Source organism: Arthrobacter sp. AG1021, from assembly GCF_003633665.1.
Lineage (GTDB): Bacteria > Actinomycetota > Actinomycetes > Actinomycetales > Micrococcaceae > Glutamicibacter > Glutamicibacter soli.
The window spans coordinates 514,117-569,841 of record NZ_RBLB01000008.1; the positions used below are offsets into that span (position 1 = coordinate 514,117).

Here is a 55,725-nt window from a genome sequence, read left to right on the forward strand (position 1 = left end):
CGCGTCTCGTTCACGGCGAAGAGCGGCGTGACTGGCACCGCTCAGCTGCGCGCGTGGTTCTACGCCAACGAAGACGGCACCGGCGGCAACGTGGCGTCAACCGCCCACACGGTGGACTTCGCTTCGGGGGAGAAAGCCTACGCCTTCGACGTGCAGGTGCCGAACCTGTCCAGCATCGGCGGCGGTAAGTCGTGGGTGATGGGCCTGTTCGGGGCGGATTCCCGCTGGTTGGGTGTCCGCAACGTTCGCGTCTACAAAAAGGTGAACGCCACGCTCATTGGCCCTAACTCGATCACCACGCCGATGCTGCAATCCAACATCGTCAAGACCGAGCACCTGCAAGCCAATGCGGTCGAAGCTGACAAGCTTGCGTTCGGGTTCGCCGATGGTAAGGTCATCACCGGGGCGCTCATGCAGTCGCTGGCCATGCCGAACCGCGGGTTCAAGATCGACGGACTCGCGAACCGCATGTATGCGTGGAACCCACTCGGGCAGCGCGTGTTCGAGCTAAATGGAGATAACGGAGACATCAACCTCGGCCGGAACAATATGATCCGGCTATTCGGCAACAGCGGTGATGTCAACATCGGCAACGGTAAGCTCACCGTCAACGGAGCGACAGGACACCTGCGGATCAACGTGGGCAATGAGGGTGGGCACGCCATCCGCATGCTCGGCGACGATGGGCGTTCCATGCAGCTCGGAGCCGATGCTGACGGCGGTTACGTCGGATTCTCGGTCCCGTCGTTCTTCGCAGCAGGTGTGCTCCGTTTGGAGGAAACCAACGACGCGATCACTCTTCGTTCGCCGCGGCCCACATCTACGGATGAAGCAGGGTACATCCGATTGTTCCCGGGATACGAGCCGGGAAGTGGCGCTGCGCCGGTCCTGAACACGAACACTAAGCTCACGTTCACTCGTGCTGACGGTGGTTTGCGTTTCCTGAATGGTGCCAGGATCGACGGCGACGCGGTCATGAGGATCACTTCCGGCGCGTCGATCTATGTTGCGGCGCAAGGCAAGGATGCGTCTAATTCGACCGAATCGGATTTGCAAATATTCACCGACGAGGTCGGACGGTACGTGCGGTCCTACACCGTGTACAACCGCGAATACTCTGCAGGTTCGAACATGTACATCACAGCTAGTGGATACATCGGGCGTACGACTTCGAAGAGCGCTAACAAGCTCGACCAGCGACCTCTGGACATCTCAGACAACGTGCTGGACGTGCCGATGAAGACATGGTTGGACCGGTCTGAATCGCTGGAGCGCGAGGAACTGAAACAGCTGGGCGTCAGGACGGAAGCGCAGCAGTCAACCCTGGACCGAAAGCAACGCCGCATCCCAGGCATGATCGCCGAGGAAGTCGCAGCGGTGGCGCCAGAGTTCGTGACCTATGAGCCGGACGGAACGCTGGCCGGCTTCGACCGTGAGGGCTTAGCGCTGGCACGAACTGAAGTTCTCTCGCGGCAGCTGCAAGCTGAGCGGGAACGTAACGACCAGCTGGAAGCCCGGCTGGCTCGTTTGGAAAAGCTCATAACTGAATAAGGAGGGCCAGTGGCTCGCACAATCAACTTTGATTTCGCCCAAGCGGGCGGCCAAGTAATCACCGAGGGTGTGCTGACCATTGCGCCCACACAGAACTGGGTATCGTCGGGCGGCGCCGTTGTGGTGCCGTCCGGCAATCCGGTCCAGTTGGTCAATGGTAAGGCGTCCATCGCGGGCGTTGAACCGACTCCGGCCGCGGCTGACGGCTGGCGGTATCAGGTGCAGTTGGAAACCACTGACCGGCGCGTCCATACGTGGATCGTCGAAGTGCCAACCGGCACGACCCCAATCAACTTCTCCGCACTGCCCGTGCAGATCGCCGTGACCCTCCCACTGGGTGCGACGGGTGCGCAGCTGCAGACGTGGATCGACAGCGTCCATTCCTATGCGGCCAGCGCGAACACGAACTCCGTGAACGCGCTCGGGCAAGCCGCGGCGCTGAATACCCGCGTCAATGCCCTGGAAGCTGGCGGCGGAGGCGGAGGTGGCGGAGGTGTCGGCAACTTCGACATCATCCGCAAGGTCGGCGCGAACTGGCCGGCCCGCCCGTCGAGTTCCGGCACCGTGAAATATGCGTGGGTCGGCCCTGCCCCGGCGCCAGCTATCGTGTCGTCGGGAACCGGTGGGATGCGCAACAATGTCGATTTCTGGTGGAGGACGGCGTGAGCGATAACGTCAGCATGTTCCACGCCCTCGACAACCGGCTGGTCCGGCCTTTCGCCATGCAACCCCCGGTAGAAGTGGAACGCCCCGAAGGACCGGACTACGTCAGGTATGAGGACCTGTACGTGACCGGCGACGACCTGCAAGCCGTCATCAACCGGGTGACCGGCAACAAGAAGCTAACCTTCCCCGAAGACGTGTTCATGTTGCCGAACAACTTCTCCAACGGGTACCTGGACGGGGTCCGGCTTGGCCACCCGGAGGTCGGTGGCGGCTGCCGCGGATTCGCCGGGTCCGGACGCAACACGATCTTCAAGATGGCGTCATCGAACAAGACCCCGTGGGCGTCCGGCGCTTCGCCGTACATGCTGATTGACGCGATCAGCCCATCCAGCGTCGGTGAGATCGAAATGGAGTTCAAGAACTTCCGGGTCGAAGGAACCAACCTCGGCCACGAATATCACGGGCTGCGCCTGGAACGGGTCCGCGGACTCATCGAGAACGTGTACTTCACCGGAATCACCGGGTACAACAAGGTGCCGCCGGGGGAGACTGGCAGCATCAGTCTGTTCCAAGTTCATGGTGGGCTGAAGATCAACAACGTGGAGGTCGACGGCCGCCGCAACGGCGAGCTGGTCGCGTCGTCACCGATCATGCCTAACAACTGCTCGAACATCGAGATAAATAACCCGTACTTGCATCACACGTACACGGGCGGCGGCGGTATCGCTTGGTACCACTCCACCGATTCTGTGGTGAACAACCTGCGTGCCGAGTACATCGGCTCTGGGCCGGGTGTCCGTTCCGGGTATGGCGCGAACCACGAACAGTCGACGCGCATCACCTATAACAAACCGTCGATCATCTGCAACCGCAACGCGGTCGGCGGCACCTTGCACATGTCTCTGAACTCGGACGGGGCGCGCGGCGGCGTGGACTGCCAGCTGACCATCAACGACCCGACGTGGGATGCCACCACGGTTGGTGGCGGCCGGTTCGTGGTGGAGACGTGGACCTTGGCGAACCAGATGCAACGCACACCTCCGACGGTGACAGGCAAGAACGGCCAACCGTTGGAGTACTACTACATCAACCCTTACGCGAACGGAGGCGTCCAGAATGGCGCTTAAGCACTATGACATGGAGGGCGGCACCGAAGGTGCGACCGTCACCGCCCCGTTGAGTGGCGCACAGCTGATCTCGAATCCGAACTCTGAGGGCACGATCAAGTTCATGGCCGCGGCGAAGAACTCCGGGTCGTTTGGTATTCGCGCGGCGGCAGCTTCCACGAACGACATCACCACTCGGTGGGGGTTACTGGCTCCGAACTATCAGGTGTCGTTCGCGTTCAACATCCGGTTCACGGTGCTCCCGGCCGCCCAGAAGCTACTGGCCACGTTGCGGAACGCATCAGGAACGGCATGGCGGCTGTCGCTGCGCCAGGACGGCACGCTGCACACTGACGGGTCTGTGGTCACCGGCGACACCGCGGTCGGCGTGACCCTTTCAACCAACACCTGGTACCGCATCGAAGTGCTAGCGGACGTGATCGCGAGCACCGGAAAGGTCCGTGTCTACAAGGGCAACAGCTTGACCTTGCTGGCCAGCCTGAACCAGGAAGGCATGAACCTCGGTTCGACGCAGATCGCTGCCGCGGACATTTACGGGAACCGTTCGCAGACGACGGACATCGACGACGTCCGGGTGAACGACGGGTCCACCGCGTGGCTGGGCCCTGCCCGTCCGACGTTGGAACCGTCTTCGACGGTGCGGCCGTGGGACATGGTGGACAACTCGGGTGATTATTCGGTGGTTGGCACCACGAATTTCACTACCGCTGTCGCTGATGATTCGGATACGACTTATGTTGAGTCGATCAACTCGCCGGTAAATACGCCGATAATGTTCGCGTTGAACCCGCTCACGTTGGGGCCGGTGACGGTGAACCTGCGGCATTCGGCGACGTCCGCGTCCCCGGTGATCACTCGCACGATCCGACTGTTGCAGGGGTCGACGCTGATCGCACAACGAGCCACAACTCTTCCGACGTCCATTACTTCCTACAGCTTCACGACGACCAATTCGGAAACGAACCTGCTGGAGTGGCCGCGTGACAATCTGTACCTCGAAATCAGGGATAGCGCCCTATGACGGCCCGGCTTCACCGCATCGAAGTTTCCACCGTGTCACCGGCGGGCCGACTCCACCGTATCGAGGTGACCGCACCGTCGGCGCTGAAAGCACGGTTGCACCGTGTGGAAGTGACGGCACCACCTACCCCGTCGCCGAACGCTGGCCCTGATGTGAAGGACCTCCCGGCATGGGGTCGGATCGAACTTCACGGTACGGAAACCTCGAATGTTGGCGCATCGGTTGCGCAGCGTTGGGTGCAGGTGTCTGGTTCGGCGGCGGAGATCATCAACGGCAACAGCCCGGACGCTTACTACTGGGCGCCGGGCAGCACGGATGGTGAGTCTCTGGAGTTCGGCTATCAGGTGCAGAGTTCGGGCGGGGTTTGGTCGCCTGTGGACACGGTGAAGCACCGGTTCCTTCCGTCGGCTGAGTTCGCGGCTATCGGTGGCCGTCTGGTTCCGATGGGCATTATTCAAATCAGCTCGGGCTTCAGCCTGGGCACACTCACCAAATAAGCGGGCCACCGCTCACTCGTAGAAAGTTGGAGCCACCATGGCTATCAAGACAGCAGCAGGACGCAACGCCGCATCGGTGGCGTACGGAAACTTGGCGACCCACGGAGCGATTTACACGACCGCACCGTCTGGCACGGCCGGAACGGAACCCACTGGGGTCTATGCCCGAAAGCCGCTCACGTGGAGCGCCCCGAACGACAACGGCACGGTCAGCACCATCACGGCGACGGCCACGTTCGATGTCCCATCGGGTGCGACCATCGCTGGCGTTGGTTTGCACACCGCTCTCACTGCGGGCAACTACGTAGACGGCGGCACGGTGACCAGCCAGAATTTCGCATCGCAGGGCACCTTGACGGTGACGTACACCTACCAACAGAGCTAAGGCGGTGATCGGCGATGCCCGTTATCCAGCAAGCCTCAGGGCAGTTCAACGGCAACGCCAGCTTCACCGTAGCCCTGCCGGTCGCATCGTCGGCATCAAGCACCGTGGTCGTCCTCATTGCGGGCAACACGGTTGTGAACACCCCCTCGGGCTGGACCATCCGCACTAGCCAGGTCAACTGGATGGGGCACTACCTATGGGACCGGCCTGGGGGCGGCACGAGCTACAACTTCACCGCCAACGGCCAGGGCACCTGGTGGATCGCCGAGGTAAACGGCGCGTATAGCATCGCCCAGTCGGCGAACAACACCGCATACGCCACCACCTACACCTCACCGTCGATCACCCCGGTCGCGGGGCCGAAGACGCTGATCGCATCGTTCGGATCGGTCACCGATAACACTGCCGTCCGAGATGTCGTCTACAACTCGCCATTCACCGAAGTACTCGACACCTACGTCTCAGCGGCAGACTACCCATCCCATGCAGTAGCTGTCGCGGAGGTCGAGGGCGGCACTGCGCAGAGCGCCACGGTAACGTGGAGTTCCAGCGTCGGCGGGCGCACGGCGATAATCGCCGCCTACGTCAGCTCCAGTGGCGGCGGGGGGTCGGACTACAGCCGGTCAATCGCATTGTCTGGCAGCGGCACCCTCGGCGCCACGGCCAAGCCGTCAACGAACCGAAACGCAGGGCTTTCCGGTGCCGGTACGCTCGCCGCAACAGGCAAACCAGGGTTCACCAAGCCCGCACCGCTAACAGGATCCGGAACGCTCTCCATCAGCACGGCGCCGGGGCCCTCCCGAAGTATGACGCTCACCGGTTCCGGTGCGCTGGCAGCAGACTCGTCGCCGGGGTTCAGCAGGGCCGCGGCGTTCGCCGGGTCCGGTACTCTGTCCGCGATAGCTACACAGGCCGGAAGCATGACGGTCACGCTCACCGGGTCCGGTTCGATGCTTGGCAGCGTGTCACCAGGCGCGACGGCTGGCCTCGGTCTGGTTGGTGCCGGCACGCTGAGCGTCACGGTTGCCCCGGGCATCGCCACCGCCGTCACTATGGCAGGCAGTGGCACGCTCGAAGCGTCGACATCGACTACCTCGGACACCGAGCTGATCCTGTCCGGCGCGGGCACCCTGACACCAGACGTGCACCCGGCATGGGCGCTGGAGTACCTGGCATCGGGCGCCGGTTCACTGGCCCTCAAAGCGGTCCCCGCGGCGCAAGCCTCAGTGGCCCTCTCCGGCGCTGGCACGCTCACCATGTCCACCAGTCGCCTTGGGGCCGTGAGCGTGGCCCTGTCGGGCGCTGGCACGCTCAGCGCGGCAGTTTATCCCGACCTCGCAACCGCAATGAGCTCGCAAGGCGCAGGGCAACTCACTGCCACGCTGGCACCAGCACTAGAAACCAGCGCCAAGCTCAGCGGCTCCGGAACACTCACCGTCGGAATCGACAACAGTCGCGCCATCCAAACGGATCTGTCCGGTACCGGACAGCTCACCGCAAACGGCACCGCGCACACCAAAATCCACACCATCGGCAGCGGAGCCGGAACACTCACTGCGCAGCACACTTCAAGCATGGCCGTGGCCATCACCTTCACAGGTACTGGGAAGCTCACCATCACCCTGCCCGACACCCGCAGGGACATCACCGTCACCGCCCATCTCGGCGCACGCCAATGGCACGCACAACTACCCACCCCCACCCAGACTGCCAACCTCGCCCCGAAAAGGTGGAAAGCAGACCTATGAGCACATACCTCAAAGAAACAGCCGAATTCCAACCCATCGTCGTCACCCGAGACGGCACCCCCGCCACAGACTTCGAAGTCAGCCTCGTCCCATTCGGTCAACGTCCAGGCGAGTGGGTGCCAACCATCGAACTCGACGGCAAACGCGGAATCATGATCGAGAACCTCGACATCGGCGAATACTCGATCTACACCAAAATCCGCGACGACCCCGAAACCCCAGTCCTACTCGCAGGCCGGGTGAGTATTCGTTGACCATCCCTCAACTACTCACCGCAGCCCATAACCGAAAGGCAAGCAGAGCCCATGCCTGAATGGCTGCCGTACCTCATCATCACCGTCATCGTCATCCTCGTCGGGCTAGCCGTATGGCTCGGCAAAGTCGTCTGGCCCTTCGTGCGCAAACTGAACCACTTCGTAGACGACGTCGCAGGCGAACCCGCACGCTCAGGCGTACCGGCTCGCCCAGGGCTCATGGAACGTGTCGCACTCATCGAACACGAAGTGAAAACCAACCACGGCTCATCCCTCAAAGATGCTGTGAAACGCGTCGAACAAACACAGGCGAAACAAGGCGAACAGCTCGACGAACAATCCGACCAGCTCGCAGCACTCCACGACAAATACGCCGCAGACACCGGGCCAACCAAACCCGAATAGCCTGCACCAACCCTAAGCCCCGCACCACCCACCCGGTGCGGGGCTTTTCAGTACCCAAAAACAGATAGGAGTCACCACCGTGACCATCAAAATGCCCGGTGTGGTTTGGAAGCCCATCAACCGGAACTACACCAAACGCGCCCGCGCCCGCACCGACTGCGTCATCCTCCACATCGCAGTCACCGAAGCATCCAGCCTCTACGGATGGTTCACCAACCCCAACGCCAGCGCATCCAGCCACTTCTACGTCCGCCGCGACGGCACCATCGAGCAATACCTCGGCGCCGAATACATCAGCTGGGCCAACGGCGCCGGCAACTCCCGCGCCATCACCGTCGAAACCCAAGGCATGGGTCACGGCTCCTGGACCTCCCAACAGGTCGCAGCCCTCGCCCGCATCTGCGCGTTCGCCAAGAGCCGCTTCGGCGTGACCATGGCACTCATGCCAAACTCCAAGCCGTCCTCCAAGGGCGTGGGATACCACCGCCTCGGCTGCGACCCCTGGCGCGTAGCTGGCGGCGAATCCTGGTCCAAGGCATACGGCAAGATCTGCCCCGGCGGCGACCGTATCGAACAGGTCCCAGGCATCGTGTCCGTCGCACGTGGCGGCGTCGACATCGTCCCAGTCGGAGACAAGAAGCCAATCAAGAAGCCGAAGCCGGTCGCCACCAACAAGAACAAGCACCTGTCCAAGCAGAAGGTCAAGGACGTCCAGAAGGCTCTGCAGCGCATGGGCCACTACAAGGGCGACATCGACGGCGTAGCCGGTGGAGTCACAGACGAAGCCATCGAGTACTACCAACGCACCCAAGAGTTCGGCGGCCTCGTTGCCGACGGCGTGTGGGGTCCGAAGACCCAAGCCCACTACAACTGGGTCAAGCAGCTGCAGACTGCCATGAACAAGTGGAAGGGGACCACCTTGGTCGTCGACGGCGACTACGGCAAGCGCACCAAGGCCCGCGTCCTCGAAGTCATGGAACGCAACCACGGCAAGGCCTACAAGGGCTACCCCGACGCCGTGCCCGGCCCCGTCTTCTGCAAGATGCTCGGCATCCCCACCCACCCATAACCCCCGCCAAAAGGAGAACCCACAGTGAACAACTGGACCCAGCTCATCCCCGCCCGAATCCGCACCACCCTGTACGTCGCATTCGGTACCCTGTCCCTCGCCCAGACCGGTATCCTCGCCTACACCTCCGCAGTCGGACAGACCGCCCCAGCTTGGGCCATCGGCGGCGGCGCCGTGCTTGGCGTCATCGGCGGCGCGTTCGGCTTCGTCGCGGCCGGCAACACCAACGTCACCGGGGACGGCCCATCTGAGGGCACCCTCGGCGACTAGCCAAGTCAGCATCATTTTCACCACCACATGAAAATGATCATCAGTTTCCCGGGTCGCTCCCGGGAGTCGCGCGGTGGCGACTGGACCACCGCAATGCTGGGCACCCGGGACGCGTACGTTAGCCGGGTGCCTGGCACCAAAACTTTTCTCAGGCAAGGGGACACGTGTACTGCACATTCGCCGCGGCCCTCAACAAAACCGGGCTCACAGACCAACCCATCACCTCCCGCGCAATGGCCAAAGAACTTGCAGAACACGGTCACCTGATCGGCAAGAGCACCATCAACTACCACCGCGCCGGCACCTGCAAATGCACCAACCCAGCAGCCGTCGATGACCGACCTGCACCGGCCGCGCCACGCGCCGAATCCGGCAAAGTCGACGTCGGCCCCGACGGCGGCGAATTCACCGAAATCAAAACCAGCGAACCGCTCACCGACTGGACCCACATCTTCGAACGGTTCAACCTCGACCCCGAACAGTTCACCATCGTCGACGACACCGTCCGCATGTCCATGTGGCAGCAGTCCAAGGGCCTCGAAGACGGCACCCGCGACATCGTCAACCTCTACTCCTACCGGGCCAAGTTCACCCGCAAAAAGCAGGGGATGATCGATTACGCGACCCTACGCGACCAGATCCGCAACTGGGCACCAACCCCAGCATCCACCACGCCGTCCCGGCCGCCTGTCACCTACGTCATCGGCATGGCAGACTGGCAGCTCGGCAAAGGCGAAGGTGACGGCACCCCGGGGACGCTCCGCCGCCTGAACGCATCCCTCGAAGCGATCACCCGCGACCTCGACCAGCTCGCCGCCCAAGGCATCCGACCCGAAGGCGTCCTTTTCGCCAACCTCGGCGACCACACGGAGAACGTCGCAGGATCCTACGCATCCCAAACCCACACCGTCGACCTCAACATGCGCGACCAACTGAACCTCGCCCTCGAACAGAACCTCGCATGGCTCAAAGCCCTTGCGCCCCGGTTCAAAACCGCAACCTACGCGGCCTGCATGTGCAATCACGGGCAGCTCTCCCGCGGCAACGGACGAGACAACGTCACCGACGATGCGGACAACGCCACAGGGCTAATCGGCGACACCCTCGCCACCCTATGCAAACTCCACCCAGAGCTCGAACACATTGAGTTCAACATCCCGCGCGACGAAATGATCACTACCACCACAGTGTCGGGCGTGAACATGGCCATGGCGCACGGGCACAAGATCAGCGGCGCGGAAGAAACATGGCTGGCCAAGCAATCCCAGAACCTTGTGCACACACGCCGATTCATCCCGGACCTATGGTTCACCGCGCACCGGCACAGCGCAGCAGTCAACGACTACGGCCCATACACCCGCATCCAGGCAACCACCGTCGACCCCGGGTCGAAATGGTTCACCGACTCCACCGGCGCATACTCCCGGCCAGGCACCACCACATTCTTAGTCGGCGCTGACCTCCCGGGAATGTGGGACCACTATCGAATTCACTAGGGATTTTCGGTAGAATTGAAAGGTCATAAGAATGGCCCCGGCAGTGCGTCAACACTGTAATCCGGGGCCTAACCACTAACAAGGAGTGGCTGTGAACAATCGTACCTGTTCATTTTCAGGATGTCTTCGGTCTGCAAAATCGCGTGGGCTATGCAACGGGCACTACACGCAGAAATATCGCGGGGTCGAGCTGAAGCCAATTCGAGAGCCTGACTCTCAGACCAGATTCTGGGCCAGGGTCACGAAGACAGAATCATGCTGGGAATGGAACGGCCCGAAAACGAGCGGGGGATACGCTCAATTCAGCTTTCAAGGCCGTCACGAATACGTGCACCGACTGGCTTATGAATGGATGATCGGGGACATCGGCGATGGAATGTTTCTTGATCACATCTGCCACAACAGGGCTTGCGTCAACCCCAGCCACCTTCGACCTGTTACGAACAAGCAAAACGCGGAGCATCGGCAAAACGCTCAGCGGAACAATCAAGGGTCCGGGGTTCGTGGCGTCTATTGGCATGAATCGTCCAAGAAATGGCGCGGTATGCTCCGGCACAATGGCAAGCTCATTGGGATTGGCGTTTTCCAAACCATAGCCGAAGCCGAAGCTGCGATCCAAGCGAAGCGCAGGGAATTGTTTACCCACAGCGATCACGACTCCATCACCCACTAAGAGAACCGCCCCATCCTCATTCGAGGGTGGGGCGGCTTCTCTACGTTGAGGGGGCAGCCTGACGAAACTTGGGGGATTCCATCAGGCCCTACTGCCGGCCGTTCGAACTTGGGGGACACGAACGGCTTGCCCAGACAGTAGCTTGTTCAGGGGTTACCCAAACAATCTCACCATATCTCCTTCCGGCATGATTCGAAAGTCGAATGACACGTTCAATATGCGGCATAAGGCAGAATGTACCCATGGAGCAACGCGACCCCCGCTTTGATCGGATGAAGCGCTACGAGCCGAACCGTCGGCCATACGTCCAGGTGACGGACGACGAGCGCGGCCGTTACCACGCGCGTGTGATCGGGTGGGTCCAGGGTGAGGTGTTCATCGAATACCCGAAGCGGATCATTGACTACGTCACGACCGGTCAGCTCTACTTCAAATGGGTCCCCACCGAGAACGCGGTCCGGATCCGCCAGCGGGATAGCATCTGGCTCAGTGTGGAGGACGACAGCGACTGGCATGACACTGAAGATGCTAAAATCACCTTCCGCCCAGACCCGTGGACCGTCTACACACAAGAAGAACCCGGCCCCGGAGGCGACTAGACTTCGCCTTATGGAAGTCATTGTCACCTATGAGCAAGACGGGCAGACCGGCACGGTATCCGTGCACGGCACCGACTACGAAACAGCCCGCGACGAAGCCTTCGGCATGGTCCCCGAAGGCGCGCAGCGTCTCAACATCCGTGTCGACCGGGAAGCCTAGGCTTTATTTGCACCGTTTCCGGACCGCATCTGAACACGTAAGAAACACGTAAGCACCCCCATCCAGCCCCGAGATGACGCGGAGTACACCCACATTTACACCGTGAATGTCATCGGTTCGATCCCGGTAGGGCCCACCAATTGGAACCCAGGTTCTCGATTTACTATCGAGAACCTGGGTTTTTACGTTTCCGCGCTCCGTGACTTTAGGGAATTATTCTCCGAGGATTCGTTCCAGCGTTTCGGCCGCGTCCAGACTTCCCTCGTTGGCCAGCCGCACGTCCACGCCCAGCTGATGGACCGTGTTTCGCCGCTGGTAGCTCAAGGCCTGCCAATGGTTTTCCGGTCGATTGCCCTGGAGGATGGGCTGGGAGTGAGGGACGCCTTGCCTGGAAACAACCAGCACATGGTGGCCCTCGACTTGGGCATCGACTAGGACATATTAGGCCGTCGACTGTATCCAGCCGGCAGCCTGGACGGTAGGGTACTGCCATGAGCATGGATTCGAAAGTGCCGGATCACCGCGGGCGGCGCACCTTCACCCTGAGCAGTTTTCCCAAGAGCCTGGCCGTGGTACCAGGACAACCGTTCGCCACTGGATTCATCATGGCCGCGGGAGCATTGCTCGCGGTCGGCTTGGCCATGGTCGTAGTCTCGATGTCGTCGGTGCTCATGTCCATCACACTTGCGCTCTTCCTCGCCTTGGGTATGACGCCGGCCGTCAACGCGCTCAAGGGACGCGGCATGCCCCATGGCTGGAGCGTGTTGACCGTTATCGTGGCATTTGTCCTCCTCATGATCGGTATTGCGGCGCTCGTTGTTCCCGCGATCGTCCGCCAATTCACTGAGTTCCTCGCAAGCATCCCGCAGGAAATCGACGCGATCCAAGCCAGCCAGTGGTACACGGAGCTTTCCGAGTCCATGGGGTTCAACGCGACTGAGCAGCTACTGGCGGCCTTCGAAACGTACTTCACCGCAGAAAACCTGCTGGCACTGTCCGGGGGCGTGCTGCATGTCGGCATGGGCATCGTCAATGGGATCTCGTCAGCTTTCCTGGTGATCGTCTTGACCCTGTATTTCGTCTCCACGTTGGATCCGATGAAGCTGGCCGTCGCGCGTCTGGTGCCGGCCTATCGGCGCGAGAAGTTTTCGACGACGCTGAATTCGATCGTTTTCGCCGTCGGCAAGGCGGTTGCTGGGGCCGTCACGCTGTCGGCCATCAACGCCGCAGTGGTTCTGGTGATTTTCCTGCTGCTCGGCTCACAAGTAGCAGTCTTATTCGCCTTGATGGCGTTCTTGATTACCCTGATTCCGATGATCGGTTCGGTTCTGTTTCTTATCATTGGCACTTTGGGCGCATTGCTCATCAGCCCATCGGCGGCGCTGGTATTCCTGATTGCCTATTTCATCTATGTCCAATTGGAGGCATATCAAGTTACGCCTCGAATCATGGGCAAGGCGGTAAATGTCCCCGGCGTCTTGGTCATTATCGCCGCCATGACCGGCGCCGCGCTGATGGGCCTGTTCGGAGCCTTGCTTGCCATCCCCATCACCGCCTCGATCCTGATCGTCGTGCGTGAAATAGTGATCCCCAAGCGGGACGCGCAAACCGAGCCACCGTCCTAGAGATGTATGTCACGGAGTCCTGACTTGCGTGGATGCAGGGTTCCCCGTAAAGTTATTCCCTGTTGGCGCGGGGAAATATCCTCGGCTGGCAATGCCAAGGGCCTTTAGCTCAGCTGGTAGAGCGTCACGTTTACACCGTGAATGTCATCGGTTCGATCCCGGTAGGGCCCACCAAATATGAAACCCGCTCAAGCGATCTTCACGATCACTTGCGCGGGTTTCCTCTTTCCAGAAGCCTTAGGTCGGTGGCGGCCCCAGAGTGAATTAGATGTCGTCTGAGGTTCTACTTTCCTCGCAGGAATCCAGGCCAAGACTGCCATGCCGGTCGGCCCGTCTGGTCAAAAGCGTGGAAGCATGGCGGCTAGACCTGAATGAGCATTTTCAAGCACCTAGACTCCCACGCGTCGGTGCAAATTGCTGTGCGTGAGAAAGTCGGTTTTATTGACTTTCCTGAGGCAAGAAGCGAATTTCTGCTCCGTGACGAAGTATTACTTGGCCATATTGAAACAATTGGAGCGCTTTACTCCGATTGTCGGCAGGCGGCTGTAGTCTAGCAACAGTGATAGTCGCAGGATCCGGACAAACCGGGGGGCGTAGTCCGGAGCGGCATACGGTTTGCGTGGATATGGGGATAGCCACGAATACCTTCACTCGCAAGAGAACCCCACCAAGAAATTGGTGGGGTTTTCCGCGTCCCGATGGAAAGAGCTGCTGAAGTCTACGTAGAACATTGGCCAATAATGATGTTGTTGACTCGGATTCCAACCTCATGATTCGGCGGGCAGAAGATTGCCATCCATCGGCCCGTGAAAGTGAAGCTTGTTTAGATAACCTGGTTGCCCGCGACAGCGGCCTTGAGGATATCCGCCTGTTCCATGCGTCGCAAGCAAGTGCTGGTTTTTCGGGTTTCTATTCAGCAGCTACCCACCTGCTCCGGAAGCTAAATTGCTAGCGTGAGATAGTACGAAGTTCCAGCGACAGTGAGGAAAACGCACATGAGTTTCGGGGACAAGATCAAGAACAAGGCACAGGAAGCAAGCGGCAAGGTCAAGGAGAAGGTCGGCGACGCTACCAACAATGAAGACCTGCAGGCCGAAGGCCTCGCCGACCAGGCAGCTGCCAAGACCAAGCAAGCTGGAGAACACGTCAAGGACGCAGCCAAGAACATCAAGGACGACTTCACGAAGTAAGCCTGCGACTGGCGACTAAACCTCGAACGCCCCGGACACTGATGAAGTGTTCGGGGCGTTTTCGGCCCCAGCGGCATGGCCAAAGTCCAACGCACGGCGCCGACCCGCCCCCTCGGGGAGCTGGTCGGCGCCGTGCGTTGTCTGGTGACCGTGGACTTCGCGGAGCGGATCCTACAGGGCTACCAAGAGCACTGCTGTCCAGTGGCAGAGGAAAGCAAGAATGGTGCAGGCATGGAACAGCTCGTGGAAGCCAAAGATTTTCGGCAGAGGGTTGGGGCGTTTGGTGGCGTAGAAGACAGCGCCAACGGTGTAGGCGAGCCCGCCTGCAACGATCAGGATCATGACCGCAGGATTTGCCGCCCAGAACGCCGGGAGATACATGACGGCGCCCCATCCCAGCAGGATGTAGAGGCTGACGCCGACCCAGCGTGGAGCCCACGGCCAGAACGACTTGACGGCAATTCCAGACAGGGCCCCGGTCCAGATGATCGAAAGCACGATGATCGCCTGCTTGGGCGGAAGCGTCAACGAGGCGACGGGAGTATAGGTACCGGCAATCAACAAGAAGATGTTCGCGTGGTCCGCTCGGCGGAACAAGCCCATGATCTTATCCGTCCAATTGCCGCGATGATATAGCGCGGAGGTGCCGAATAGGGTGATCGAGCTCAGGGCGAAGACGGCGGTAGTCCATTCAGCCAGGTGTCCGTCCGCCAGCACGATGAGCAGCAGACCCATGATGATGATGCCCGGCGTCGACCACGCGTGGATTAATCCCCGCCAGCGAGTCCTCTCGGTGCCCTGGACTGCCAGTTGTCGAAGTGGGCGTTTCGGCTGCTTGGCAGCTGACAGCGTAGGCGAAGTCATGCGAATCCTTTGGTCCTTCGGGCGTAGCGCCCAACTGCTTGCAGTCTACGGCACCTCTCTGGCAACGTGCTGTGCCCAACAGAATTCCGCTGCGGCGGGACGCGGTGAATGAAGTATGAAGACTAAGAACTTGAAGATTTCATCAACGTTCCCCGGATGTCGGCGTCATTGGCTAAACTCTCTCGTGGCGGGGGAATTCTTCGTCCATCTGCAAGGGCGAATGAGTTACGGCTGCGCTCGCTCGGGGCACCATCACTCAAATTTTCAAAATGGGGAAATATGCTGCGCCGCCTTTTGGCCACAGTATCAGTGAGCGCATTGGTGCTCGTCGGATGTTCTGCTCCCGGGGCGGACACGCGCACCTCGGCGCAGGCCGTCGGGGAATCCGCAATATCCGCGGTGCAACCGCTTGAAGCGGAACTGGTTTCAACGAAATCGAAGGCGGTCAAGCCCGGCGCCAAGCTCAACGGCCCCAAGGCGCTGACAGTCCTGAATACGCTGCCGGTGAAGGGCAAGGCGCCGGCGACGGGGTACAACCGCAATGCCGAATTCGGCAACGGCTGGAAGGACTTCGACAAGGACAAATGCGATGAGCGCCAGGAGGCCCTGTCGCGGGACATGTCCAAGGTGAAGTTCAAGGACAAGAAGAAGTGCACGGTGGCTTCGGGAACCTTGAACGACCTCTACACCGGCAAGAAGATCAACTGGAAGGTCAAGTCGGGCTCCGTCGACATCGATCACGTGGTGGCATTGAAGAATGCGTGGATTTCGGGCGGCCAGAAGCTTTCGCAGGCCCAGCGCCAGGCCTTGGCCAACGATCCGCTGAACCTGATCGCGGCCGATGCCTCGGCCAACCGCCAGAAGGGGGACAAGAATGCCGCCGAATGGCTGCCGAAAAACAAGTCCTTCCGCTGCCAGTACGTGGCTACCCAGATCAGCGTGAAGAAGAAATACGCGCTCTCGGTGACCTCGTCCGAAAAGAAGGCCATGAGCAAGGTCTTGAACTCCTGCAAGAACCAGAAGGCCGCCAAGGTCACCCCGATCAAGCCTGCCGGTTCCTCGAAGCCGAGCACAACCTCCAAGCCCAAGGCACCGGGCACGGTGAAGGGCTTGGTTTCGCCCGGAGCGTTCTGCAAGAGCGCTGACAAGGGCAAGAAGGGCAAGTCGAAGGCTGGCAAAACCTACACCTGCAAGTCCTCGAAGAGCGAAAGCCGTTTGCGCTGGCGCATATAACTGAGCTCGTTCCGGTTTCGTAGCCGGGCACGCAATGACCCGCAGGTCGGCGAATACTGCCGTCCCTGCGGGTCATTCGTTCAGTCAGTGCGCCGTGCGCTTGGTGACTAGTCCCCAGATGAACAGGACCACCAAGGCGCCGGCGATCGCCAGCAGCCACGTTGACAGGTCCCAGAATTCTTCGAGGCCTTTGTTGAAAATTACGCTGCCGAGCCATCCGCCGAGTACGGCGCCGACGACTCCCAACAGCAGGGTCGCGATCCAGCCGCCTCCCTGCTTTCCGGGCATGATGGCCTTTGCGATGGCACCGGCAATCAGTCCTAGAAGAATGAAGCCTAAGAATCCCATTGTTTACTCCAATGCTCTTTGGTCCTAGCAGTCCGGGTTGACCGGCTTGATCGTGAGAATACCCCTCGATAAATGAGCTGGTCTGCAGGCGGTGCGAATTTCTCAGAATTCCCCAAGGAATTGGACTCCAACAGCTTGAGGCAGCCCTTGGAATTTACGCCGCAGACAGCTGACCTGCGCGGATCCAAGGGCGGGAGGCCAGCCAGGAGAACTTGCTTGACATCACAGGGACTGACTTTTAGTCTGTATAAATATGATTTTATGAATCACTGGATCACTAAAGTCTGATTACAGGGTTCATGCACAATGGAGTGACACATGACTGAAATGATCCCTCCCATCGTGGTGATGGGTGTTTCCGGCAGCGGCAAGTCGACCATCGGCGACTTGCTGGCCCGCCGGCTGGAGCGGGCCTTCATCGACGGGGATTCGCTGCACCCTCAGTCCAACAGGGACAAGATGGCCGCCGGCCATGCCTTGGACGACGCGGACCGCGCACCATGGCTTGAAATCATCGGCCTGAAGCTGGCCGAGACCAACCACGCCGGAAGCCCGATCGTGCTGGCCTGCTCCGCGCTCAAGCGTTCCTACCGGGACCTGATTCGGGCCCATGAGCCCTCCACCCTGTTCGTGCATCTGTCCGGCGGCAAATCCCTCATCGGGGAACGCATGTCGGCCCGCGACCACGAATTCATGCCCGCCTCGCTGCTGGCAAGCCAGCTGGCCACGCTGGAAGAACCCGGCAGCGACGAGCGGGTGCTCACCGCCGACATCACGCAGACCCCCGCGCAGATCGTCGACGCACTGCTCGCGGCCCTTCCCGCACCGACCGCTTAGGCCGCGTGGCCTGGACACCCATCCCTCACGCTCGACTTGATCAAGGACGACAATGACAACTGAGCTCGAACTCAACTGGACGCTGGGCACCCCCGCGCTCCTGGCCCTGGCGGCCGCGGCCATCGCCGTGCTGCTGGTGCTGATCATCCGCTTCCGCGTCCACGCCTTCCTGGCGCTGGTGATCACCAGCCTGCTGACGGCGATCGCCGCAGGCATCCCGGCCGGCTCCATCATCTCCACGATGACCGGCGGCTTCGGCAGCACGCTGGCCAGCGTCGCCCTGTTGGTCGGCCTGGGCGCGATGCTCGGCCGCATGCTGGAAACCAGCGGAGGCGCCGACGTGCTGACCAACTGGCTCATCGGCAAGTTCGGCGAAAAGCGCGCTCCGCTGGCGCTGTCGGTGGCCTCCCTGCTCTTCGGCTTCCCGATCTTCTTCGACGCCGGCCTGGTGGTCATGCTGCCGATCATCTTCACCGTCGCACGCCGGCTGGGCGGCTCGCTGCTCACCTACGCGATCCCGGCCGCGACCGCCTTCTCCGTGATGCACGTGTTCGTGCCGCCGCACCCGGGTCCGGTGGCCGCCTCCGGCCTGCTGGAAGCCAACGTCGGCCTGGTGCTGCTGCTCGGCTTGCTGGTCGCCGTCCCCACCTGGTTCTTCGCCGGCCACCTGTTCGGCAAGTTCGTGGGCAAGAAGTTCGACATCTCCGTGCCGAACATCCTGGATGCCGCACTGGGCGGCGCCAAGCCGGGCGAAGCCGATCCGTTCAAGTCTTCCCCCTCGGTGGGCACCGTGTTCAGCCTGCTGTTGCTCCCGCTGCTGCTGATCTTCATGAACACCGGCCTGAACATGCTCGGCACCGCCGGCGTGGTCGACCCCAAGGCCGACTGGGTGCAGTGGCTGCGCCTGTTCGGTGAGACCCCGGTGGCGCTGCTGGTCACCGTGATGCTGGCGATCTACCTGCTGGGCTTCCGCACCGGCAAGGCCAAGACCCTGATCGAAACCGTGGTCGACTCGGCGCTGGGCCCGGTGTGCTCGATCATCCTGATCACCGGCGCCGGCGGCATGTTCGGCGGCGTGCTGCGCGCCAGCGGCATCGGCACAGCCATCGCCGACTCGCTGGAATCCGTAGGCCTGCCGCTGATCATTGCCGGCTTCCTCATCGCCGCGATCGTGCGCCTGGCGCAGGGTTCGGCCACCGTGGCGCTGACCACTGCGGCAGCCATCGTGCAGCCGGCGGTGCTGGCCGATGCCTCGCTGAGCGCCTTCCAGGTCGCCACCATGGTGCTCGCTTTGGCCGCGGGCTCGGTGTTCGCCGGCCACGTCAACGACTCGGGCTTCTGGCTGGTCTCGCGCTTCATGCAGATGGACGTGCCGACCACCTTGCGCGTGTGGACCGTGGGCCAGGCGCTGGTCTCGGTTGTCGGCTTCGTCTTCGTGATGGTGCTCTACGGCATCGCCACCGTGCTCGCCTAGCCGGGCCCGGACCGCATAACCACACGATCCCGCTGTGCGCACCATGCAAGGTGCACGCAGCGGGATCCTTTGATTTTGCGCCGGGGGATCAGCTGGTCTTGGCCGGGTCCACGAACAATCGCGGCTCGTTCTCCCACAGGCTGGAGATCTCGTTGTGCGTGCGGCGCATGATGCTTTCCATATTGCGCCGGGCCGCGGCCGGGTCGGAGTTGGAGATCGCGTCCGCCACCGACTGGTGCCACAGCAGCGCCTCCTCGTGGGGGCGTTCGGGCATCAGGCCCAGCTCGGTGCGCCCGCGCAGGATTGCGCCGATCGGGGTGGACAGGTTCGCGAACATCTCGTTGCCGCTGGCGGCGAGCACCAGCGCATGGAAGCGGATGTCGAGTTCGAGGAAGCGGCGCAAATCGCCCTGGCGTCCATAGTGGTTCATCTGCGCCGAGATGAGCATCAGTTCCTTGCGCATGTCCTCAGGGGCGACCTCGGCGGCCAGCTCGGCGGCCATCGGTTCGACGGAGATGCGCAGTTCGGTCAGCGAGCGCAGCTGCGCGCCCTTCTGGTCGCTGGCCAGCCGCCAGCGGATCACGTGGTCGTCGTACGGGTTCCAGTGCTCGGCGCTGAGCACCCGGATTCCGACGCGTTTGGTGCTGTTGACCAGGCCGCACTGGGCCAGGACGCGCACCGCCTCGCGGATCACCGAACGGGAGACCTGGAGTTTCTGCTCAAGATCGGCGGCCAGGATGATGGAGCCGCGGGGAATTTGTCCGCTGACGATGCGGGAGCCGAGGTGCTCAACCACATGAGCGTGCAGACTAGTTGCCATGACGCCAGTTTAGCCAATGAGCAGGCGGCATTGGCTATCGCGGGCCCCGCCACGCGTAAACAAATATGTTTTAAGTGCGTGAGTGCTCTGGGAAACGCCTGTCGAACCCTTGTAAGATGGGAAGGTCACGTGGTCGTGATCTGAGACCGTGACTGTTCCGGTCTCTGTTCCCGGCCCACCTCCCGGTAATTGATGGAGACTTATTTTTATGCCTGCACAGATTGGTGTCACAGGTCTGGCCGTGATGGGTGCGAACCTCGCTCGCAACTTCGCCCGCAACGGATACACCGTCGCCCTGCACAACCGCTCGGTCGCCAAGACCGACGCGCTGCTTGAGGCCCACGGCGATGAAGGAGACTTCATCCGCACCGAATCCCTGGAAGAGCTTGTCGCGAACCTCGAGTCCCCGCGACGCGTGATGATCATGGTCAAGGCCGGCGGCCCGGTCGATTCCGTGATCGACCAGCTGGTTCCGCTGCTGGATACGGGTGACATCATCATCGACGGCGGCAACTCGCACTACACCGACACCCGCCGCCGCGAGGCTTCGCTGGCCGCAAAGGGCCTGCACTTCGTCGGCGTCGGCGTCTCCGGCGGCGAAGAGGGCGCGCTGCTCGGCCCATCGATCATGCCCGGCGGCTCGGCCCAGTCCTACAAGGCCCTGGGCCCGATGCTGGAGAAGATCTCCGCCAAGGCCGACGACGGCGCCCCATGCTGCGCCTGGATTTCCACCGACGGCGCCGGCCACTTCGTGAAGATGGTCCACAACGGCATCGAGTACGCCGACATGCAGGTCATCGGCGAAGCCTACGACCTGCTGCGCAGCGCCGCGGGCATCGAGCCGGCCGAGCAGGCCAAGATCTTCGCCGACTGGAACCAGGGCGACCTGTCCAGCTTCCTGATTGAAATCACCGCCGAGGTCCTGGGCCACACCGACGCCGCCACCGGCAAGCCGCTGATCGATGTCATCCAGGACTCCGCAGGCCAGAAGGGCACCGGCCGCTGGACCGTGCAGTCCGGCCTGGACCTGGGCTCCCCGGTCTCTGCGATCGCCGAATCCGTGTTCGCCCGCTCCCTGTCCTCGCAGCGCGAGATCCGCGCCGTGGGCCAGAGCGCGCTGGCCGGCGAGACCACCGAGGTCGCGCTGCCGGAGAACTTCGTGGAGGACGTGCGCCAGGCGCTGTTCGCCTCGAAGCTGGTCTCCTATGCCCAGGGCATCGACATGCTCACCTCGGCTGCCGACGAGTACAACTGGGAACTGAAGCTGGACGAGATCGCCGGCCTGTGGCGCGAGGGCTGCATCATCCGCGCCGCCCTGCTCAAGGACATCATGGCCGCTTACAAGGGCGACGCAAAGCCCGCCAACCTGCTGTTCACCCCGGCCTTCTCCGAGGCCATCGCCAAGGCGGTTCCGGCCTGGCGCCGCGTGGTGGCAGTGGCGGTGCAGCTGGGCATCCCGGCACCGGTGTTCTCCTCTTCGCTGGCCTACTACGACGGCCTGCGCCGCGACCGCCTGCCGGCGGCCCTGACCCAGGGACTGCGCGACTTCTTCGGTGCGCACACCTACCGCCGCACCGACAAGGACGGCACCTTCCACACGCTGTGGAGCGGGGACCGCTCGGAGATCGAAGCAGAAGACACCCACTAGGTCTTCTGGCGCCTAAAGCCGGCCGGGCAGGGGAATTTTCCCCGGCCCGGCCGGCTTTTGCGTATTCCCGGCGAGCGCCGCCGGCTGGATTCATACGTGCGGCTTTTGCGCTGAACAGAGCTGTCACAGCCTGGCGGAAAACAATGGGTACTGCCCCTTCAATTTCCCCGAGGTTGACCCATGAAGTTCCCGTTTCGCACCAAGGCCCTGGCATCGGCTGCGGCCCTGTGTCTGGCCTTGGCCCTGACCGGATGCTCCGCAGGGTCGATGAAAACCGTGTCCGAGGTGACCGGCAACAGCACCTTCCAAAGCGCCGCGGTGCCCAGCGCCTCGCCCGACACCAGCACCGCCTCGGCCAAGGACGTCATCGAGGACACCCATTTCGACGCCGATGACCTGCACTGGGACGCCTCCGCGGAAACCACGCTTGCGCTGGCAGACTCCGGCTCGACGGCCGCGGGGGAGAACGCGAAGGAGGTCTCCGTGTCCGGCGGCACCGTGAGCATCAATGCCGCGGGCACCTACCGCGTCTCCGGGACGCTCGGCGACGGCCAGCTGGTGGTGGATGCCCCCAAGGATGCCCTGGTGCGGATCATCCTGGACGGCGCGCACATCACCTCGTCCACGGGGCCCGCCATCCTGGCCGCGCAGGCGAACGAGGTGCTGCTGTACCTGGAGGAGGGGACCGGAAACTCCGCCAGCGACGCCCCGAGTTATGCGGACACCGCCGCGGACGCGCCGAACGCCGCGATCTACTCGATGGCGGACCTGACCATCGCCGGGCGCGGCGAGTTGTCTGTGGAGGGCAACCACCAAGACGGCATCGCGAGCGCTGACGGGCTGGTCCTGGATTCCGGGCAGGTCACGGTGGCCGCCGCTGATGACGGGCTGATAGGCAGGGACTACGTGCTGGTGCTCGGCGGCAACTACACCGTGACCGCCGCCGGGGATGGCATCAAGTCCACCAACGACGCCAGCGAGGACCTCGGCTGGCTGCACCAGTACGCCGGGCAGCTCACCGTCTCCGTGGGGGACGACGGCCTGAAGGCCGAGACGGCATTGAGGATCAGCGGCGGAACCGCCGTGGTCAGCGACTCGACCGAAGCGCTGGAAGCGGCCATCATCGATATCTCCGGCGGCACGGTCAACGCCACGGCCGACGACGACGGGCTGAACGCCTCGATCGCCGGGGGCGGCGCGCAGCAGGCGGGTGATTTCCACTTGGAGATCTCCGGCGGGGCCGTGACGGTTAACGCCGAGGGCGACGGGCTGGACTCCAATGGCGGCATCGCTATATCCGGCGGGCAGATCGTGGTCAATGGTCCGACCGGCGCCGGCAACGGGGCCATCGACGCGAACGGGGAGATGACGATCACCGGCGGCGTGCTGGCGGCGGCTGGCAGCGGCTCCATGGCCCAGGGGCCCAGCGGTTCATCCACCCAGGGCGGGCTGCAGGTCCCGCTGGGTTCCGCGGTTCCCGCAGGCACGGTAATCCAGATCGCTGACTCCGCCGGAACGCTGCTCGCCACCTTCGTCACCAGCAAGCCGACCGAAAACCTGGTTTATTCCTCAAAGGACATCGTGAACGGCCGCAGCTACACGATCTCCACCGGCGGGAGCGCCGAGGTGGCAGCGGGCCTGGGTGCCGGGCAGCTGGACGGGGCCAAGCCAGTTGCAACTGTCACTGCGGGCCAGTATTCCTCGGCTCTGGGCGGTCCCAGGGCACGTTGACCCTAGGCGCGGGTTTGCGCCAGCTGCCGGGCCGACTCGATCAGCCGCGCGGCCTCCACGGGGCTGATGCGCACCAGGGCGAAGGCTGCGACCACCAATCCGGTGACCGCCTCGGCCAACAGCTCATGGCGCTGTTCATCCAGACCCGGGGCCGCGGCCCGCAGTCCGCGGGAGAACGCGGCGTGCAGTTCGGCGCGGTAGGCGCTGATCGCCTCGCTGACGTGTTCGTCTCGGGCGATCGGCGCGTTGGCGCTGTTGATCAGCAGGCATCCGTTGGCGGCCGGAAGCGACTCGGGCTTCTGGAAAATTTCCTGCGTCGCGGCCAAGTACTCGTCCAGCGCGTGGGCGGAGACCGCGGTGCCGGCCAAGTCTGCAAGGCGCGGCCGAACCACTTCCTCCAGATAGCTGTCGACCGCCGCGTCGAACAGGCCGCGCTTGGAACCGAAGGAGTTGTAGATGCTCGAACGGCTCAGCCCGGTGGCCGCTTCGAGCTCCGGGACGGATGCCGATTCGTAGCCGCGGGACCAGAAGACGGAGCGCGCCCGGCGCACCGCCTCGGCGCGGTCGAAGGCCAGTGTTCGAGCCATCACAGTCCTTTCCCTTTTCGTAACGACCATTTCAGTATATATTGAAATGGTCGTTACAGATAAAGGTCCGCGGCACCTGCCGCCGAGGGAAGGCGCACTCATGATCATCATTTCGCAGGTCCTTGCGCTTGCAGCCGCGCTGCTCCATGTCTACATCTTCCTGATGGAGTCGCTGTGGTGGGAGCGACCCGCCACCCGCAAGGTCTTCGGCACCAGCGTCGCGGAAGCCCATGCCACCAAGGCCTTGGCCTTCAACCAGGGTTTCTACAACTTGTTTCTGGCGATTGCCGTGTTCGCCGGGCTGGTCTTCCAGCTCGCCGGGCAGGCGGCCGTGGGTTCGGCCCTGGTGTTCACCGGCCTTGGCTCCATGCTGCTCGCGGCCCTCGTGCTGGCCATCTCCAGCCCGGAGAAGTCAGCCGCAGCCCTGAAGCAGGGCACCTTGCCGCTGCTGGGACTCATCTTCCTGGCCCTCGGACTGATCCTCTAGCGCACCGATCAACTTGCCGACCCGGGCAATCTCCGGATTACCTGACAACAGAAAGGGAACATCCACCCATGTCCAACACCACCAGCACCCAGATCCTGCTCGCCTCCCGCCCGACCGGCTGGCCCACCGAGCAGAACTTCCAGTTCCGCACCTCCGTACTGCCCGAGCTGGCGCCGGGGCAGGTGCGCGTGCGCAACGAGTTCATCTCCGTGGACCCCTACATGCGCGGGCGCATGAATGATACACGCTCCTATGTCGCCCCGTACCAGATCGGCGAGCAGATCACCGGCGGCGCCGTCGGCCGGGTCACCGAATCGATGTCCGACACGCTGCCCGTCGGCACCTTGGTCACCCACCAGCACGGCTGGTCCGACACCGTCCAGGATACCGCCGAGCGATTCACCGCGGTCCCGGAAATCCCCGGCGTGCCCAGCTCGCTGCGGCTGCACATGATGGGCATGACCGGCCTGACCGCCTGGGTCGGCCTCACGGTGATCGCCGGGATGAAGGAGGGCGACACCGTCTTCATCTCCGGAGCCGCCGGCGCGGTGGGCACCGCCGCCGGGCAGATCGCCCGGCTGCTGGGCGCCAAGCGCGTCATCGGCTCCGCCGGCAGCGCGGAGAAGGTCGCGCTGCTGACCGAAAAGTACGGCTACGACGCGGCCTTCAACTACAAGGACGGGGACGTCGCCGGCCAGCTGGCATCCCTGGCGCCCGAGGGCATCGACGTGTTCTTCGACAACGTCGGCGGCGAGCACCTAGAAGCCGCACTGGAGAACTTCAACGACGGCGGTCGCGCCGCGCTGTGCGGAGCGATCTCCAGCTACAACACCACCGAGGCGGCCCCCGGCCCGCGCAACATGGCGAACCTGATCACCCGCGGGCTGAAGCTGCAGGGCTTTACGCTGGCCAACTACCTGCAGCATTCCGGCGAATTTGCCGAGCGCATGGGCCAGTGGTTCACCGACGGACAGATCGCCTACGACGAGACGATCGTGGACGGGATCGAGAACACCGTCCACGCGTTCATCGCCATGATGCAGGGTGAGAACACCGGCAAGATGCTGGTGCGCATCTAGCCGCAGGCCTGGGCGGACCGCAGGTTGTGGGAAACTGGGGGACATGACTGGTCCTGAAAGAAACCTCTGGCTTGCGGCCGGCCGCAACAACCCCGACCACGCGGCGAACTACGCTGAACGCTGGCGCGGCTTCATCGCACAGGGCCGCGACATCCACGGCGAGGCGCGCATGATCGACGCCATGGCCGACCGCGGTGCGCGCATCCTGGATGCCGGCTGCGGCACCGGGCGCATCGGCGGCTGGCTGGCCGAACACGGCCACCGGGTGCTTGGTGTGGACCTGGATGCGCAGCTGATCCAGGTGGCCCGCGAAGACTATCCGTTCGTGCGCTGGCAGCAGGGCAACCTGGCCGACTTCACGCTCCCCGAGGGCCCGGGGGAGCTGACCGAGTTCGACCTGATCGTCTGCGCCGGCAACGTGCTGACCTTCCTGGCCGCCGGCGAGCGCCTCCCGGCGCTGACCCGGCTGCGCGGGCGACTGGCCGAGGGAGGCCGCCTGGTCGTAGGCTTCGGCGCCGGACGCGGCTACGAGTTCGATGATTTCCGCGCCGACGCTGCGCGGGCCGGGCTGTCGGTGGACCAGGAATATTCCACCTGGCAGCTGCATGCACCGAATGGCGACTTCCTGGTCGCGGTGCTCAGCGCCGACTAGTGGCTAGGTCATTGTATTGAATGGCAGGAATGGTTCGAACTGATTCAATCCGTGTAGTTAGCGAACTGACGATCGGATTAAATCACTCTGGATTCATAATTTGTTTCTTTTCAGGGTTTGCATGAGAGAATCCAGAAATGAAAAAGAACAAGAATCCTTGGATTCCGAACCGCGGAATAGGACGATTAGTTTCCCAAGAGACAAATATTTCTGACGTTATTCAGGAATTGACCGATCGGGATGCTTCGCCATGGCTGGGTCTCATTGGGTTTGTCCCTGAAAACATTAGCCGCGAAGCCAAGGGGGCGAACAATGCCGACCTGCTCGTGACCTCTGCCACGAACAGTGCCATCGTCGAGGTTAAATTAGGGCATTTCCTGTCCGAAGACCAGCAGGCAAAGTATGAGAAGCTGCCAGAAAAGATTCAGCTATTCATGGCTGCGCTTCAGTCCGATTCGAAGCGAATCGACCCACTCGATGCGCGCTGGCAATTCATTAGTCTAGGTGAGTTGATCGGATGCTGGACTGAGTCACAGGACGAATTCGCACGTCTTCTCGCAGAGAGAACCGTAGCTGTGATCCATGATTGGGATGAGAAAATTTCTGGTGTGCTAGCGCCTTCCGATTCTGACGAACGCATGCCTGTAGAAGTGCTGAATCAAAAGTTCTTAGCCCGAATTGTTACTCGTCGAATGGCGGAAAAACTTATTGGAATGGGCCTGCAAGCTTTTGCGGGAACGACAAGCGGTGGCGGTCTGCCACTGATCCAGGCATGGTCACCCATGCGGAACGGAAACTTGGGACAGCGATTTATTGCCGAAGTTCGTTGGTGGGAATCCAAACCAGGTGGTGAACTACGCATTGGCGTAGATTTCAAACCAGAAACAGGCGAAAAGGAAAGCGAATCTCTTCGCCGAGCTGCTTATGCCCTGGCCCGTTCAATGGAGGAGGACATTGATTTTGGATCTCTTCATGCCAAACTCCAGATAGAAAATAGTAGACTTGCCGATCTGATTTATCGAACCAAGCCAAGTCGCCCGAAGCCCAAAGGCGATTGGGAACTTGTCTTGACCCATGGCTTCGCTGGTTCTGCCCTGGAAGGTGGAAGGAGAAATAGCAGACGACAGACGAATCCCGGATTCTATGGAGATGGAGCCCTGAGGTTTCAGGCTATTGCAAGCATCGACTTTTCCAATGCTTCAGCTGGTGATCTAGTCGAACTTATTTGCATGTCGTTGAAGCACTTGCGGGATAGCGAGCCCAAAATTGCTGCTCTCTGAGCGATGAAGTCGAATCGCCGAGCCGCGTTGAACCCCACAACGTTTCCTTTGCGTTGTGCCGAGCAGCTCTACCAATAGCTCGGCACAACGGAAACAAATGTAGTTACACTTCCACGTACGCGGCCAAGTGCTTGCCGGTCAGGGTGCCCGCGGCCGCCAGCTGGGCCGGGGTCCCCTCGAAGACCACGGTGCCGCCCTCGTGCCCGGCGCCCGGGCCCAGGTCGATGACCCAGTCCGCGTGCGCGATGACCGCAAGGTGGTGCTCGATCACGATCACCGTGTTGCCCTCGTCGACCATCTCGTCCAGCAGGGCCAGCAGGCGCTGCACGTCGGCCAGGTGCAGGCCGGTGGTCGGCTCGTCCAGCACGTAGGTGCCCGCGCCCTTGCCCAGGTTGATCGCCAGCTTCAGGCGCTGGCGCTCGCCGCCCGAGAGCGTATTCAGCGGCTGCCCGAGCTTCAGGTAGCCAAGGCCCACCTGGTTCAGCCGTTCAAGCATGGCGGCGGCCTTCGTGATCTTCAGCCGCTGCGCGGCGGCCTCGATGCTCAGGTCCAGCACCTGGGCGATGTTCAGCCCCTCCAGGGTGTATTCAAGCACCTCGGGCTTGTAGCGCTTGCCCTCGCAGATCTCGCAGGGCAGCGCCACCCCTGCCATGGACACCAGGTCGGTGTAGGTGAAGCCCACGCCGCCGCAGTGCTCGCAGGCGCCCTCCGAGTTGGCGCTGAACAGCGCCGGCTTCACCCCATTGGCCTTGGCGAAGGCCGCGCGGATGGGTTCCAGCAGCCCGGTGTAGGTGGCGGGGTTGGAGCGGCGCGAACCGCGGATCGCCGACTGGTCCACCACCGCCACGTCCTCGCGCTTGGAGATCGTCGAATGGATCAGCGAGGACTTGCCCGAGCCGGCCACCCCGGTCACCGCGCACAGCACCCCGGTGGGCACATCCACGTCCACGTTCTTCAGGTTGTGCAGGTGCGCCCCGCGGATCGGCAGCGGCTCGCGCCCCGGGCGCACCGAAGCCTTCAGCGGGATGCGGGTGGAGAAGTGCCTGCCGGTCAGCGTGCCGCTGGCCAGCAGTCCGGTCACGTCGCCGCTGTAGGTGACCTGGCCGCCATGCACGCCGGCCCCGGGGCCCAGGTCGATCACGTGGTCGGCGATCTTGATGACCTCCGGCTTGTGTTCGACCACCAGCACGGTGTTGCCCTTGTCGCGCAGGTCTTCGAGCAGCCGGTTCATGCGCTGGATATCGTGCGGGTGCAGGCCCACGGTGGGCTCGTCGAACACGTAGGTGACATCCGACAGGGCGCTGCCCAGGTGGCGGATCATCTTCACGCGCTGCGCCTCGCCGCCCGAAAGGGTCCCGGCCGGACGGTCCAGCGAGATGTAGCCCAGGCCGATCTGCACCATCGCCTCCAGCACCGCCTTCAGGTTGGCCAGCAGGGGAGCGGCGGCCGGAATGTCCAGCTGGTCGAGTTCCGCCAGCAGGTCCGAGACCTGCAGCGCAGTCATGTCCGCGATGCCCAGGTTGTTGATCTTCGAGGCGCGGGCCTTCTCGCCCAGCCGCGAGCCGCCGCAGGCCGAGCACGGCGCGGTGGTGGAGATGCGGGCGATCCAGTCGCGGATGTGCGCCTGCTTGATCTCGCGGCCCGAATGGATGTAGTTGGACTTGATGCGGGTGACCAGCCCTGAATAGCTCATGTTCGCGCCGTTCAGCTTCACCTTCCCGGCCTGGTCGTAGAGCAGCCGGTCGAGCATGTCGGCAGGCATGTCGCGCAGCTTGACGTCAAGGTCCGCCTGGGTGCCGGCGGTCAGCGTCTGCCACAGCCAGGCGCCGGGGGCGAAGTTCGGGGCGGTGATCGCGCCCTCGTTCAGGGTCTTGTCCCAGTCCAGCAGCTCGTCCAGGTCGATGCTCGCCTCGGTGCCGAAGCCCTCGCACACCGCGCAGGCGCCCTCGCCCAGGTTGAAGGAGTAGGCCCCGGCGCCGCCGGCGCTGGGCACCGAGTAGCGCGAGTACAAAACGCGCAGCAGCGAGTAGGCGTCGGTGGCGGTGCCCACCGTCGAACGCGAGTTTGCGCCCATGCGCTCCTGGTCCACCACGATCGCCGCGGACAGGTTTTCCAGCACCTCCACGTCGGGGCGCGGCATGGAGGGCATGAAGGACTGGATGAACGCCGTGTAGGTCTCGTTGATCAGCCGCTGGGATTCGGCGGCGATGGTGCCGAAGACCAGGGAGGACTTGCCGGAGCCGGAGACCCCGGTGAAGGCGGTGATGCGGCGCTTGGGGATGTCGGCGTCGACGCCCTTGAGGTTGTTCTCCCGCGCCTGGCGGACGCGGATGGTGTCGTGGGTGTCTGCCGGGTGCTGGGTCATGGAAACCAGCCTACTTAACACCGGACCCGCGCGGGGAAATTTCGGTGCGCCCCGGCCACCCTCTATCATTGTTTGGTGCGCTGCGACACAATCCGCGGGCGCATCGCATCGCTTTGACCTCTCACCCCAAAGGAACCTCATGAAGCTGCTGAAATCGATACCGCTGCTTGGCTGGATTGTCCTGGCCATCGTGGCGGGCATTCTGCTCGGGCCGGTCATGCCGCTCTGGCTTGGTAGCACCTTCCTCACCTACAACTCGATCTTCTCCGGCATCCTGGGCTTCGTGGTGCCCCTGATCATCTTCGGCCTGGTCGCCCCGGCCATCGCGGAGCTCGGCAAGGGCGCCGGCAAGTGGCTTGGCCTCACCGCGGTCGTGGCCTACGGCTCGACCTTCGCCGCCGGCCTGCTGGCCTACTTCACCAGCATCTGGCTGTTCAGCGGCCCGCTGGCCGGAGGCGGCGTGGAAGCCATCACTGAGGGCGAGGGCTCGGGCTTCGAACCCTTCGTGACGCTGACCGCCTCGGCCTCCGACTCGGCCACCGCCATCGTCCTGGAGCCGGTTTTCGGCGTGATGACCGCGCTGGTGCTGGCCTTCATGGTGGGCGTGGGCATCACCTCCTTCCACTCCAAGGTGCTGTTCCGCGGCGTGGTTGAATTCCGCGCGATCATCGAGGGCGTCATCCGCCGCATCATCGTGCCGGCCCTGCCGCTGTTCATCTTCGGCATCTTCCTTGACCTCTCGGCCAGCGGCTCGGCCGTGGTCGTGGTGCAGAAGTTCCTGCTGGTCGCCGTGGTCTCCTTCGCGCTGACCCTGGTGGTGCTGCTGCTGCAGTACGCCATCGCCGGTTCGATGAACAAGCAGAACCCGTTCAAGGCGCTGTGGAACATGCGCGACGCCTACTTCACCGCGCTGGGCACCTCGTCCTCCGCCGCCACCATCCCGGTGACCCTCGCTTCCACCAAGAAGAACAAGGTCGCCGACGCCGTGGCAGGCTTCGTGGTGCCGCTGTGCGCCACCATCCACCTGTCCGGCTCGATGGTGAAGATCACCTGCTTCTCCATCGCCGTGCTGCTGCTCACCGGCGGCGACGTGTCCTTCGGCTCCTACCTGCCGTTCATCCTGATGCTCGGCGTCATGATGATCGCCGCGCCGGGCGTCCCCGGCGGCGCGATCGCCGCGGCAGCCGGCCTGCTGCAGCAGATGCTGGGCTTCGGCGAGGTCGAGGTCGGCCTGATGTTTGCCGCCTACATCGCGCTGGACTCCTTCGGCACCGCGACCAACGTGACCGGCGACGGCGCGATCGCGATGATCATGAACAAGCTGACCCGCGGCAAGCTCGGCGTCCAGGCGCAGGATCCGTCCGACGAGTCGGTGGAGCTGCTTGAAGGCCAGAAGCCTTCGCACCTGCTCGGCGAGTAGTCCACCAGCGCCAACGGCACAGCGCCGGTACCCAGTGGGTACCGGCGCTGTGCCGTTGGCGCTGTGGCGCTGCCCCAGGCTAGATCCACATGGCCGGATCGATGTACTCGGCCGGATCGACGGCCGGCTGGCGCTGCTCGGGGGTGCGCGGGCGGTTCTGCGCCGGGATGCCGGTCACGATGGAACCGGCCGGCGCGTCCTTGACCACCACGGCGTTCGCTCCGATGGCCGAATCAGCGCCGATGGTGATCGGGCCTAGCACCTTGGCGCCGGCACCGATGACCACGCGGTCCTCGATGGTCGGGTGGCGCTTGACCTTGGCCAGCGAACGGCCGCCCAAGGTCACCCCGTGGTACAGCATTACGTCGTCGCCCACCTCGGCGGTCTCGCCGATGACGATGCCCATGCCGTGGTCGATGAAGAAGCGGCGGCCGATGGTCGCGCCCGGGTGGATCTCGATGCCGGTGATCGCGCGGTTCGCCTGCGAGAGCAAGCGCGCTGGCCAACGCAGCGCGGGGTTCTGCCACATGCGGTGGGCCAGCCGGTGCATCCAGATCGCATGCAGGCCGGAATACACGAAGAAGTTTTCCACGTCACTGCGCGCGGCCGGATCATGGGATCGGGCGGTGGCCAGGTCTTCACGTAGCCGGGAGAAGAAACTCATGAACTCTACCTTAGTGGTTGGTCGTTTTCGTGACGGAAATACAGATGTCACACAGCAAATCGGCGCGAGCCGCACCATTGCGAACCCTTTAAGGTTCAACGGTGGCTCGCGCCGATTTATTCACTTTTCGGCGAACTTCTTTTCAGATCTCGCGCAGGGCAGGCTAGCCGCGGATGTCGTCGAAGAGCAGGGTGGAGATGTAGCGCTCGCCGAAGTCGGGGATGATCGCCACGATCAGCTTGCCGGCGTTCTCTTCGCGGGCCGCGACCTGCAGGGCGCCCCAGACAGCTGCGCCGGCGGAGATGCCGCCGAGGATGCCTTCCTTCACGCCCAGCGCGCGGGCGGTGGCGACGGAGTCGTCGATGCTGGCATCCAGCACCTCGTCGTACAGCTCGGTGTCCAGCACCTCGGGGATGAAGTTGGCGCCCAGGCCCTGGATCTTGTGCGGGCCCGGCTTGCCGCCGTTGAGGATCGGAGAGTCCTTCGGCTCCACGGCGACCAGCTGCAGGTCGGCCTTCTTGGACTTCAGGTAGCGGCCGGCGCCGGTGATGGTTCCGCCGGTGCCGATGCCTGCGACCAGCACGTCCACGGCGCCGTCGGTATCTTCCCAGATTTCCGGGCCGGTGGTCTCGGAGTGGATCTGCGGGTTCGCGTCGTTGGCGAACTGCTGGGCCCAGATGGCGTTCTCGGTGGTGGCCACGATTTCCTTGGCCTTCTCGACCGCGCCGCGCATGCCGTCGGCACCCGGGGTCAGCACGATCTCGGCGCCGAAGGCGCGCAGCATGACGCGGCGCTCGGTGGACATGGTCTCCGGCATGGTCAGGATGACCTTGTAGCCACGGGCCGCGCCGACCATGGCCAGGGCGATGCCGGTGTTGCCGGAAGTGCCTTCGACGATGGTGCCGCCGGGCTTCAGCGAGCCTGACTTCTCGGCGGCGTCGACGATGGCCACGCCGATGCGGTCCTTGACCGAGTTGGCTGGATTGTAGAATTCGAGCTTGACCGCGATGTTGCCTGGCAGGCCTTCGCTCAGGCGGTTCAACTTCACCAGCGGGGTTCCGCCAACTACTTCGGTGACATTGTTGTAGATCTTGGCCATCTTCTATGCAATCCTTACGTGACTTGTCTGCAAGCGTGTTCCGCGGTGCGCTGACCGCGGATGGTTCATATCCAACACTAGTAGGGCAGGTGGGTGCTCAGGCCTCGTTTAGCCATTGAGCGTAATATTTCCTGACTTTTGCGAGCTTTGGGTCGATGATGACCCGGCAGTAGCCCGCCCGGGAGTTGTTCGTGTAGTAATCCTGGTGGATTTCCTCGGCCGGGTAGAAATCTTTCGACTCTTCCATTGCGGTGACGATCGGATCGGGGTATAGGCCCGCGTACTTGTCGATGGCCTTCTGGAAGGTGGCGCGCTGCTGCGCGTCCAGCGGGAACATGGCCGAGCGGTACTGGGTTCCCACGTCGTAGCCCTGGCGGTTCAGGGTGGTCGGATCGTGCATGGTGAAGAACATGTCCAGGATGATTTCCGCGGGCACCACGTCTTCGTCGAAGATCACCGCGAGACCTTCGGCGTGGCCGGTGGTTCCGGTGCACACCTGGTAGTAGTCCGGATCCGCGGTATGCCCGCCGATGTAGCCCGAGATGACCGCGGCCACCCCCTTGGTGCGCTGGTACACGGCGTCCAGGCACCAGAAGCAGCCGCCGGCCAGCACGAAGGTGGTCAGCCGCTTGCCGTCGACGTCCAGGCTGGCAGTGAAATGATGGGGCGATTGAATGCTCAGAGTACTCACACACATCCCAACGTCGCGGCGTTGCATTCTGTTCCATCGCCGGTTCCAGCGCGTAGGCTTGGCATATGCAGAGCAAGGCAAACAACTCGCACGAACCCCAGCCTCAAGATGCCGCGGTGGCGCCTCCTGCGCTCAAGCCCGTTGCCGAGGAGCCGGCGGACCAGCAGGCGCGCGCCAGCGCCGGCGCTGCGACCCTGGGCAACGTCCTGGAGGCAGCCGAAGAACTCTGGCCGCAGTCCCTGGCCGAGGACTGGGATGCTGTCGGACTGGTGGCAGGGCGCACCGGCGCGCCGGTGTCCAAGGTCGTGCTGGCCGTGGACCCGACCCTCGCCGTCATCGAGGACGCGATCGCCCGCGGCGCCGACCTGCTGATCACCCACCACCCGCTGCTGCTGCGCGGGGTCACCCAGGTGGCCGGCACCAACTTCAAGGGCGAGGCGATCCACCGGCTCATCGAGACCGGGACCGCCTTGCTGACCGCGCACACCAATGCCGACAGCGCCGTGGGCGGGGTCAACGACGCGCTGGCCGACGCCTTCGGGCTCAAGGACTGCGTGCCGCTGGTCGAATCCAAGGACGGACTGCCCGAGGAAGGGCTGGGCCGGGTCGGCTTCCTAGACAAGCCGATGAAGCTGGAGGACTTCGCCGAACGCGTCTACACCGTGCTGCCGGCCGTGGCCGGCGGCATCCGCGTGGCCGGCGACCGCACCGGGCTGGTGCGCAAGGTCGCGCTGTGCTCCGGGGCCGGGGATTCGCTGTTCGATGCGGTGCGTTCGCACCAGGCAGATGTCTACGTCACCGCCGACCTGCGCCACCACCCGGCCAGCGAGGCGCGCGAAGCCGCCGGGTCGGGCTTCCCGTACCTGATCGACGTCTCGCACTTCGCCTCCGAGTGGGTGTGGCTGTCCTCCGCGGCCAAGGCCCTGGGCAACGTGCTGCGGGATCTGGGCCACGAGGTCGAGATCGAGGTTTCCCAAGTCAATTCCGACCCTTGGGACTTCATCCTCACCCCTTAAGGGGACGCCGATGCTGCATCATCTGGAGCTGTGGGTCCAGGACCTGGAAACCAGTGAGAAGTCGCTGGGCTGGCTCTTGCTGCACCTGGGATTCGAGCTGGAATCGCGCTGGAATGCCGGGGTCAGCTACCGCCACGGGGATTTCTACATCGTGCTGGAATCCGGGCCCGACGTGGCGCCCGGCGCCCACGAGCGCACCCGGGCTGGGCTGAACCACCTGGCCTTCCAGGCAGGAAGCCCCCAGCAGGTCGAGGCGTTGGCCGCCGACGCGCTGGCCCACGGCTTCACCCTGTTGTTCGCCGACCGCCACCCGTATGCCGGCGGGCGGCAGCACTATGCCGCCTACCTGGCGGACGAAGCGGGATTCGAAGTCGAGCTGGTCGCTTCTGCGCCCGGCAGCTGAGCCGCGCTCAGGCCACCTTGTTCACGGTGGTGAACTGGTGGTTCTCCGGAAGCAGGATGTTCAGCGCGGTGCCCTTCTTGTCCTCGATAAGGCTCGCCTCCCACTTGGTGGAGGCCAGTTCCAGCAGCTCCTGCGCCGTGGTGGGCGCCTGGGACTGCTGCACCAGGAAGCGGGCGACCTCGCCGCGGGTGTGCTTGGCGAAGTGCGAGACCACCTTGGGGGTGCCGTTGCGCAGCTGGAAGACGTTGACCGCCACGGTGTTCCCGGCGGCAGGCTTGTACGCGGCCGCATAGGTGCTGGAGCGGGCGTCGACGACCAGCTGCCCCTCGGCCGCCTGGTCGAGCACCGCGCTCATGCGCTTTTTCCACCAGCTGGCCAGCTTGCCCAGCGGCTCGAGCTTGACCGACATCGACAGCCGGTACGGCGGGATCCGGTCGCCGAAACGCACCGCGCCCCACAAGGCAGAGACCACCACCACCGAGGCGTCGGCGCGCCGCTGCGAAGCCTCATCCAGGCTCGCATAACCTAGGGCCTCGAACAGGACCCCCGAGTAGATGTCGTGCGCGCGGGCCGCCGGCTCGGTGTGCAGCTTGATATTGCGGGTGACCTCGGTGGCCAGCGAGGCCCCGACCCCGAGCAGTTCCAGCGCGTCATCGCGCGCGGAAACCTTCGACAGCGCCGAAATCACCAGCTCGCGGTCCGCGGTCAGTTCGGGGAACGAGAGCTCAGTCAGCTCGAACGGGGTTCCGGCGGCGTGGGCGGTCTTGCCTTCTGAAGGCGGCAGCAAAATAAGCACGCTCTCCAGCTTATCGCCACTGAGCCTCCGGCTGGGCATCCGTCTGCGCCCCTATCGCCAACGCCCCGGTCTCACTAGGCTGAGGCCCCAGGGGCGGGTGTGCCGCTCCCAGGACAAGGAGGGACCATGCAGGATCCAGCGAAGACCGCGGCCGACTTCGATCTCATAGTGATCGGCGCCGGGCCCGCCGGGGAGAACGCCGCCGACTACGCGGCCAGGGCCGGGCTGTCGGCGGCCATCGTCGAATCCGAACTGGTCGGCGGCGAATGCTCGTACTGGGCGTGCATGCCCTCCAAGGCGCTGCTGCGCAGCGGCCAGGCGCTGGATGCGGCCCGGCGGCTGCCCGGCGCGCAGCAGGCGCTGACCGGTTCGCTCGACGCGCCCGCCGTGCTGGCCCGGCGCGACGCCTTCACCAGCGGCTGGAAAGACGACGGCCAGGTCAAGTGGCTGGAATCGGCGGGCATCACGCTGCTGCGCGGCCACGGCCGGCTGGCAGGGGAACGCACGGTCCAGGTGGGGGAGCAGGCCTACACCGCCCGCGCGGTCGTGCTGGCCACCGGTTCCGCCCCGGCGCTGCCGCCCATCGAGGGGCTGGCCGACGCCGAGCCTTGGGGCACCCGCGAGGCCACCTCGGCCCAGCAGGTCCCGGCCCGGCTGATCGTCATCGGCGGCGGCGTGGCGGGAACCGAAATGGCCTTCGCCTATGGTTCGCTTGGCGCCCAGGTCACGGTGCTGGCCCGCGGCCGGCTGCTGGGCTCCGAGGAACCCCATGCCGGGGACCTGGTGGCCCGGGCGCTGCAGGCCAGGGGTGTCGACGTGCGCGAGGGCGCCACCCCGGCACGCGTGGACCGCGGCCCCGACGGCGTGGTCAGCGTCCAGCTGGAGGACGGCGCCGTGCTGCAGGCCGAGGAACTGCTGGTGTCCACCGGCAGGAAACCCAACACCGCCGATCTGGGCCTGGAGGAACTCGGCATCCAGCCCGAGGCCCTACGCGAGGTCGACGACACGCTGCTCGTTCCCGGCACCGATTGGCTGTATGCGGTGGGCGACGTGAATTCCCGCGCCCTGCTCACCCACCAGGGCAAGTACCAGGCCCGCGCCGCCGGAAGGGCGATCGCCGCCCGGCTCACCGGGAAACCGCTGGCCGACGATCCCTGGGGCGCCCAGGCAGCGACCGCCGACCACGGCGCCGTGCCGCGGGTGGTGTTCAGCGATCCGCAGGTCGCAGCCGTCGGGCTGACCGCAAAGCAGGCGCGCAGCCAAGGCCTGGACATCGTGGTCATCGAGCACGACCTGGGGTCGGTGGCCGGGGCCAGCCTGCATGCCAGCGGGTATTCCGGCCGGGCGACGCTTATCGTCGACAAGGCCCGCTCGGTGATCCTCGGCGCGACCTTCGTGGGTCAGGACGTCGCCGAGCTGCTGCACGCCGCCACCATCGCGATCGCCGGGCAGGTGCCGATGGAACGCCTGTGGCACGCGGTGCCCGCCTATCCGACCATCAGCGAGATCTGGCTGCGGCTGCTGGAGGACTATTTCTACCCGCAGCCCGTGTGAGCCAGTTCGCCGGCGGCACTGGACACGATGTTGTTCGCAAAGGTACTAGACTAGTGGTGAATGGGATGGCCAGACGGTCGCGTGGCAAGCAATTGTCCCGAGGAACGTCCGGGCTCCACAGAACAGGGTGGTGGGTAACGCCCACTCGGGGTAACCCGCAGGCCAGTGCCACAGAAAATAGACCGCCAGGTTCTCCTGGTAAGGGTGAAACGGTGGTGTAAGAGACCACCAGCATCCCGGGTGACCGGGATGGCTCGGTAAACCCCACTCGGAGCAAGGTCAGACAGACTGCGTTACGAGGGCTGTTCGCCCCATGCAGTCGGGTGGACCGCTAGAGGCTGTCGGCAACGGCAGTCGTAGATAGATGACCGTCACCGCTTCGGCGGGACAAAACCCGGCGTATCGGCCATCCCATTCGCACACTCCAGAACGGTGAGATGATTCACAGGCGCAAGCCTGTGGAAACTCCGTGCACCGACTAGAATGGAAAACGTACTTGCGGGGATGATCCTGTTACCCCGCACCACCGCAAAAGCAATGGTGCTTCTCTCGGTGCCAACCGGCTTTATGGATCTGCAAGCCGGCTGATTTGGAAGGATTCTCTGTGACCCAGCAGTCTGTCGTTGCCCAGGAAGAATGGAGCGGGCGCGAAGAGCTCGCCGAGGCCATGATTCCACTGATCGGACGTCTCTACCGCAAGAACAATGTGGTGACCTCCATCTACGGCCGCAAGCTGATCAACCAGTCCGCCATCGATATCATCAAGGCCCACCGCGTGGTGCGCCGCATCGACGGTGAAGAGCTGGACCTGAATGCCACCAAGGCAATTCTCGATGTCATTGAAACCCTGAACGTTGGTTCGGTTTCCGTCGACCTCGGCCGCCTGAACAAGAAGTTCGTCGAGTCCGGCTCCGCCGACCTGACCGAATTCGTCTCCGCTGAGCTGGGCGCCAAGGTCGGCCAGGCCGGCGCCACCGACGCAGAGCCAACCGACGTGGTCCTGTACGGCTTCGGCCGCATCGGCCGCCTGCTGGCCCGCATCCTCATCGAGCGCGGCGGCTACGGCCTGCGCCTGCGCGCCATCGTCGTGCGCAAGGGCTCGGATGACGACATCATCAAGCGCGCCTCGCTGCTGCGCCGCGACTCGGTGCACGGCCGCTTCGACGGCACCATCACCGTGGACGAGGAAAACAACACCATCCTCGCCAACGGCACCCTGATCCAGGTCATCTACTCGAACGACCCGGCCACCATCGACTACACCGCCTACGGCATCGACAACGCCATCGTCGTCGACAACACCGGCCGCTGGCGCGACGAGGCAGGCCTGTCCCAGCACCTGCAGTCCAAGGGCGTTGCCCGCGTGCTGCTGACCGCACCGGGCAAGGGCAGCCTGAAGAACATCGTGCACGGCATCAACGATTCCGACATCACCGCCGATGACAAGATCGTCTCCGCCGCATCGTGCACCACCAACGCCATCACCCCGGTCCTGAAGGCCCTGAACGACAAGTTCGGCGTCATCCACGGCCACGTCGAGACCGTTCACTCGTTCACCAACGACCAGAACCTGATCGACAACTTCCACAAGGGCGAGCGCCGCGGCCGCTCGGCGGTCCTGAACATGGTGATCACCGAAACCGGTGCCGCCAAGGCCGTCTCTAAGGCCCTGCCGGAGCTGGAAGGCAAGCTGACCGGCAACGCCATCCGCGTTCCTACCCCGGATGTCTCCATGGCGATCCTGAACCTCAACCTGGAGACCGCCACCGACAAGGACGAGCTGAACAACTACCTGCGCGAAACCTCGCTGGGCGCCGAGCTGCACAAGCAGATCGACTACATCGACTCGCCTGACGTCGTCTCCACCGACTTCGTCGGCTCGCGCCGCGCCGGCATCGTCGACGGCCTCGCGACCATCGCCACCGGCAAGAACGCCGTCGTCTACGTCTGGTACGACAACGAGTTCGGCTACTCCTGCCAGGTTGTCCGCGTCATCGAGACCATGGCCGGAACCCACCCGGCAGCGGTGCCTGCAGTGAAGGCCCAGGCAGTCACCGCCTAGTCTCTTCGCAGCGATACGCTCCACCAAGGGGCCGCACACCCGTGCTTCGGCACGCGGGGTGCGGCCCCTTTGGCGTCCTTCGGACGCGTCCCGCGCGGGAAATCCGGTGCCGGCGGCTCCGCGGAGGCCGCCAAGGAGTAGAGTCGCAACCCATCGGGGCAAGAAATGCGGCAAGGGGGCTGCCATGGCACCGGGACACGGCGCCGAGCTGAGCGGGACTGGACGCGTCGAGGCTTTTTCCGACGGGGTGCTGGCAGCCGTGATCTACGCCGGATCGTTCCTGCTAACCTCCCTGGTCTTTTTCGCCCTGCAATACCACCTGCCCAAGCGCCGCCCGCACCTGCTGCGCGAAACGCTTGATGCCCGGCAGACGCGCTCGATCCTGCTGCGCGGCCTGGTATCGATGCCCATCTACGTGCTGGCCGCGGCGGCCGTCCTGCTCTCTGCCTATCTGACGCTGGGCATCTGCATGGCCATGGGGTTGTTCTATTTGTTGAGCACCGCGGGCAGCGGGGTCCGGAGGGCCGCAGGCCCGCTGTAGACTCGGGAAATGCCGATCGATCTGAAATCCATGCTGTGCCGGGTCACCGGGGAGGTGTTCGGCCGGGGTTTCATCGTGGTCGAGGACGCCTCCCGGGAGAACCCGCCGCAGTACTCGGTGCTGGTGCGCAACTGCGGGACCGGTCTCGCCGCGGTGATCTGGATCGACCCGATCCACCTGGACGTCGATTTCCCGGACCACGATGTGCGGACGGGCATTGTTGACGATGATGACAACGAGGCCGGCAAGGAAGCCGAGCTGCACCGCCTGTGCCGGATGGTGCGCGTTTACCTTGCGGGGAACACCCTCCTTGAGCATCGGTGCCGGCTGTTCCGCTCCGGGACGACTCCGGTAGTCCACGTTGAGGCTGACGGGCAGCGATGGCAGATCGGACGCAGCGTCTCCCGGGTGCCGAATCCCTGACCCGCCGGAATACCCGAGGCTGCGTCGGAGGCGGAGGTAGGCTGGTGGCATGCCAAACGAGCTCACCACGCGGCTGGATCGCGTCGTCGCGGCGACCTTCGCCGAGGGCTTCAGCGTCCTGGAAACCGACCTGCGCGAGAACCCGCCGCGGTATTCGGTGCTCGTCGGCAGCACTGCGGATCCGAGCCGCACCGCATTCATCCGTCTCGACGGCGTCTGGCTGGAGGCATTCATACCGGAGCTCGGCGTCCACTGCGCGCTGCTGGATGACGAATCCGACGCGGACTTCGACCTCGGCAGGCTCTGCCGCGCGCTGCGGGTCTATCTTCGCGGCGAGGCGCGCATTGAACAACGCCGGCGCTTTCTGCGTCCGGGAGCAAAGACCACGGTGCATATCGATCTGGAGGGGCGGCGTTGGAGCCTGGGCCGGAACCGGTGGAGCCTGACATAGTCCCGGCGGCCGGAAATCTGTTGCCAGTGGAGGCGTCCTGTGCCAAGCTCGGGGCATGATGCGATCAACGAACCCGGCCCTGCGCCAGAGTTCGTGGCCTGCGGACATGTCGCTGGCCATGGACGACCACGGGCAGCCGATCCGGATGCTGCTGTTCATCCGGCAGGCCTGGGGCCTCGCTGAAGACCTCGCCCTGCCCGAGCTGAACCCGGTTCCCGAAACGGGGTCCTCCGCCATGCCGGATGAAGCCGCACGGATCCTGTGGGAGCGGCGGTGGATTCGCACCTGGTCGAACGCCTGGGGCGTGAAGGCGCACGGCGCCCATCGCGTCCCCGGACTCGCGGCCCTCACCACGGCAGCGAGCCGCGCCACCGACAACGATGCCTGGACCGCGCAGTACGGACGCGAGGGGATCGACCTCACCGCATTCGAGCAATGGGAACAAATGTTCGATCCCTTGCTGAGTATCGACCTCGACCCGGTGCTGCGCGGCCCCCAGGTGGAACCGGTGCTGGTCGCCGCGTGGGAGCGTGGGCTGACGGATCTCACGGTGGTGCCTTGGGCCGGGTACTGCATGCACAAACTCAGCGATTCGCACCTGGTGACCTCCTTCGACACCGCCGCCAGCTGGTCCCTGCTCAGGCAGGCGCTCGCCGAGTGGATCCGCACGCCGCTGGCATAGGATGCGATCTCGATGACCGAGCACCTGCCGCCGCGGCGCATCCTTCAGCTGCGCATGGCGAACCAGCTGCTACTGGAACCTGCCGGCTCCATCCCCGCGGCCGCGGAACGCATGCTGGCGCTCCAATCCCAGGACCTGGCCGCCGGGCGCTACGCGCTCGCCCAGCGTTCGGGAAAGGGCATCGGCAGGGTGCGCATTGACGCGCTGTTCGCCTCGGGGGAACTGGTGCGCTCCTGGACCATGCGCGGCACGTTGCATATCTGCGCCGCCGCCGACGTGCGGTGGCTGGTGCGGGCCACACGCCAGCGCACGCTCAAGGCCATGGGCTCGCGCCTGCGCGAACTGCAGATCACCGCGGGCGACATCGACGCCGCCGGGACGTTGATCGCCGCCCACCTGGAAGAGCGGGGCCACGCGAGCCGTGTTGGCCTGTTCGACATGCTCAACGAGCGCGGAATCCAGACCTCCGCGCAACGCGGGGTGCACCTGCTTATGTGCCTGGTCATGGAGGGCCTGCTGTGCCTGGGGCCGGTTCCCGAGGTCGCGGGGCTCGCCGGCCAGGACTTCATCCTGCTTGATCGCCTGGCCGCACCGGACCTCCAGCCCGCCCAGCCACTGCAGGAGCTGCTCAGGCGCTATCTGGCGGGCCATGGACCTGCCAGCATCAGGGATGCCGCCTGGTATACCGGGCAGACGCTCACGCAGCTCAAGACGGCGGCCGCCGAGCTGGGTTCAGAGCTGCTCTGCGTGGGGCGGGACACCCGCGGCGAGGAGCTCTACCTGCTCTTCGCCTGCCCGGCGCTGGCGGCGGATCTTCCCTCCAGGCTTCCGCTGCGCCTGCTGGGGCACTTCGACGAGTACTACCTGTCCTACGCGGACCGCTCGCTGGTCGCCGACGAGCGGCTGCGCGCGCAGATCGGCCCGGGCAGCAACGGCATGGTCAAGCCCTTCTGGCTGCGTTCGGGCAAGGCCGAAAGGCCGTGGAACGCGCAAACAGCGCCGACCGATCGACTCGGTGCGGCGCTGCATCAGCGGTATCTGGAGTTCAGGGCCTAGTGGCCGAACGGGTCCGCATCGGTGCCCGGAAGCCAGGTATTGCCCGGCACGCCCCAGCCGAGGGACTTCTTGGCCTTCTTCCAGCGCTTCTCCCAGCGCGGCTGCAACTTGTCCACGTACAGCAGGCCGTCCAGGTGGTCGTACTCGTGCTGCATGATGCGGGCGAACCAGCCGTGCGCCTCGAAGGAGATCGGATTGCCGAACTCGTCGAAGCCCTCCACCTTGGCGTAGTCGGCGCGCTTGAGCGGGAAATCCAGCCCCGGCACCGACAGGCAGCCCTCGGAATCGTCCTCGGCGTCGGGAACACCCTGGGACACCTTGGACAGGGTCAGCTTCGGGTTGATCACCACGCCGCGCTCCGGGGCATCGTCCTGGTCCGCGTAGACGTAGGTGAACATGCGCAGCCCCAGGCCGATCTGCGGAGCGGCCAGGCCTACGCCGTGCGCGGCATCCATGGTGGTGTGCATGTCCGCCACCAGGTGGCGAAGCTCGTCGTCGAACTGCGTCACCTCCACGGCACGCTTGTGCAGGACTGGTTCCCCGTAGACTGTGATCTGCCGAATTGGCACGTGATCAGTTCCTTTCCAAAAAGTGCTTAGAGTGCTCGTCCAATAGTTTCACGCATGATCTCACTTGTGCCACCGAAAATGGTCAGCAAGCGGGATGCGGTGAACGACTGCGCGATCGGGTACTCCATGATGTAGCCGTACCCGCCATGGATCTGCAGGGCCTTGTCGGTGAGTTTTTTCGCGCTTTCACTAGCCCAAAGCTTCACCTCGGCCGCCTCCTGCGCGTCGAGCTCGCCCTCGTTGAACGCGAGGACCGCGCGATCGACAAAGACCTGGGTGACATGCGCCTCAGTCTTCAGGTCCGCCAGCTCGAAACGGGTGTTCTGGAAGCCGGTCAGCGCCTGGCCGAAGGCGGAGCGCTCGCCGGCATGGGACAGGGCCTGGTCGAATGCGGCGGTGCAGATGGCGCTGGCCGCTACTGCGATCGCCAGGCGCGCCTGCGGCAGCTGCTCCTTGACGTAGGCGAGCCCCTGGCCGACCTCGCCGATGCGATCGGCGTCGGAAACGCGCACCTCGTCGAAGAACAGCTCTGCGGTGTCGGAAGCGCGCAGGCCCATCTTGTCGAATGGCTGCCCGTTCGAGTAGCCCTCGGAACGCTCGACCATGAACAGGGTGAACGAATCCTCCCCGGCCCGCGTGGTCTGCCCGTCCGTGCGGGCCAGCACCACTGCCGCATCGCCGTAGGCGCCGTTGCCGATGAAGGTCTTCTGGCCGCTGACCAGCCAGTCGTCCCCGTCGCGCACAGCCTTGGTGCGCACCCCTCGCAGATCCGACCCGGCACCCGGCTCGGTGAAAGCGCAGGAGGTGATCGTGGATCCGTCCACGAACCGCGGAAGCCAGCGCTGCTTCAGGTCCTGCGACCCGTAGGCCAGCAGGTAGGGGAGCACGAGGTCGTCATGCAGGTGCAGGGCCAAGGCCACCGCAAGGTGCCCCGAGCGGACGAACTCCTCGTCAAGCACGACGCGGAAGCGGTAGTCGTCGATGCCCATGCCGCCGAACTCTTCCGGCACCGCAAGACCGAGCAATCCGTTCTCCCCGGCGGACTGCCACACCTCGCGGGGAATCTGGTGTTCTTTTTCCCATTGCGCATACTTACCGGCGATCTGCCGGGCGTTGAACTCAACGGCAAGTTCGCGGAACTGTTCGTGGTCTTCTTCAAAGAGCGCGCGTTTCACGGAGGGACGCCTTTCGGACGAGGGGCGAGGGGCTGGTTCGGGGCAGGCCACGTGCAATGACCTGCCGAACTGTTCACTTCCATTATGGTCTCACCCATTGACATGCGCCTATTTACGACCGAAAATCTGTTGCCTACGTCATGTTTAAAGCAATAAGTCTCGAAAAACGCGGGTTTAGACACCTTCGAACCACCGATTCGAACATAGCTTCGAATATGGAGCGTGGCATGGCGTCACAAAGCTTAACGACAAGGTGCCAGCATCAATGATGCTGGCACCGGTCTGTATCGGTGGGAGTCATATGCGCTCATTGCGAGTGATTGCAATCGAAAATCCCGTGATCCGCTCCATCAACTACTGTGATTCCCCCAAGAACCCATCGCATAGGTTGATCGAACAAGAATCATCATATGCGTAAGTATGGACATTTAAGGAACAAAACCAGACGACTAGGTAGGCCATCGCTCGGAAATAGGTAGGGCTAGAGTATGCTCTGTGGCCTGGAGCACTTCATCATCCGTCGCGACATGCTCCGCCAGCAGTTGCCGACGGTCCGTGATACCCAATTTCGCATACGAGCGCTGTAGGTGTCCCTCCACCGTACGCGGGGACAAAAACAGCTCCTGGGAGATCTCGTGATTGCTCGCCCCCAATGCGGCACGGATGCACGTTGCAAATTCACGAGCCGTCAACAGCGATTCATCAACACGAGCCCGACCCAGTGCCGGCGTATTAACCTGTTCCAGCGGCTGGGCGATTTCCACCGAAAGCCCCAGCAGATGAGTGGCCACCGTGCGCCGACCCAAAACCCGAGCACGCTCCGCGGCGCTCGCCGCCAGCTGGGCAGCCAGCAGCAGCTGCCCTCCATCGACATGGGCCTGCACAAGCTGTCCCACATTCAGCTCCGCCGGATCCTCAAGCGCCGCTTGATACCCCGCCAGCGTCGCCGCCAGCGGCCCCTGCACGTCGAGGGCAGCCTCCGACAATCTGGCAACATCCGTCAGCAGCCCGCACTGCCACGCTTCGAGCAGCAGGCGCATCACCAGGTTCTTCCGGCCGAATCCTTCGGCCTCAGCAAGCAGCTTGTGCAGATACTCCTCAGCGGCCTGCTCGCCTTCAAGATCCAAAACCACCGACAGGAGCGAACGCTCGGCGATCGGGCGCAGGATCTGACCCGAAACCTCGGGCTGAGCACGCGACATGTCCAGGTAGTACGACGCCTTGGACCGGTCGCCCAGCAGGGAGGCGGCATACGCGGCAAACGCCGCTGCAAACCCCTTGACCAAATACGGGTCGCCCACCGACAGCAAGCCGATGGCCTGCTCCAACGCAGCCAAGGCCTGCGAAGCCAACCCGGACTCCAGATAGCCCATGCCGATGCTCACCATGACGTTCCCGTGATCGGCGTTCGCCTCCTTGAGATCGTCACCTACCGTCAACTGGGCAAACTGCGCAGGATTCATCCCCAGCGCGAACGCGATCGTCGGGAACGCGAAGACCAGTTCGGACCGAACCGATGCAGGCCACGTCTTCCACTCCGGCGAGGACGAAATCCGGACGTACTCGGCCATCGCCTCCTCGGCCAACCCGGCGTAGGACTTCTCGATCAGCACATGGGCCAGGCATGCGGCCCGACCTTCACTGCGCAGCTCGGGCATCGACGCATACTCGCGCAAGGACGCGATATCAACAACCTTATTGGCCCGCGAGCGGATCAGTAGCAGATACGCGGCAACGCCTGGCGGATCGCCCGGGCGGGGTTCCAGGATCTGCTCAGCCACTGCGAGCCGCCCTAGACTTGCATAAGCGATCTTAGCGGCGACAAAGCGGATCTCCGGCGAACCCGTTGGCAGGTGCTCCTGCAGCAAGGCCAATGCGGCCTCCGGCTTGCCAAGCTCATACAACGCATCCGCGCGGGCAATTAGCAACGATTCCAGCTGGTCGGGGGAGTCGACTCGCTGCTGGTCCAGCAAATCGGTCAACGCGATCACCTGCGAGAACTGCCGCGCGCTGGTTGACTGCTCGACATCAAAGAGCAGCTCGCGAATCGGAACGGTCAGCCCCATCTCCAGCCGATGCCTGGTGAACCGGCTGCGCGAGGCCGAGTCGAAAAGTTCCCAGGACAGCTTCTCCTCGATGGTCTTGATATGCCGGCGCAGCGTGGACGAATCGAAACTGCTGAAAACCAGTTGCGAGGAGAGCCCCGCCCCCAGCCGGACGCGCTCCGTGCGCTCGCCGGTAATGGGGTTCTCCGAAACGAGGTCGAGGCGGACCAAGTCGGCGTCGATGGCATCATAGATTGACTGGCCCATGAGTTTGCGGGCCACCGGCAGAGTGACCGGACCCGTGACCGCCAGGAGTTCCAGGGTCTCCCTGACGTTTTCCGGCTGGTCGCTCAAGCGGGCGTTGATCAGGTCCGTGGTGCGTTTCCCATGCGGTGTCCAGGCCCTGTTGAGCGTCCAGTAGTCCTGCTGCTTGGTCAGCGCCCCGGTGGACTGGGCATCAAGGGCCAGCTCACGCAGATGCAGCGCATGTCCGCCGGAGAATTCCAGCAGCGAAGTGACTGCGCTCGAATTGACGGCGCCGCCGAGGATCTCGGAGAGTATCAGGTTCGCGTCGTCGTAGGAGAGGGGCGCAAGTTCTATGCGCATGAAACTCGGGGAGGAAATCAGGGAGCGCAGCTCCGAGGGCAGCGAACGTACTGCCGCCGTGGCGACCACCAGGCGAATGTTTCCGGCGGTAGCGAACTGCTTGAGGACAGCGGCGCTTTGCTGATCCACGTATTCCGCCTGGTCCAGGAAAATCCACTGGGTGCGTTCGCTCGTGGCTCGGCCGATGCCCGTGACCAGCTCCGTGGGCGACGTGCCTGTGGATCCGTTGGGCAGTTGGGTCGCGAGGACGCTCAACGTGGAAAAGGGAACGGAGCTCAGCGCTTTGGAACCGACAATCCAAATGAAATTGGATTCAATGCGATCCATCAGCTGCAGCGAAAACGTCGTGCGTCCAGACCCGACGTCCCCGATGATGAATATCGGACCGCCGGTGCGTGCTGCTTCGAGTGCCGTGTACAGCGCTTTGACACGGGAAGGCAGTATGTCTCGGCGCTCAATATGGAAGCCAGTCATCCTACTAATATCAAACTCCCAGGTTGAGCCGGTCAAGTAGCATTGCCTCGCAACCCAAGTAGTTTTGAGGGTATTCAGTAGCGACTTTACTAGCAATAATGTCCCGGTCAACGGCTAGGATTTTCCGGTTATTCGACAGTTGGCGAAAATACGCGCGCAAAACTCAGAAGTTCATAGCGGCAAAGCCGTGCACGAACCAGACGCTGAAATTCCTCACATGTTCGAAACAATAAGGCTTTTCTTCGTAACATTCCAAAAAAGCTCGATTTGCGTGAAATTAATCCAAATTCAATGTTCTCGAAAAGTTGTCGTCAACTGACTCAAATGAGTTTCTCGAACCTTCGGATTAGCACCCATAACATTTCCAACGGTGTTTCCCGCACAGGTGGGGAACGCAGGGTCAATGACCTCTAAATGGCGGCTTGTGAGCTCCAACGCGGCTGCCGCTGCATTTTCTTCAACATGCGCAATTGTTGAGGCTTTCGGGATGGCGATGGTCCGGCCCTCGCGAATGGCCCAGGCGAGCAGGATCGGGGCCACGCTGGCTTGAAGGTCCTCGGCGGCATCGCCGCCAGCGCCAGCACCAGGCCGACGGCGGTGGCCGATCCGAACAGGAGGCGCACCGCGCGCACCGGCCAGCTCTGCTCGGGCACGAAGTCGTACATCTGCGTCATCCACAGTCCGCTCAACGCCATCGCCAACCCGGCTGGAAGCACGATCCGGCCCGCGATCCGGTGGTACCGCGGATGCCGGTCGCGCAGCCCGCGCAGGAATTGGAACGCGCCGAGCCCGCAGAACACCATCCCGCCGACAAGCTCCGCCTACTCATGACGCGTGTCTTTCCAGCGGCGAGATGGAGATGACGATTTTGCCCCGTGCGTGGTGGGTGCCCGCCGCGGCCAGCGCCTGCGGTGCCTGCTCCAGCGGGTAGATAGTGTCCAGCAGCGGAGAGATGCGTTGCGCGGCGAGCAGCACGCCCAGCTCGGTGAGCGCCGGCGCGGTGACCTTCCCCGTGAAGACGCGCACCCGCTGCGAAGCGATGAGCCCGTACCACTGGGCCTTGAACACGCGCATCAGAGCGCCGCCGTCAGGCCCGGGAACTCCGCTGTTGGGGAGGATGGACCCGCCGGCCGCCACGACGCGGCGCCAGTCGCGGATGCGCACGGCGCCCGCGTTGTCGATCACTGCGTCGTAGGGAATCGGCGTGTCCAGCGGGCTCGTGGTTGCGTAGTCCAGGACGTGCTCGATCCCCAGCGACCGCACCCGCTCGATGTTTCGCCCGGAGCACACCGCGATGACTTCCGCGCCGCGCAGCGCCGCCAGCTGCGCGGTGAACTGGCCGACCCCGCCGGCCGCTCCGGTCACCACAACCCGCTGGCCCGGGGCCACCCGCGCGACGTCGACGGCGCGCAGCGCGGTGGTACCCGCAACTGGAACGGCCGCGGCATGTTCCGGGGATATCCCGTCGGGAAGCGGTGCGAGCTGGTGCTCCCTGGCCAGGGCGCAGTCGGCAAGGGTGGCGAGGCCCTGCCCGAACACCAGGTCGCCCGGCTTCCAGCGAATGACCCCGGGGCCGACGCCGGCCACCACACCCGCCAGGTCAAGGCCGAGCCTGCGCCGGGCCGGGCGCTTCAGCCCGTGGCCCAGCCGCACCATGCGGGGCACGCCGCGCATGAGGAAAACGTCGGCCGCGTTGACCGAGGCGGCGGCCACCCGGACCAGCACCTGGCCCCTGGCCGGCTCGGGGACGGGCACGTCGCCCATCGTCAGGGTGTGGGCCTCGCCGTAGACGGGCTGCAGTAGTGCACGCATGGGAACTCCAAAAGGGTATGGGAGGCCCAGGCTCCGTGGCGCGGGCATGGTCCTTGGGCGGTGGGACGCCAGGGAGCTAGCGTTGAGCGGCGCTAGGCATCGGCGGGTCAGAACGCGTCGTCCCCCTGGTAGGAGAAGACCTCGTCGAGCGGGACGCGCAGTGACTGCGCGATTTGGAATGCCATTTCGAGCGAGGGCGAGTGGCGTCCCTGTTCGATGGCGATGACGGTCTGGCGCGAGACGCCGAGCGTGGCTGCCAGGCCGGCCTGGGTGAGCCCGAGCTCCGTGCGCAGATCGCGGATGCAGTTGGTGACCTTGGTGGGTTTGGAGCCGCCCACTAGAACCCCCTGCGGTAGGCGGACAGCGTGACGCCCGTGCTCACGACGGAGCCGAGGAAGGATCCGGCGAACAGCACCGTGGCAGTCCAGAAAAGCGGCGCGGCCAGGGCCAGCATGACAAGCGTCGCCAGCACGGCGACCCCCGTGAGGCCGCTGCCTGCGGTGGCCGCGTAGCGTTCGATCTCGTGGTCGCGGGCGTCGGTATGCGCCTCGCCGCGAACACGTATCCACAATACGAGCATGGCCAGCGCGTAAAGTCCGCCGCCGAGAATGAGGGCCCAGAGCATCGGACCCTGCCAAGCGACCTCGGCGAAGGGAAGCCCGTCCGAGGCCGCGCGGATGACGATGACGATCCAGTATGCGGCGAAGGTAGCGATGCTGAGGATGAGCCCCGCCCAGGTATACCGTTCTGTGAATGTCATGACATCTCCAGATGTAAATAATTTTTTACATCACAACCGCAGGACCGGGGAGCACGTGTGTCAAGAATTTCTACATGATTCAGAGTTCGAAAAACTGTAGACGTCCGCCGGGGTCAAGCTTGGGGTGGCTAAGCGCCAATGAGCTGGCTGGCCCCGCGAATCAGGAGCGTCGTTCGATGATTGTCGTGCTCGGCAAAAGGCGACCAGCCGGACCGACGGAATGCTGCGGAATATTGATGGGTGAAATGTCCGGAATGAAAACGAGGTGCGAACATCGACTGCGTCAACAGTCGAAGGTTCGCACCTCGATATTGGGGTGAGTAACGGGGTTTGAACCCGCGACCTTCTGGACCACAACCAGACGCTCTACCGACTGAGCTATACCCACCATGTTCACTTTGAACCTAGTCACAACGCGATTGCGTTTCAACTGAAGTCCTTGGCAACGAGAATTACTATACACCGAAACTTTGAGGAAACGCCAATTCACGTTTTCCGGTGCCGAACATGGCATTTTTAGGTGGGGTAAATTTGAGTTCATGCCTACTTCTGCAGAAAAACTTGTGTGGATCGATTGCGAAATGACCGGGCTCAGCCTGGAAAACGACGCATTGATTGAGGTCGCCGTCCTGGTGACCGACTCCGAACTGAATGTCCTGGGCGACGGGGTATCCGTCGTGATCAAGCCCGAGCCCCAGGCCTTGGAGCAGATGGGCGACTTCGTCCGCAACATGCACATCAATAGCGGCCTGCTCGAGGAGCTCGACGGCGGCATGACCATGTCCGAGGCCACCGCCATTGTCATGGACTACATCCGCGCCTACGCCCCGGAGCCGAAGACCGCCCTGCTGGCAGGCAACTCTGTCGGCACCGACAAAACCTTCCTGGTGCGCGATATGCCTGAGGTGATCGAGCACCTTCACTACCGCATCGTCGACGTGTCCACGATCAAGGAGCTCAGCCGCCGCTGGTATCCCAAGGCCTACTATTCGGCTCCGGCCAAGGACGGCAACCACCGCGCCCTGGGCGATATCAAGGACTCGATCGACGAGCTGCGCTATTACCGCGCCGCGGTCATGGTTCCAGTGCCGGGTCCGACCTCGGCAGTAGCCGCGGGGATCGCCGCCGAGATCAAGTCGAACCCTTCCTAGGAGTCAATCGACGGCGCCCCGGCGGCGGGTGATGCAATCCACAGCCGCCGGGGGCGTTCTCAATTGGCCAGCACCGGGAAAATGTGTGTATAGTATTTCTCGTTGCCGAATGCGGGGTCACCACGCAAAAGCGTTTTGACTTGGTATGAAAGCGAACATGGTGGGTATAGCTCAGTCGGTAGAGCGTCTGGTTGTGGTCCAGAAGGTCGCGGGTTCAAACCCCGTTACTCACCCCAAACGATCACCCGGTCGGAAACACTGTTTCCGGCCGGGTGATTTTCATTCCCCGCCGGTTCCACGCGGCGCCGGAAATCCAATGGTGTGATTCGCTTCGCATGCGGGCTGTCGTCCGGGGTTGGCGCAGCCCTGCATGCTAGAGTTTCGCTTGATTCTTTGGTAATTTTGGGCGTCCAACGCCCGGCCGTGGGAGAAGTTCGCAGCGGGTCCGATTCGGCCTGCTGACATGCGCAAAGTACACGCGGCAAACCGCCGCCCCGAGCGGTTCGAGGACGGCGAAAGGGAAAAGATGGCGCCAGATATGCGGAAGGAATCCGCAGCGCGGCCAGCGGCAGACGCCCCGTCGGCGACCGCCCGCCGCGCGAGATTCGACCCGCTGTGGCAGGGGCTGCTTGGCTCGGTCATGATCGCCCTGGGATCCTTCGGCGTCGGCTGGCTGGCCAGCGTCTCTCCGATGAACCGCAATCCGCTGCTGATCGCCATCCGCACCGAATACGCCGGCGTCATTACCTCCACCGTGGTGCTGACCCTGGGCTGCTGGATCCTCTTCCGTGCCTGGCTGCGGCTGGGCCAGATCCACGCGGGCTGGGGCCCGGAATCGCTGAAGGCGGTCAAGAAAGCCGTCTGGATCTGGTCGGCGCCGATGCTGCTGGCGCTGCCGATCTTCTCCCGAGACGTCTTCGCCTACATCGGCCAGGGCCGTCTGGTCGACGCCGGGCAGGACCCGTACGTCACCGGCATCTCCTCGCTGAACAACTGGTTCCAGCTGGGCACCGACATCACCTGGGCGCAGGACGAAACCCCGTACGGCCCGCTGTTCCTGCTGCTTGAATACTGGGTGTTCCGCGCCGTCGGCTTCAGCCCCGACCTCTCGGTGCTGCTCTTCCGCCTGATCGCCTTCGCCGGGGTGATCCTGTGCCTGATCTACGTGCCGAAGCTCGCGGCCCTGCACCACGTCTCCGGAGCGAAGGCCGCATGGATCACCGTCGCCAACCCGCTGTTCCTGATCAGCTTCGTCGCCTCCGCGCACAACGACGCCGTGATGGTGGGCCTGGCCGTGGCGGCAACCTACTACGCCGCCACCCGCCGCGGCATCCTCGCGGTGGTTCTGATGACCGCGTCCATCGGCATCAAGCCGATCACCATGGTGCTGCTGCCGTTCATCGGCCTGCTGTGGGCCGGAACCGAGGCAAAGTGGCCGCGCAAGATCCTGTACTGGTGCTACACGCTGGCGCTGTTCGCCGCGATCATGCTGGCCGTCGGGCTGGCCAACGGCTACGGCATCGGCTGGCTGAAGGTCATGCTGGGCACCGGCACCGGGTCGGTGCTGTTCGCCCCCGTCGGCGCCCTGAACGCGCTGCTCTCCGGGATCTTCGAGGCCTTCTCGCTGCCCACCAACTGGATCCTCCCGGTGCTGAAGGTCGGCGGGCGCCTGCTCTCGGTGGTGCTGGTGCTCGTGCTGATCTTCAAGGGCAAGCCATCGCACCTGGTGCAGCGCATGGCGCTGGCCTTCACCGCGCTGGTGGTGCTCTCGCCGATCGTGCAGCCGTGGTACCTGCTGTGGCTGCTGCCGTTCTTCGCCGTGACCGGCATCCGCGACGACTGGCAGATCGTCTGGGTGTACTTCACCACCGCATTCTTCATCGCCTTCGGCGCCGCTGACCAGCTGTTCATCTGGCAGTTCCTCGGCGACCTCGACCCGTGGGTCAAGCACCTGTCCACCGGTATCTCCTGGGTCGCGATGTTCTACCTGGCCTACCTTGATCCGCGTACCCGTACGCTCTTCACCGGACTGGTGCCCTCCAAGCAATGGCTGAGGGTGTTCCGGGGCGGCCCCAAGAAGGACGAGGTCGCGCCATCGTAGTCCCGATCCACCGCGAAAACCAACAGTCCGCGGCCGGACCACGGCGACCGGGCCTGCAGGACTCTAAGGGGCCGATCCTCCAGGGGCTGCTGGCCTCGGTCATGGTCACCTGCGGTTCCTGGGGCGTGGGCTGGCTGCCCTACGCCCAGGAATCCGTGCTTGCCCGATCCCCGCTGGTGCTCCCGCTGCGCGCCGAAACCGTCGGCGTCATCATCTGCACCCTGCTGCTGGCCGTCGGCACCGTGCTGATGTTCCGCGCCTGGCTGCGACTGCGCCAGACGACCAGGTCACTGGGTGCGCAGGCGCTTGGGCTGATGCGCCGGGCGGCCTGGACCTGGTCCGCGCCGATGCTGTTCTCCTTCCCGATCCTCTCGCAGGACGTGTACTCGTACCTCGGGCAGGGGCGGCTCATGCATTCCGGGCTCTCGCCCTACGAGAACTGGGTCTCCCAGCTTCCGGGCTGGTTCGCCCAGGGCGCGGACTCGCTGTGGGCCGAATCCTCCTCGCCCTATGGCCCGTTGTTCCTGATGTACGCACGGCTGGCCTACTTCGTCTCCGGGGGAGTCCCCGAGTACGGCGTGGTCATGATGCGGCTGGTCGCGGTGGCAGGCGTCGCACTGTGCATCTACGCGATTCCGCGGCTGGCGCTCAAGCTCGGCGGCGATCCGTCCTGGACGCTGTGGGTCTCCGTGGTGAACCCGCTGTTCCTGATGAACATGGTCGGCGGCGTGCACAACGACGGACTAATGCTCGGCGGCGTGCTGCTGGCGTTCCTGCTGGTTTACCGCAAGCGCCGCGTGCTGGGAACCATCGCCATGGCGCTGTCCATCGCGATCAAGCCGGTGATGCTGCTGGCGCTGCCCTTCCTGGGACTGGCGATGCTCAAGCCCGAGGCCCGGCTGCGTTCCAAGGTGCGCGTCTGGCTGTGGATCACCGTGCTCACCACCGCGATCCTCGCCGCCCTGGGCGCCGCCACCGGACTGTGGTTCGGCTGGATCAGCGGCATGGCCAGCTCTGGAGACGCTGCGTTCCCGTATGCGCCGGTGGGTCTGCTCGGCCTGCTGGTCGGCTGGATCGGATCGTTGTTCGGCGGGAGCATCAGCACCGTGGCCGGCGTGGTCTACGCGATCTTCAAGGTGGTCAGCATGGCCGTCATCGCGTGGCTGGCGCTGCGCAAGCCGTCGGGAAATCCGCTGCTCTACTCGGGCTACGCGCTGGCGGCCAGCGTGCTGCTGGCCCCGATCATCCAGCCCTGGTACCTGCTGTGGCTGATCCCGTTCTTCGCCCTGGGCAAGAAGTTCAGCGTCGGCCAGGAGCGCCTGCTCTACGTGCTGTGCCTGGTGCTGGCGATCGCCGGCGTCGTCGACCAGCTCTCGGTGGCGCAGTGGTTCTCCCTGCTGTGGATGCGGATCTTCGCCGCCCTGGTCGGCCTGCTCTGCGTGGCCTACATGGTGTTCATCGACCCGAAGACCGCGCCGCTGTTCGGCCACCTGGGACGCCGGCTCAGCCCGCGGACCCGCAAATTCCTACGTATTCCCAATCCAGAAGAAACGAGGCAACAGGACCGTGATGCAACCGGTTAAGACCCTGTTCAACGCCCGCGAGGCGACGCGTCCGGTGATCCTATGGCTGCTGGTCCTGACCGCGGTCGGCGCCGTCGTCGCGGTGCTGACCAAGCAGTGGTGCCGCGTGAACGCCTGGCCTGCGGCCGAGCAGCACCTGCACATGTGCTATTCGGACTTCACCCAGCTCTTCGGCACCCGCGGCATGGCGGACAAGCTGTTCCCGTACTTCACCGGACTGCCGCCGGAGCAGGCACTGGAATACCCGGTGCTGCTGGCCATCGTCGCCGGCGTGACCGCGATGATGATCCCCGGCATCGGGTTCTCCCCGGAGCGCCAGCTGGCGTACTTCGACCTGAACTCCGCGCTGTCCTTCATCTGCTGGGCAGTGATCGTCGTGGCGATCGCCTACGCCGCCCGGCATCGCAGCCGCGACGCCATCATGGTCGCGCTGGCTCCGGGAATCATCCT

General features: G+C 63.8%; 60 protein-coding genes, 3 tRNA genes and 1 other RNA gene (2 of these 64 cut by a window edge). 46 read left to right on the plus strand and 18 right to left on the minus strand.

Translation table 11 applies throughout. The features are described from left to right. The 21 genes from DFO58_RS10865 to DFO58_RS10950 all read left to right on the plus strand — a co-directional run. On the plus strand, window positions 1-1,551 hold the end of the coding sequence (locus DFO58_RS10865) for a hypothetical protein (RefSeq protein WP_147407261.1). Its footprint begins 2,238 nt before the window's first position; only the last 1,551 of its 3,789 coding nucleotides appear in the window; the start codon falls outside the window, past its left edge; it ends in the stop codon at window positions 1,549-1,551. Between the two features lie 9 nt (window positions 1,552-1,560). Further along, window positions 1,561-2,217, plus strand: a complete 657-nt coding sequence (locus DFO58_RS10870) for a hypothetical protein (RefSeq protein WP_120990759.1) — start codon at window positions 1,561-1,563, stop codon at window positions 2,215-2,217. After that, the gene (locus DFO58_RS10875; protein ID WP_147407262.1) at window positions 2,214-3,344 is read left to right on the plus strand and encodes a hypothetical protein; all 1,131 of its coding nucleotides are present in this window, start codon (window positions 2,214-2,216) and stop codon (window positions 3,342-3,344) included. Before DFO58_RS10870 ends, DFO58_RS10875 begins: the two co-directional genes overlap by 4 nt. After that, window positions 3,334-4,365, plus strand: a complete 1,032-nt coding sequence (locus tag DFO58_RS10880) for a hypothetical protein (protein ID WP_120990763.1) — start codon at window positions 3,334-3,336, stop codon at window positions 4,363-4,365. The genes DFO58_RS10875 and DFO58_RS10880 overlap by 11 nt, the downstream gene beginning before the upstream one ends. Continuing rightward, window positions 4,362-4,862 (plus strand): hypothetical protein, encoded by a 501-nt coding sequence (locus tag DFO58_RS18245; RefSeq protein WP_147407263.1) that lies wholly within the window; start codon window positions 4,362-4,364, stop codon window positions 4,860-4,862. The genes DFO58_RS10880 and DFO58_RS18245 overlap by 4 nt, the downstream gene beginning before the upstream one ends. Window positions 4,863-4,899: 37 nt before the next feature. Beyond that, the gene (locus DFO58_RS10890) at window positions 4,900-5,247 is read left to right on the plus strand and encodes a hypothetical protein (RefSeq protein WP_120990768.1); all 348 of its coding nucleotides are present in this window, start codon (window positions 4,900-4,902) and stop codon (window positions 5,245-5,247) included. 14 nt (window positions 5,248-5,261) lie between these two features. Further along, window positions 5,262-6,995, plus strand: coding sequence for a hypothetical protein (locus DFO58_RS10895; protein ID WP_120990769.1), 1,734 nt, complete (start codon window positions 5,262-5,264; stop codon window positions 6,993-6,995). Continuing rightward, window positions 6,992-7,249 (plus strand): hypothetical protein, encoded by a 258-nt coding sequence (locus DFO58_RS10900; RefSeq protein WP_120990771.1) that lies wholly within the window; start codon window positions 6,992-6,994, stop codon window positions 7,247-7,249. The genes DFO58_RS10895 and DFO58_RS10900 overlap by 4 nt, the downstream gene beginning before the upstream one ends. A gap of 51 nt (window positions 7,250-7,300) precedes the next feature. Further along, window positions 7,301-7,654, plus strand: coding sequence for a hypothetical protein (locus tag DFO58_RS10905; RefSeq protein ID WP_120990773.1), 354 nt, complete (start codon window positions 7,301-7,303; stop codon window positions 7,652-7,654). Between the two features lie 79 nt (window positions 7,655-7,733). Next, window positions 7,734-8,723 carry an N-acetylmuramoyl-L-alanine amidase gene (locus DFO58_RS10910; protein ID WP_120990775.1) on the plus strand — a complete coding sequence of 330 codons (990 nt, stop codon included), beginning with the start codon at window positions 7,734-7,736 and terminating at the stop codon, window positions 8,721-8,723. Between the two features lie 24 nt (window positions 8,724-8,747). Further along, the gene (locus DFO58_RS10915; RefSeq protein WP_120990777.1) at window positions 8,748-8,993 is read left to right on the plus strand and encodes a hypothetical protein; all 246 of its coding nucleotides are present in this window, start codon (window positions 8,748-8,750) and stop codon (window positions 8,991-8,993) included. A gap of 233 nt (window positions 8,994-9,226) precedes the next feature. Next, window positions 9,227-10,489: a hypothetical protein gene (locus DFO58_RS10920; RefSeq protein ID WP_147407264.1), complete on the plus strand. Its 1,263-nt coding sequence runs from the start codon at window positions 9,227-9,229 to the stop codon at window positions 10,487-10,489. Window positions 10,490-10,865: 376 nt separating this feature from the next. Then, window positions 10,866-11,162: an HNH endonuclease gene (locus DFO58_RS18875; protein WP_353616383.1), complete on the plus strand. Its 297-nt coding sequence runs from the start codon at window positions 10,866-10,868 to the stop codon at window positions 11,160-11,162. 242 nt (window positions 11,163-11,404) lie between these two features. Beyond that, complete coding sequence (locus tag DFO58_RS10930) at window positions 11,405-11,761, plus strand: hypothetical protein (RefSeq protein ID WP_120990783.1); 357 nt, start codon at window positions 11,405-11,407, stop codon at window positions 11,759-11,761. A 10-nt stretch (window positions 11,762-11,771) separates the two neighbouring features. Then, window positions 11,772-11,921, plus strand: coding sequence for a hypothetical protein (locus tag DFO58_RS18505; protein ID WP_183043171.1), 150 nt, complete (start codon window positions 11,772-11,774; stop codon window positions 11,919-11,921). Between the two features lie 102 nt (window positions 11,922-12,023). Then, window positions 12,024-12,356: a hypothetical protein gene (locus DFO58_RS10935; RefSeq protein ID WP_120990785.1), complete on the plus strand. Its 333-nt coding sequence runs from the start codon at window positions 12,024-12,026 to the stop codon at window positions 12,354-12,356. Window positions 12,357-12,412: 56 nt separating this feature from the next. Further along, window positions 12,413-13,546 carry an AI-2E family transporter gene (locus tag DFO58_RS10940; RefSeq protein ID WP_120990787.1) on the plus strand — a complete coding sequence of 378 codons (1,134 nt, stop codon included), beginning with the start codon at window positions 12,413-12,415 and terminating at the stop codon, window positions 13,544-13,546. Between the two features lie 98 nt (window positions 13,547-13,644). Further along, window positions 13,645-13,720: transfer RNA gene (locus DFO58_RS10945), tRNA-Val, on the plus strand. 197 nt (window positions 13,721-13,917) lie between these two features. Beyond that, window positions 13,918-14,100 (plus strand): hypothetical protein, encoded by a 183-nt coding sequence (locus DFO58_RS18255; RefSeq protein WP_146956155.1) that lies wholly within the window; start codon window positions 13,918-13,920, stop codon window positions 14,098-14,100. Window positions 14,101-14,276: 176 nt separating this feature from the next. Further along, window positions 14,277-14,498, plus strand: a complete 222-nt coding sequence (locus DFO58_RS18260; protein WP_147407266.1) for a hypothetical protein — start codon at window positions 14,277-14,279, stop codon at window positions 14,496-14,498. Window positions 14,499-14,541: 43 nt separating this feature from the next. Next, window positions 14,542-14,736, plus strand: a complete 195-nt coding sequence (locus DFO58_RS10950) for a CsbD family protein (RefSeq protein ID WP_047118988.1) — start codon at window positions 14,542-14,544, stop codon at window positions 14,734-14,736. A gap of 171 nt (window positions 14,737-14,907) precedes the next feature. Here the strand turns inward: DFO58_RS10950 and DFO58_RS10955 are convergent, their stop codons facing one another. Beyond that, window positions 14,908-15,600, minus strand: coding sequence for a hemolysin III family protein (locus DFO58_RS10955; protein WP_082123887.1), 693 nt, complete (start codon window positions 15,598-15,600; stop codon window positions 14,908-14,910). A gap of 309 nt (window positions 15,601-15,909) precedes the next feature. Here DFO58_RS10955 and DFO58_RS10960 point away from each other — a divergent pair, with 309 nt between their 5' ends. Beyond that, window positions 15,910-16,833 (plus strand): HNH endonuclease family protein, encoded by a 924-nt coding sequence (locus DFO58_RS10960; protein ID WP_235359897.1) that lies wholly within the window; start codon window positions 15,910-15,912, stop codon window positions 16,831-16,833. Window positions 16,834-16,917: 84 nt separating this feature from the next. On the opposite strand, the gene DFO58_RS10965 is transcribed toward DFO58_RS10960, so the two are convergent. Further along, window positions 16,918-17,181 carry a GlsB/YeaQ/YmgE family stress response membrane protein gene (locus tag DFO58_RS10965; RefSeq protein WP_047118990.1) on the minus strand — a complete coding sequence of 88 codons (264 nt, stop codon included), beginning with the start codon at window positions 17,179-17,181 and terminating at the stop codon, window positions 16,918-16,920. A 318-nt stretch (window positions 17,182-17,499) separates the two neighbouring features. Here DFO58_RS10965 and DFO58_RS10970 point away from each other — a divergent pair, with 318 nt between their 5' ends. Beyond that, window positions 17,500-18,018 carry a gluconokinase gene (locus DFO58_RS10970; RefSeq protein WP_053798009.1) on the plus strand — a complete coding sequence of 173 codons (519 nt, stop codon included), beginning with the start codon at window positions 17,500-17,502 and terminating at the stop codon, window positions 18,016-18,018. Window positions 18,019-18,070: 52 nt separating this feature from the next. Further along, window positions 18,071-19,492 carry a GntP family permease gene (locus DFO58_RS10975; RefSeq protein ID WP_047118992.1) on the plus strand — a complete coding sequence of 474 codons (1,422 nt, stop codon included), beginning with the start codon at window positions 18,071-18,073 and terminating at the stop codon, window positions 19,490-19,492. Window positions 19,493-19,580: 88 nt separating this feature from the next. On the opposite strand, the gene DFO58_RS10980 is transcribed toward DFO58_RS10975, so the two are convergent. Further along, window positions 19,581-20,312 carry an FCD domain-containing protein gene (locus tag DFO58_RS10980; protein WP_047118993.1) on the minus strand — a complete coding sequence of 244 codons (732 nt, stop codon included), beginning with the start codon at window positions 20,310-20,312 and terminating at the stop codon, window positions 19,581-19,583. A gap of 208 nt (window positions 20,313-20,520) precedes the next feature. On the opposite strand from DFO58_RS10980, the gene gndA reads away from it, so the two are divergent. Together gndA and DFO58_RS10990 are read left to right on the plus strand one after the other, a co-directional pair. Continuing rightward, the gene (gene gndA / locus DFO58_RS10985; protein WP_120990789.1) at window positions 20,521-21,960 is read left to right on the plus strand and encodes an NADP-dependent phosphogluconate dehydrogenase; all 1,440 of its coding nucleotides are present in this window, start codon (window positions 20,521-20,523) and stop codon (window positions 21,958-21,960) included. Window positions 21,961-22,140: 180 nt separating this feature from the next. Further along, the gene (locus DFO58_RS10990; protein ID WP_120990791.1) at window positions 22,141-23,691 is read left to right on the plus strand and encodes a carbohydrate-binding domain-containing protein; all 1,551 of its coding nucleotides are present in this window, start codon (window positions 22,141-22,143) and stop codon (window positions 23,689-23,691) included. Between the two features lie 2 nt (window positions 23,692-23,693). Here the strand turns inward: DFO58_RS10990 and DFO58_RS10995 are convergent, their stop codons facing one another. Further along, entirely contained in the window at window positions 23,694-24,278 is a 585-nt protein-coding gene (locus DFO58_RS10995; protein WP_053798004.1) for a TetR/AcrR family transcriptional regulator, read from the minus strand. A 100-nt stretch (window positions 24,279-24,378) separates the two neighbouring features. Here DFO58_RS10995 and DFO58_RS11000 point away from each other — a divergent pair, with 100 nt between their 5' ends. From DFO58_RS11000 to DFO58_RS18265, 4 genes are all read left to right on the plus strand, one after another. After that, a complete protein-coding gene (locus DFO58_RS11000) occupies window positions 24,379-24,765 on the plus strand; it encodes a DUF1304 domain-containing protein (protein WP_047118997.1) in 387 nt (128 codons plus the stop codon). A 68-nt stretch (window positions 24,766-24,833) separates the two neighbouring features. Continuing rightward, the gene (locus DFO58_RS11005; protein WP_120990794.1) at window positions 24,834-25,844 is read left to right on the plus strand and encodes an NADP-dependent oxidoreductase; all 1,011 of its coding nucleotides are present in this window, start codon (window positions 24,834-24,836) and stop codon (window positions 25,842-25,844) included. A 43-nt stretch (window positions 25,845-25,887) separates the two neighbouring features. Further along, on the plus strand, window positions 25,888-26,496 hold the full coding sequence (locus DFO58_RS11010; protein ID WP_120990796.1) for a class I SAM-dependent methyltransferase: 609 nt from the start codon (window positions 25,888-25,890) through the stop codon (window positions 26,494-26,496). Window positions 26,497-26,633: 137 nt separating this feature from the next. Further along, window positions 26,634-27,776: a hypothetical protein gene (locus DFO58_RS18265; RefSeq protein WP_147407267.1), complete on the plus strand. Its 1,143-nt coding sequence runs from the start codon at window positions 26,634-26,636 to the stop codon at window positions 27,774-27,776. Window positions 27,777-27,879: 103 nt separating this feature from the next. On the opposite strand, the gene DFO58_RS11015 is transcribed toward DFO58_RS18265, so the two are convergent. Continuing rightward, the gene (locus DFO58_RS11015; RefSeq protein WP_120990798.1) at window positions 27,880-30,141 is read right to left on the minus strand and encodes an excinuclease ABC subunit UvrA; all 2,262 of its coding nucleotides are present in this window, start codon (window positions 30,139-30,141) and stop codon (window positions 27,880-27,882) included. Between the two features lie 139 nt (window positions 30,142-30,280). Here DFO58_RS11015 and DFO58_RS11020 point away from each other — a divergent pair, with 139 nt between their 5' ends. Continuing rightward, window positions 30,281-31,561 carry a dicarboxylate/amino acid:cation symporter gene (locus tag DFO58_RS11020; RefSeq protein WP_120990800.1) on the plus strand — a complete coding sequence of 427 codons (1,281 nt, stop codon included), beginning with the start codon at window positions 30,281-30,283 and terminating at the stop codon, window positions 31,559-31,561. A gap of 79 nt (window positions 31,562-31,640) precedes the next feature. Here the strand turns inward: DFO58_RS11020 and epsC are convergent, their stop codons facing one another. The 3 genes from epsC to msrA form a co-directional block, all read right to left on the minus strand. Further along, window positions 31,641-32,225, minus strand: a complete 585-nt coding sequence (gene epsC, locus DFO58_RS11025) for a serine O-acetyltransferase EpsC (protein ID WP_053797996.1) — start codon at window positions 32,223-32,225, stop codon at window positions 31,641-31,643. A gap of 163 nt (window positions 32,226-32,388) precedes the next feature. Then, on the minus strand, window positions 32,389-33,324 hold the full coding sequence (gene cysK / locus DFO58_RS11030) for a cysteine synthase A (protein ID WP_047119006.1): 936 nt from the start codon (window positions 33,322-33,324) through the stop codon (window positions 32,389-32,391). A 97-nt stretch (window positions 33,325-33,421) separates the two neighbouring features. Further along, window positions 33,422-33,949: a peptide-methionine (S)-S-oxide reductase MsrA gene (msrA, locus tag DFO58_RS11035; RefSeq protein ID WP_047120712.1), complete on the minus strand. Its 528-nt coding sequence runs from the start codon at window positions 33,947-33,949 to the stop codon at window positions 33,422-33,424. Between the two features lie 131 nt (window positions 33,950-34,080). On the opposite strand from msrA, the gene DFO58_RS11040 reads away from it, so the two are divergent. Beyond that, the gene (locus tag DFO58_RS11040) at window positions 34,081-35,031 is read left to right on the plus strand and encodes a Nif3-like dinuclear metal center hexameric protein (protein WP_082123888.1); all 951 of its coding nucleotides are present in this window, start codon (window positions 34,081-34,083) and stop codon (window positions 35,029-35,031) included. A gap of 10 nt (window positions 35,032-35,041) precedes the next feature. Next, on the plus strand, window positions 35,042-35,434 hold the full coding sequence (locus DFO58_RS11045; RefSeq protein ID WP_120990802.1) for a VOC family protein: 393 nt from the start codon (window positions 35,042-35,044) through the stop codon (window positions 35,432-35,434). 7 nt (window positions 35,435-35,441) lie between these two features. On the opposite strand, the gene DFO58_RS11050 is transcribed toward DFO58_RS11045, so the two are convergent. After that, window positions 35,442-36,230, minus strand: a complete 789-nt coding sequence (locus DFO58_RS11050) for a peroxide stress protein YaaA (RefSeq protein WP_120990804.1) — start codon at window positions 36,228-36,230, stop codon at window positions 35,442-35,444. A gap of 126 nt (window positions 36,231-36,356) precedes the next feature. Between DFO58_RS11050 and DFO58_RS11055 the strand changes: the two genes are divergently transcribed. The 8 genes from DFO58_RS11055 to DFO58_RS11090 all read left to right on the plus strand — a co-directional run bounded on the left by DFO58_RS11055 (window position 36,357) and on the right by DFO58_RS11090 (window position 42,999). Then, window positions 36,357-37,784: an NAD(P)/FAD-dependent oxidoreductase gene (locus DFO58_RS11055; protein ID WP_120990806.1), complete on the plus strand. Its 1,428-nt coding sequence runs from the start codon at window positions 36,357-36,359 to the stop codon at window positions 37,782-37,784. A 61-nt stretch (window positions 37,785-37,845) separates the two neighbouring features. Continuing rightward, an RNA gene (gene rnpB, locus DFO58_RS11060) (RNase P RNA component class A) lies at window positions 37,846-38,202 on the plus strand. A gap of 186 nt (window positions 38,203-38,388) precedes the next feature. After that, window positions 38,389-39,846, plus strand: coding sequence for a glyceraldehyde-3-phosphate dehydrogenase (locus DFO58_RS11065; RefSeq protein WP_113607999.1), 1,458 nt, complete (start codon window positions 38,389-38,391; stop codon window positions 39,844-39,846). A gap of 184 nt (window positions 39,847-40,030) precedes the next feature. Further along, a complete protein-coding gene (locus tag DFO58_RS11070; RefSeq protein WP_120990808.1) occupies window positions 40,031-40,387 on the plus strand; it encodes a hypothetical protein in 357 nt (118 codons plus the stop codon). Between the two features lie 9 nt (window positions 40,388-40,396). After that, complete coding sequence (locus tag DFO58_RS11075) at window positions 40,397-40,810, plus strand: hypothetical protein (RefSeq protein WP_120990810.1); 414 nt, start codon at window positions 40,397-40,399, stop codon at window positions 40,808-40,810. A 49-nt stretch (window positions 40,811-40,859) separates the two neighbouring features. Then, entirely contained in the window at window positions 40,860-41,261 is a 402-nt protein-coding gene (locus DFO58_RS11080; RefSeq protein ID WP_120990811.1) for a hypothetical protein, read from the plus strand. A gap of 55 nt (window positions 41,262-41,316) precedes the next feature. Then, window positions 41,317-41,943: a hypothetical protein gene (locus DFO58_RS11085; protein ID WP_147407268.1), complete on the plus strand. Its 627-nt coding sequence runs from the start codon at window positions 41,317-41,319 to the stop codon at window positions 41,941-41,943. Window positions 41,944-41,955: 12 nt separating this feature from the next. Then, on the plus strand, window positions 41,956-42,999 hold the full coding sequence (locus tag DFO58_RS11090; protein ID WP_120990815.1) for a winged helix DNA-binding domain-containing protein: 1,044 nt from the start codon (window positions 41,956-41,958) through the stop codon (window positions 42,997-42,999). On the opposite strand, the gene def is transcribed toward DFO58_RS11090, so the two are convergent. From def to DFO58_RS11130, 9 genes are all read right to left on the minus strand, one after another. Then, window positions 42,996-43,568, minus strand: a complete 573-nt coding sequence (def, locus tag DFO58_RS11095; protein ID WP_047119016.1) for a peptide deformylase — start codon at window positions 43,566-43,568, stop codon at window positions 42,996-42,998. The two genes, DFO58_RS11090 and def, sit on opposite strands and share 4 nt — an antisense overlap. Window positions 43,569-43,594: 26 nt before the next feature. After that, window positions 43,595-44,743 (minus strand): acyl-CoA dehydrogenase family protein, encoded by a 1,149-nt coding sequence (locus DFO58_RS11100; RefSeq protein ID WP_120990817.1) that lies wholly within the window; start codon window positions 44,741-44,743, stop codon window positions 43,595-43,597. A gap of 449 nt (window positions 44,744-45,192) precedes the next feature. Next, window positions 45,193-47,904: a helix-turn-helix transcriptional regulator gene (locus tag DFO58_RS11105; RefSeq protein WP_147407269.1), complete on the minus strand. Its 2,712-nt coding sequence runs from the start codon at window positions 47,902-47,904 to the stop codon at window positions 45,193-45,195. A 252-nt stretch (window positions 47,905-48,156) separates the two neighbouring features. Then, window positions 48,157-48,381, minus strand: coding sequence for a hypothetical protein (locus DFO58_RS18880; protein WP_353580023.1), 225 nt, complete (start codon window positions 48,379-48,381; stop codon window positions 48,157-48,159). Beyond that, window positions 48,279-48,671, minus strand: a complete 393-nt coding sequence (locus DFO58_RS18795; RefSeq protein ID WP_220124921.1) for a DUF2306 domain-containing protein — start codon at window positions 48,669-48,671, stop codon at window positions 48,279-48,281. The genes DFO58_RS18880 and DFO58_RS18795 overlap by 103 nt, the downstream gene beginning before the upstream one ends. Before the next feature lie 22 nt (window positions 48,672-48,693). Continuing rightward, window positions 48,694-49,680: an NAD(P)-dependent alcohol dehydrogenase gene (locus DFO58_RS11115; RefSeq protein ID WP_183043172.1), complete on the minus strand. Its 987-nt coding sequence runs from the start codon at window positions 49,678-49,680 to the stop codon at window positions 48,694-48,696. 107 nt (window positions 49,681-49,787) lie between these two features. After that, window positions 49,788-50,018, minus strand: coding sequence for a helix-turn-helix transcriptional regulator (locus DFO58_RS11120; protein WP_120990825.1), 231 nt, complete (start codon window positions 50,016-50,018; stop codon window positions 49,788-49,790). After that, the gene (locus DFO58_RS11125; protein WP_113607952.1) at window positions 50,018-50,440 is read right to left on the minus strand and encodes a hypothetical protein; all 423 of its coding nucleotides are present in this window, start codon (window positions 50,438-50,440) and stop codon (window positions 50,018-50,020) included. The genes DFO58_RS11120 and DFO58_RS11125 overlap by 1 nt, the downstream gene beginning before the upstream one ends. A 312-nt stretch (window positions 50,441-50,752) precedes the next feature. Continuing rightward, a tRNA-His gene (locus tag DFO58_RS11130) sits at window positions 50,753-50,828 on the minus strand. Window positions 50,829-50,979: 151 nt separating this feature from the next. On the opposite strand from DFO58_RS11130, the gene orn reads away from it, so the two are divergent. The 5 genes from orn to DFO58_RS11155 form a co-directional block, all read left to right on the plus strand. Continuing rightward, window positions 50,980-51,591, plus strand: coding sequence for an oligoribonuclease (gene orn / locus DFO58_RS11135; RefSeq protein ID WP_120990827.1), 612 nt, complete (start codon window positions 50,980-50,982; stop codon window positions 51,589-51,591). A gap of 160 nt (window positions 51,592-51,751) precedes the next feature. Further along, window positions 51,752-51,827: transfer RNA gene (locus tag DFO58_RS11140), tRNA-His, on the plus strand. Window positions 51,828-52,054: 227 nt separating this feature from the next. Then, complete coding sequence (mptB, locus tag DFO58_RS11145; RefSeq protein WP_286163564.1) at window positions 52,055-53,692, plus strand: polyprenol phosphomannose-dependent alpha 1,6 mannosyltransferase MptB; 1,638 nt, start codon at window positions 52,055-52,057, stop codon at window positions 53,690-53,692. After that, window positions 53,638-55,275 (plus strand): polyprenol phosphomannose-dependent alpha 1,6 mannosyltransferase MptB, encoded by a 1,638-nt coding sequence (mptB, locus tag DFO58_RS11150; RefSeq protein ID WP_147407270.1) that lies wholly within the window; start codon window positions 53,638-53,640, stop codon window positions 55,273-55,275. Before mptB (DFO58_RS11145) ends, mptB (DFO58_RS11150) begins: the two co-directional genes overlap by 55 nt. Continuing rightward, window positions 55,262-55,725 carry the start of a glycosyltransferase 87 family protein gene (locus tag DFO58_RS11155; RefSeq protein ID WP_120990829.1) on the plus strand. It continues 856 nt past the right edge of the window, so 464 of the gene's 1,320 nt are visible here — the first part of the coding sequence; its start codon is at window positions 55,262-55,264; the stop codon falls past the right edge of the window. Before mptB (DFO58_RS11150) ends, DFO58_RS11155 begins: the two co-directional genes overlap by 14 nt.

Bases quoted from the DNA above. Each gene is read 5' to 3' on its own strand.
- DFO58_RS10880 (WP_120990763.1), top strand. From the start codon at position 3,334: ATGGCGCTTAAGCACTATGACATGGAGGGCGGCACCGAAGGTGCGACC.
- DFO58_RS18245 (WP_147407263.1), top strand. From the start codon at position 4,362: ATGACGGCCCGGCTTCACCGCATCGAAGTTTCCACCGTGTCACCGGCG.
- DFO58_RS10890 (WP_120990768.1), top strand. From the start codon at position 4,900: ATGGCTATCAAGACAGCAGCAGGACGCAACGCCGCATCGGTGGCGTAC.
- DFO58_RS10895 (WP_120990769.1), top strand. From the start codon at position 5,262: ATGCCCGTTATCCAGCAAGCCTCAGGGCAGTTCAACGGCAACGCCAGC.
- DFO58_RS10900 (WP_120990771.1), top strand. From the start codon at position 6,992: ATGAGCACATACCTCAAAGAAACAGCCGAATTCCAACCCATCGTCGTC.
- DFO58_RS10905 (WP_120990773.1), top strand. From the start codon at position 7,301: ATGCCTGAATGGCTGCCGTACCTCATCATCACCGTCATCGTCATCCTC.
- DFO58_RS10920 (WP_147407264.1), top strand. From the start codon at position 9,227: ATGGCCAAAGAACTTGCAGAACACGGTCACCTGATCGGCAAGAGCACC.
- DFO58_RS18875 (WP_353616383.1), top strand. From the start codon at position 10,866: ATGTTTCTTGATCACATCTGCCACAACAGGGCTTGCGTCAACCCCAGC.
- DFO58_RS10930 (WP_120990783.1), top strand. From the start codon at position 11,405: ATGGAGCAACGCGACCCCCGCTTTGATCGGATGAAGCGCTACGAGCCG.
- DFO58_RS18505 (WP_183043171.1), top strand. From the start codon at position 11,772: ATGGAAGTCATTGTCACCTATGAGCAAGACGGGCAGACCGGCACGGTA.
- DFO58_RS10940 (WP_120990787.1), top strand. From the start codon at position 12,413: ATGAGCATGGATTCGAAAGTGCCGGATCACCGCGGGCGGCGCACCTTC.
- DFO58_RS18255 (WP_146956155.1), top strand. From the start codon at position 13,918: ATGAGCATTTTCAAGCACCTAGACTCCCACGCGTCGGTGCAAATTGCT.
- DFO58_RS10950 (WP_047118988.1), top strand. From the start codon at position 14,542: ATGAGTTTCGGGGACAAGATCAAGAACAAGGCACAGGAAGCAAGCGGC.
- DFO58_RS10955 (WP_082123887.1), bottom strand. From the start codon at position 15,600: ATGACTTCGCCTACGCTGTCAGCTGCCAAGCAGCCGAAACGCCCACTT.
- DFO58_RS10965 (WP_047118990.1), bottom strand. From the start codon at position 17,181: ATGGGATTCTTAGGCTTCATTCTTCTAGGACTGATTGCCGGTGCCATC.
- DFO58_RS10970 (WP_053798009.1), top strand. From the start codon at position 17,500: ATGACTGAAATGATCCCTCCCATCGTGGTGATGGGTGTTTCCGGCAGC.
- DFO58_RS10975 (WP_047118992.1), top strand. From the start codon at position 18,071: ATGACAACTGAGCTCGAACTCAACTGGACGCTGGGCACCCCCGCGCTC.
- DFO58_RS10980 (WP_047118993.1), bottom strand. From the start codon at position 20,312: ATGGCAACTAGTCTGCACGCTCATGTGGTTGAGCACCTCGGCTCCCGC.
- gndA (WP_120990789.1), top strand. From the start codon at position 20,521: ATGCCTGCACAGATTGGTGTCACAGGTCTGGCCGTGATGGGTGCGAAC.
- DFO58_RS10990 (WP_120990791.1), top strand. From the start codon at position 22,141: ATGAAGTTCCCGTTTCGCACCAAGGCCCTGGCATCGGCTGCGGCCCTG.
- DFO58_RS10995 (WP_053798004.1), bottom strand. From the start codon at position 24,278: ATGGCTCGAACACTGGCCTTCGACCGCGCCGAGGCGGTGCGCCGGGCG.
- DFO58_RS11000 (WP_047118997.1), top strand. From the start codon at position 24,379: ATGATCATCATTTCGCAGGTCCTTGCGCTTGCAGCCGCGCTGCTCCAT.
- DFO58_RS11005 (WP_120990794.1), top strand. From the start codon at position 24,834: ATGTCCAACACCACCAGCACCCAGATCCTGCTCGCCTCCCGCCCGACC.
- DFO58_RS11010 (WP_120990796.1), top strand. From the start codon at position 25,888: ATGACTGGTCCTGAAAGAAACCTCTGGCTTGCGGCCGGCCGCAACAAC.
- DFO58_RS18265 (WP_147407267.1), top strand. From the start codon at position 26,634: ATGAAAAAGAACAAGAATCCTTGGATTCCGAACCGCGGAATAGGACGA.
- DFO58_RS11015 (WP_120990798.1), bottom strand. From the start codon at position 30,141: ATGACCCAGCACCCGGCAGACACCCACGACACCATCCGCGTCCGCCAG.
- DFO58_RS11020 (WP_120990800.1), top strand. From the start codon at position 30,281: ATGAAGCTGCTGAAATCGATACCGCTGCTTGGCTGGATTGTCCTGGCC.
- epsC (WP_053797996.1), bottom strand. From the start codon at position 32,225: ATGAGTTTCTTCTCCCGGCTACGTGAAGACCTGGCCACCGCCCGATCC.
- cysK (WP_047119006.1), bottom strand. From the start codon at position 33,324: ATGGCCAAGATCTACAACAATGTCACCGAAGTAGTTGGCGGAACCCCG.
- DFO58_RS11040 (WP_082123888.1), top strand. From the start codon at position 34,081: ATGCAGAGCAAGGCAAACAACTCGCACGAACCCCAGCCTCAAGATGCC.
- DFO58_RS11045 (WP_120990802.1), top strand. From the start codon at position 35,042: ATGCTGCATCATCTGGAGCTGTGGGTCCAGGACCTGGAAACCAGTGAG.
- DFO58_RS11055 (WP_120990806.1), top strand. From the start codon at position 36,357: ATGCAGGATCCAGCGAAGACCGCGGCCGACTTCGATCTCATAGTGATC.
- DFO58_RS11070 (WP_120990808.1), top strand. From the start codon at position 40,031: ATGGCACCGGGACACGGCGCCGAGCTGAGCGGGACTGGACGCGTCGAG.
- DFO58_RS11075 (WP_120990810.1), top strand. From the start codon at position 40,397: ATGCCGATCGATCTGAAATCCATGCTGTGCCGGGTCACCGGGGAGGTG.
- DFO58_RS11080 (WP_120990811.1), top strand. From the start codon at position 40,860: ATGCCAAACGAGCTCACCACGCGGCTGGATCGCGTCGTCGCGGCGACC.
- DFO58_RS11085 (WP_147407268.1), top strand. From the start codon at position 41,317: ATGATGCGATCAACGAACCCGGCCCTGCGCCAGAGTTCGTGGCCTGCG.
- DFO58_RS11090 (WP_120990815.1), top strand. From the start codon at position 41,956: ATGACCGAGCACCTGCCGCCGCGGCGCATCCTTCAGCTGCGCATGGCG.
- DFO58_RS18795 (WP_220124921.1), bottom strand. From the start codon at position 48,671: ATGGTGTTCTGCGGGCTCGGCGCGTTCCAATTCCTGCGCGGGCTGCGC.
- DFO58_RS11115 (WP_183043172.1), bottom strand. From the start codon at position 49,680: ATGCGTGCACTACTGCAGCCCGTCTACGGCGAGGCCCACACCCTGACG.
- DFO58_RS11125 (WP_113607952.1), bottom strand. From the start codon at position 50,440: ATGACATTCACAGAACGGTATACCTGGGCGGGGCTCATCCTCAGCATC.
- orn (WP_120990827.1), top strand. From the start codon at position 50,980: ATGCCTACTTCTGCAGAAAAACTTGTGTGGATCGATTGCGAAATGACC.
- mptB (WP_286163564.1), top strand. From the start codon at position 52,055: ATGCGCAAAGTACACGCGGCAAACCGCCGCCCCGAGCGGTTCGAGGAC.
- mptB (WP_147407270.1), top strand. From the start codon at position 53,638: ATGGCTGAGGGTGTTCCGGGGCGGCCCCAAGAAGGACGAGGTCGCGCC.